Genomic DNA, 57,671 nt, shown 5'->3' on the forward strand with positions numbered 1-57,671 from the left:
GGTAAAGAGTTTATTTTCGCTGATGGTTTTTACTTGAGCGCAGAATACACCTACTAAGCTGATTAACCGTACTTGCTTTAAAGCGCCGCCTTATAAGCGGCGTTTTTTTATACCTCTTCGTTATATGTAATCGAATTTTTCTGCCTATTTTCTTCAGTTAGACCATGCTTACCTAGGAACAATGTGAAAAGTTGGAGCAGGGATAGCGATGACAATTAATGAATTAAGACATCTATTTCGTGAAAACCAGCTTGTGGAAGCCATTATTGAACCGTCGATCCAAGAGGGTGGTTGGGTCGTCGAGTTCAGGCACACACGAGGTGGATTCGTGTTTCTGACAGACAATCATGGTGAAGAATGTCTTTATGAAGATTTGGATGCTGCATCAAAATCGGCGATGGCGGTAGGCTTTCAACAAGTCCGTATTGAAGACCGCTGAGCAAAAACTAAGCCGTTCTTACTTCCAAAAAGTTATAAAACATTCACTTCTATTCTTTCTTGTTATTAAGGAGAGTGGGTACTCTATCGTCACGCAATGAATAGGGATGTCGTGATAATGTCTTTTCAAAAGAATGAGTATTCACACAATAATAATGTGTCTGATGATAATAACGGGCAAGGGGGAGTTCCTCCAATCGCTAGCCCGCTGAATGACCAACAATTTAGCTCACTCCAAAACACTGTCTCCGGGTTGTCTACACAGCAACTTGCGTGGGTCAGTGGTTACTTCTGGGGTTTGGCTCAAAATCAACCAAGTGCAGCTGCGACACCAATTACGCAAGCTGCAGCCGCGGTATCAGCAAAACCAGCAGGTAAACTGAGTATTATTTTTGCTTCTCAAACCGGTAACGCCAAAGGTGTTGCTGAAGCTTTAGAGCAAGAAGCAAAAGCAGAAGGAATTGCCGTTGAGCTATTTGATGCCAGCGATTACAAAGGCAAAAACCTCGCTAAAGAAACGCATGTCATTTTCGTTGCGTCTACTAATGGTGAAGGCGAAGCGCCAGATAATGCCATTGAGCTGCATGAGTTCTTGCAATCTAAGAAAGCGCCAAAACTGCCTAACCTTCAGTATGGTGTTATTGCACTTGGCGATTCTAGCTATGAATTCTTCTGTCAAACAGGTAAAGACTTCGATACGTACCTATCAAAATTGGGTGCCAAGCCTTTTATCGATCGTATCGACTGTGATGTTGACTACGAAGCACCTGCTGCCGAGTGGCGTAAGAATGCACTGGAGAAAGTGAAAGAAACACTTTCATCGGGTAACGAAGCTGAAGTTGTGCAACTTCCTGTTGGACAAGCAGCGGCAACGCATTCGCAATACAACAAGCAGAACCCTTACACCGCGACACTGTTGACTAGCCAAAAGATCACTGGCCGTGACTCAGGTAAAGACGTTCGCCATATCGAAATCGATCTGGAAGATTCTGGTCTTACTTACCAACCTGGTGATGCGTTAGGTGTGTGGTATGAAAACAGTTCAGAACTTGCCAATGCAGTTCTTGGCAAAGTTGGCCTGTCAGGCGTTGAAACCGTAGAAGTCGATGGCGAGAGTCTGTCGATTCATAGCGCTTTGGTGAGCAAATTCGAAATCACGACGTCTAACCCTCAACTGGTCACCAAGTTTGCTGAGCTGTCTGGTAGCAAGAAGCTACAAAAGCTGGTTGAAGATAAAGACAAGCTACGCGAGTACTCTGCAAGCACGCAAATCGTTGATGTGCTGGCAGAGAAGAAAACTAAGCTAACGGCTGATGAACTGGTTGGTTTACTACGTCGTCTGACTCCTCGTCTTTACTCGATTGCTTCAAGCCAGGCTGAAGTGGATGAAGAAGTACACTTGACGGTTGGTTTGGTCGAGTACGATCACAACGAAGAGAAACGTTATGGTGGCGCTTCTGGCTTCTTGGCACAACGCTTAGAAGAAGGTGGTGAAGTTAAAGTGTTTATCGAACACAACAACAACTTCAAACTGCCTGAAGACGACAATACACCAATCATCATGGTAGGTCCGGGCACGGGTATTGCTCCATTCCGTAGCTTTATTCAAGAGCGTGAAAACCGTGATGCAGAAGGTAAAAACTGGTTGTTCTTTGGCGACCGCACATTCACTCAAGATTTCTTGTACCAAGTTGAATGGCAAAAATACCTTAAGTCAGGTGCACTAAGCCGTCTGGATGTAGCATTTAGCCGTGACCAGGTAGAAAAGGTTTATGTACAACACCGTATTCTAGAAAACGCTGAGCAAGTTTGGCAGTGGATTCAAGAAGGCGCTTACATCTATGTCTGTGGTGACGCCACTCGCATGGCAAAAGATGTTCATGACGCACTTGTCATTGTCGCTGAGCAAGAAGGTAAACTGGCTCGCGATGAAGCAGAACAATTTATTAATGACTTACGTAAAGCGAAACGTTATCAGAGGGATGTGTACTAATGACTTTTTCGACTGAGAATAATAAGCAGGTTGTATTAGGCGAAGAGCTAGGGCCACTATCTGATAACGAGCGCCTGAAAAGAGAAAGCAACTTATTACGTGGCACCATTGAGCAAGACCTACAGGATCGTATTACTGGCGGCTTTACCGCAGACAACTTCCAGTTAATTCGTTTCCACGGCATGTATCAGCAAGATGATCGCGATATCCGTAACGAGCGTACTAAGCAAAAGCTTGAGCCTCTGCATAACGTGATGCTTCGTGCTCGTATGCCTGGTGGTATTATTAACCCAACGCAGTGGTTAGCGATTGATAAGTTTGCAACCGAGCATTCTTTATATGGAAGTATTCGTCTGACGACGCGTCAAACGTTCCAGTTCCATGGTGTACTTAAGCCAAACATCAAGTTAATGCACCAAACGTTGAACAGCATTGGTATCGATTCAATCGCAACGGCAGGTGATGTTAACCGTAACGTACTGTGTACCACGAACCCGGTAGAGTCTGAACTACACCAGGAAGCATACGAGTGGGCGAAGAAGATCAGTGAGCATCTTCTACCAAAAACGCGTGCGTATGCTGAAATTTGGTTGGATGGTGAGAAAGTCGAATCAACAGAAGAAGACGAGCCGATTCTGGGTAAAAATTACTTACCACGTAAGTTCAAAACGACCGTTGTGATCCCACCGCAAAATGATGTGGATGTACACGCAAACGACCTGAACTTCGTTGCGATTGCAGATAACGGCAAGCTGGTTGGTTTCAACGTACTTGTTGGTGGTGGTCTGGCAATGACGCATGGCGATACGTCAACTTACGCTCGCCGTGCCGACGACTTTGGTTTTGTCCCTCTAGAAAAGACACTCGATGTTGCCGCTGCAGTTGTAACGACTCAGCGTGACTGGGGTAACCGTTCAAACCGTAAGAACGCGAAAACTAAGTACACACTAGATCGTGTTGGTATTGACGTCTTTAAAGCGGAAGTAGAAAAACGTGCGGGCATTCAGTTTGAAGAAAGCCGCCCATACGAGTTTACCGAACGTGGTGACCGAATTGGTTGGGTAGAAGGCATTGATGGTAAGCACCACTTGGCGCTGTTCATCGAGAATGGCCGACTGCTTGATTACCCAGGTAAGCCACTAAAAACAGGCGTAGCTGAAATCGCGAAAATTCACAAAGGTGATTTCCGCATGACAGCGAACCAAAACCTGATTGTTGCGGGCGTACCTGCTGACCAAAAAGAGCTAATTGAGAAGATCGCTCGTGAGCATGGCCTGGTTGATGATAGCGTCAGTGAACAGCGTAAAAACTCAATGGCATGTGTGGCATTCCCGACTTGTCCGCTTGCCATGGCTGAAGCTGAACGTTTCCTACCTCAGTTTGTTACTGATGTAGAAGGTATTCTGGAAAAACACGGTTTACCTGAAGAAGACAACATCATCCTGCGTGTCACTGGTTGCCCTAACGGTTGTGGCCGTGCAATGCTGGCTGAAATTGGTTTAGTAGGTAAAGCGCCGGGTCGTTACAACCTTCACTTGGGTGGTAACCGAGCGGGTACACGTATTCCGAAGATGTATAAAGAGAACATCACTGACAAACAGATACTAGAAGAGATTGATCAGCTTGTAGGTCGTTGGGCCACAGAGCGTGAAACTGGCGAAGGATTTGGTGATTTTGCAATCCGCGCTGGCATCATTCAAGAAGTCAAAGTATCTAAGAGGGACTTGCATGCTTGATTCTGTAGCTTCCAAACCGGAGCTGGCAGAGTTGCTGACATTAACGAAGACGGAGCAAATCCTCCGTCTTGCTCAAATCAATGTCGAACTTGAACAGCTTTCGGCACAAGAGCGAGTTAAATGGGCTTTGGAAAACCTAGATGGAGAGTTTGCCGTTTCGTCTAGTTTTGGCATCCAAGCCGCAGTAATGCTTCATCTTGTGACTCAAGAAAAACCAGGCATCCCAATTATCCTGACGGATACCGGGTATTTGTTTGCTGAAACCTATCGCTTTATTGATGAGTTAACAGAGCAACTGAACCTCAATCTAAAAGTTTACCGAGCAGCAGAAAGTGCTCATTGGCAAGAAGCCCGTTACGGTAAATTATGGGAACAAGGCGTTGAGGGGATCGAGAAGTACAACAAATTAAATAAAGTTGAACCAATGCGTCGTGCATTGAAAGAGCTGAATGTTGGCACTTGGTTTTCGGGCCTGCGTAGAGAGCAAAGTAATTCTCGAGCGGGGTTACCGATACTATCAATTCAAAATGGCGTATTTAAGTTTTTGCCGGTAATCGATTGGACGAATAAAGATGTCCACTATTACTTAGAGCAACACGGACTGAAATACCATCCACTTTGGGATGAAGGATACCTTTCTGTAGGTGACACGCATACGACTCAGAAGTGGGAGCCGGGAATGTCAGAGGAAGAAACTCGATTCTTTGGTTTGAAGCGTGAATGTGGCCTTCATGAAGATGATGGTTCTGAACAAGATGGTTCAGGTATATAACAAGAGTTAGGAATTGGTTTCCTTACATTCTTATATAAAGAGAGCGAGAGCGGCCGTTTAGCCGCTCTCTTTTTATTTCTATAACTAAAAAGCTGCAGTCAAAACAGGCATTTTAGGATAACTCTGTGGATAACCTGTTCGGTTTCTAGGGGTAAAGTTGGATAAATGAAGCTTTGAATGAAAAGTCATCATTTAGCTATTGTTTTTGCATTTTTTGTAAAATAACGCTTGCCAACGTGAACGCGATCTCTATAATGCCACCTCGTCGACAGGGCAAGCGCTCATAAGGGTTCAAGCAAAGTCGGCAAGGTCAAAAAGAAAAGCGAAATAGTTAATTGCCTTTACTTTTAAAAAGTAAAATAAAAAGCAAAAAAGTGTTTGACACAGAAAATTATCTCGCTAAAATGGCCGCCTCTTCCGAAGTGATGCAAGTCGCAAAGAAGAGTTGCTCTTTAAAAATAAGAACCTATCAATCTGTGTGGGCACTCGTTGATGATAATCCAATTAGAAGCTTAGGCTTCAAATTAGGTTTCAATGAAACGAAGTGACCATTGAATCGAAAGATTCAGCACAGTCAATTCAAACATTACTTTATGTAATGTTCAGTATTCATTGAGCCAAACAAAACTTTAAATTGAAGAGTTTGATCATGGCTCAGATTGAACGCTGGCGGCAGGCCTAACACATGCAAGTCGAGCGGAAACGAGTTATCTGAACCTTCGGGGAACGATAACGGCGTCGAGCGGCGGACGGGTGAGTAATGCCTAGGAAATTGCCCTGATGTGGGGGATAACCATTGGAAACGATGGCTAATACCGCATGATGCCTACGGGCCAAAGAGGGGGACCTTCGGGCCTCTCGCGTCAGGATATGCCTAGGTGGGATTAGCTAGTTGGTGAGGTAAGGGCTCACCAAGGCGACGATCCCTAGCTGGTCTGAGAGGATGATCAGCCACACTGGAACTGAGACACGGTCCAGACTCCTACGGGAGGCAGCAGTGGGGAATATTGCACAATGGGCGCAAGCCTGATGCAGCCATGCCGCGTGTGTGAAGAAGGCCTTCGGGTTGTAAAGCACTTTCAGTCGTGAGGAAGGTAGTGTGTTTAATAGATGCATTATTTGACGTTAGCGACAGAAGAAGCACCGGCTAACTCCGTGCCAGCAGCCGCGGTAATACGGAGGGTGCGAGCGTTAATCGGAATTACTGGGCGTAAAGCGCATGCAGGTGGTTTGTTAAGTCAGATGTGAAAGCCCGGGGCTCAACCTCGGAATAGCATTTGAAACTGGCAGACTAGAGTACTGTAGAGGGGGGTAGAATTTCAGGTGTAGCGGTGAAATGCGTAGAGATCTGAAGGAATACCGGTGGCGAAGGCGGCCCCCTGGACAGATACTGACACTCAGATGCGAAAGCGTGGGGAGCAAACAGGATTAGATACCCTGGTAGTCCACGCCGTAAACGATGTCTACTTGGAGGTTGTGGCCTTGAGCCGTGGCTTTCGGAGCTAACGCGTTAAGTAGACCGCCTGGGGAGTACGGTCGCAAGATTAAAACTCAAATGAATTGACGGGGGCCCGCACAAGCGGTGGAGCATGTGGTTTAATTCGATGCAACGCGAAGAACCTTACCTACTCTTGACATCCAGAGAACTTTCCAGAGATGGATTGGTGCCTTCGGGAACTCTGAGACAGGTGCTGCATGGCTGTCGTCAGCTCGTGTTGTGAAATGTTGGGTTAAGTCCCGCAACGAGCGCAACCCTTATCCTTGTTTGCCAGCGAGTAATGTCGGGAACTCCAGGGAGACTGCCGGTGATAAACCGGAGGAAGGTGGGGACGACGTCAAGTCATCATGGCCCTTACGAGTAGGGCTACACACGTGCTACAATGGCGCATACAGAGGGCGGCCAACTTGCGAAAGTGAGCGAATCCCAAAAAGTGCGTCGTAGTCCGGATTGGAGTCTGCAACTCGACTCCATGAAGTCGGAATCGCTAGTAATCGTGGATCAGAATGCCACGGTGAATACGTTCCCGGGCCTTGTACACACCGCCCGTCACACCATGGGAGTGGGCTGCAAAAGAAGTAGGTAGTTTAACCTTCGGGGGGACGCTTACCACTTTGTGGTTCATGACTGGGGTGAAGTCGTAACAAGGTAGCGCTAGGGGAACCTGGCGCTGGATCACCTCCTTATACGATGATTATCGTGATGAGTGTCCACACAGATTGATAGTTCACAAGCGCAAGCTTGTAGCTAACATAGCTCTTTAACAATTTGGAAAGCTGACAAAGTAATCCTTGTCTTTAAATAGATAGGAGATTACTTGTAAAGTTCTCAAAGTATTCATGTATTTGAATACAACTAAAAACACATTCAAGTGTTCTTGGGTTTTGCGAAAGCAAAACATATTTGAGTCCGGCAAAATCGAAAGCTATCTCGCTCATTCAAATAATGAGATAGCAACTTTGGTTGTTTGACCGTTTGATTTCACTTTTTAAAGTGAAGACAAAATGCAATTCGAAACTCCTTCGGGTTGTATGGTTAAGTGACTAAGCGTACACGGTGGATGCCTTGGCAGTCAGAGGCGATGAAGGACGTATTAACTTGCGATAAGCCCAGATTAGGCAGTAAAAGCCACTTGAGTCTGGGATTTCCGAATGGGGAAACCCACTTACATAAGTAAGTATCGTTATGTGAATACATAGCATAACGAGGCGAACCGGGGGAACTGAAACATCTAAGTACCCCGAGGAAAAGAAATCAACCGAGATTCCGAAAGTAGCGGCGAGCGAAATTGGACTAGCCCTTAAGCTTTACACACGTTAGACGAACGGTCTGGAAAGGCCGACGATACAGGGTGATAGTCCCGTAGTTGACGATGTGTGTTCAGTGAAATCGAGTAGGGCGGGACACGTGATATCCTGTCTGAATATGGGGGGACCATCCTCCAAGGCTAAATACTACTGACTGACCGATAGTGAACCAGTACCGTGAGGGAAAGGCGAAAAGAACCCCTGTGAGGGGAGTGAAATAGAACCTGAAACCGTGTACGTACAAGCAGTAGGAGCACCTTCGTGGTGTGACTGCGTACCTTTTGTATAATGGGTCAGCGACTTATATTCAGTGGCAAGGTTAACCATCTAGGGGAGCCGTAGGGAAACCGAGTCTTAACTGGGCGTTCAGTCTCTGGATATAGACCCGAAACCAGGTGATCTAGCCATGGGCAGGTTGAAGATTGAGTAACATCAATTGGAGGACCGAACCGACTAATGTTGAAAAATTAGCGGATGACTTGTGGCTAGGGGTGAAAGGCCAATCAAACCTGGAGATAGCTGGTTCTCCCCGAAAGCTATTTAGGTAGCGCCTCGGACGAATACTACTGGGGGTAGAGCACTGTTAAGGCTAGGGGGTCATCCCGACTTACCAACCCTTTGCAAACTCCGAATACCAGTAAGTACTATCCGGGAGACACACGGCGGGTGCTAACGTCCGTCGTGGAGAGGGAAACAACCCAGACCGCCAGCTAAGGTCCCAAATTACTACTAAGTGGGAAACGATGTGGGAAGGCTCAGACAGCCAGGATGTTGGCTTAGAAGCAGCCATCATTTAAAGAAAGCGTAATAGCTCACTGGTCGAGTCGGCCTGCGCGGAAGATGTAACGGGGCTAAGTAGTAAACCGAAGCTGCGGCAATATACTTTTGTATATTGGGTAGGGGAGCGTTCTGTAAGCGGTTGAAGGTGTGTGGTAACGCATGCTGGACGTATCAGAAGTGCGAATGCTGACATGAGTAACGATAAAGGGGGTGAAAAACCTCCTCGCCGGAAGACCAAGGGTTCCTGTCCAACGTTAATCGGGGCAGGGTAAGTCGACCCCTAAGGCGAGGCCGAAAGGCGTAGTCGATGGGAAACGGGTTAATATTCCCGTACTTCTTACAATTGCGATGGGGGGACGGAGAAGGCTAGGTGGGCCTGGCGACGGTTGTCCAGGTTCAAGTGCGTAGGCTTGAGAGTTAGGTAAATCCGGCTCTCTTTAAGGCTGAGACACGACGTCGAGCATCTACGGATGTGAAGTCATTGATGCCATGCTTCCAGGAAAAGCCTCTAAGCTTCAGATTGTAAGGAATCGTACCCCAAACCGACACAGGTGGTCGGGTAGAGAATACCAAGGCGCTTGAGAGAACTCGGGTGAAGGAACTAGGCAAAATGGTACCGTAACTTCGGGAGAAGGTACGCTCTCGACGGTGAAGTCCCTTGCGGATGGAGCTATTGAGAGTCGCAGATACCAGGTGGCTGCAACTGTTTATTAAAAACACAGCACTGTGCAAAATCGTAAGATGACGTATACGGTGTGACGCCTGCCCGGTGCCGGAAGGTTAATTGATGGGGTTAGACTTCGGTCGAAGCTCTTGATCGAAGCCCCGGTAAACGGCGGCCGTAACTATAACGGTCCTAAGGTAGCGAAATTCCTTGTCGGGTAAGTTCCGACCTGCACGAATGGCGTAATGATGGCCACGCTGTCTCCACCCGAGACTCAGTGAAATTGAAATCGCTGTGAAGATGCAGTGTACCCGCGGCTAGACGGAAAGACCCCGTGAACCTTTACTACAGCTTGGCACTGAACATTGACCCTACATGTGTAGGATAGGTGGGAGGCTTTGAAACCAGCACGCCAGTGTTGGTGGAGCCGACCTTGAAATACCACCCTTGTAGTGTTGATGTTCTAACTTGGTCCCCTCATCGGGGATGAGGACAGTGCCTGGTGGGTAGTTTGACTGGGGCGGTCTCCTCCCAAAGCGTAACGGAGGAGCACGAAGGTGGGCTAATCACGGTTGGACATCGTGAGGTTAGTGCAATGGCATAAGCCCGCTTGACTGCGAGAATGACAATTCGAGCAGGTGCGAAAGCAGGTCATAGTGATCCGGTGGTTCTGAATGGAAGGGCCATCGCTCAACGGATAAAAGGTACTCCGGGGATAACAGGCTGATACCGCCCAAGAGTTCATATCGACGGCGGTGTTTGGCACCTCGATGTCGGCTCATCACATCCTGGGGCTGAAGTCGGTCCCAAGGGTATGGCTGTTCGCCATTTAAAGTGGTACGCGAGCTGGGTTTAGAACGTCGTGAGACAGTTCGGTCCCTATCTGCCGTGGGCGTTGGAGAATTGAAAGGGGCTGCTCCTAGTACGAGAGGACCGGAGTGGACGAACCTCTGGTGTTCGGGTTGTGTCGCCAGACGCATTGCCCGGTAGCTAAGTTCGGGATCGATAACCGCTGAAAGCATCTAAGCGGGAAGCGAGCCTTGAGATGAGTTCTCCCTGATACTTTAAGTATCCTAAAGGGTTGTCGTAGACTACGACGTTGATAGGCAGGGTGTGTAAGCGTTGTGAGGCGTTGAGCTAACCTGTACTAATTGCCCGTGAGGCTTAACCATACAACACCCAAGGGGTTTTGATGGACTCAATGAAAGAACATTGAATGTGTAAAAACGAGAATTAACAACAGCTTTCCAAGTTTTCTCTAGAAATAGAGAGTAAGAATTTGCTTGGCGACCATAGCGTTTTGGACCCACCTGACTTCCATTCCGAACTCAGAAGTGAAACGAAATAGCGCCGATGGTAGTGTGGGGTTTCCCCATGTGAGAGTAGGACATCGCCAGGCTCGCTTCCTTGTTTTCAGGTTTTTAAAAATCTGAAGGCAAAACTAAATAAAGCATCTAGAGATTAAGACTTTATTTAGTAAAAGATACCACTGCGGAGTGGTAGTTCAGTTGGTTAGAATACCGGCCTGTCACGCCGGGGGTCGCGGGTTCGAGTCCCGTCCACTCCGCCACTTATTGAAGCCTCAGTCGAAAGACTGGGGCTTTTTTACGTTTGGGGAAAATACTACTACGAAGCGGCAGTTCAGTTGGTTAGCTGTTTGTTTTAAAAAAGCGGCCTGTCACGCCGGGGGGCGCGGGTTCGAGTCCCGTCCACTCCGCCACTTATACCAATCCGGAAAATTAACAGGTCAGGGAACAGGGTTCGATAAACAAACTCTATTTGCCATGGATGGCAAATCGAAGCCCCATGGATGGGTTCATGCGTGTTTGTGTTCGATGCCTGTTTTCTGGTTCTCTATAATTAAGTATGACCATTTTCTTACTTAGGTTGGTATGAGATGACTCTGCTTTTATTCTCCACAAATCGATTCCAAGCAGTACAAATACTATCAACAATGTCTTCATAGCTATCAAAGCATCGGTTGGCTAGTTCATTCTGTCGCAACCAACTCCAGACTTGCTCTATTGGATTGAGCTCTGTGAATACGGTGGGATATGGAGAATGGTTACGTTTGAGTACTCTTTTCCTAGATAGCTTTGGTGCCAGCTCGCTTGATCCATGATGATGACAGAATGTTTTCCCATGGGTGTAGCATCAGAGATAATACCAATTTGGAAAATTAACTATTCAGGGAACAGGGTTCGATAAACAAACTCTATTTGTCATGGATGGCAAATAGAAGCCCCTTGGATGCGTTCTTATAAACATACGGTGCGTGTTTGCGTTTGTGTTTGATGCCTGTTTTCTGGTTCTCTATCATTAAGTATGACCACTTTCTTGCTTAGGCTGGTAAAGGTGCGCACATATTAAAAAAAGCAGCCGATGGCTAATGCCAGTCAGTTAAGCTGACTGGCATTCTTTTTATTAGGGTATTTTCTGACTTTTGCTTTGACGGCCCTCGGGTATATCCGATCTTCTCGTTTGATAGGCAATACATGGTGAGAGGTCTCTTCTATCAAGTGAGTGATCCTCTTTGGTATCGTTCCTGCTGATTCTAGCCAGAAGCCATGGATTAGATGAATAATGGCGTGAGCACAAGTCGTGAAACTCAGTTGGTTTGGATATAAACCAGGTATGCTGGAGGCCATGTTAACCATCTGATACCTCAGTATATTGTAGGCTAAAAGCAGTCCCCATAACTCTTGGCGAACCATCTCTGGCTTTTTACTTCTTAGTGTAAATTCATTTTTAAGAAGCGCTGATTTCATTTCTCTGTAACCTACCTCTATCTCCCAACGATGGCTATACAAGTCCGTTATTTCTGAACTTGGGTAACGCATTGCGTCTGTCATGGATGTGAAGATATTGACCTCTTTCCCTTTGATTGTTCGAGTTATCAGTCGTACTTGTATGGCTTCTGGTAGGTCTGGGAACTTTTTCCTGGCTTGAGGGTTAGATTTCAACTCAACAAGCTTGTCGTTTCTTCCAAGTTTACTTATTACCGTGTATTGAGTCCCTTTTCTCATGGGGATCATCCAGTGACGCTCGCGACCAGTGCAAGCCCAGCGATTCAACAGACCAAGCGAGAAAAAGCCTCTATCGAACATCGTTAAACTATTGTCTGGAGTGGTTTCGATTAGGTTTTCTGCCAGCTTCATTTCATTCGTTTTATAGCTATCGAAAGCACTAGCAATAAGCATATGACTGGTCACTTCCATCTGACATACCATGCGAACTTGAGGAAAGCTCGCGTCGCCATTCTGATTTGAAGGGGCTTTGAAGGCCTGTCGATTTTCATCACTATCCGGCGTTCTCCAAAGCACACCATCGACGGCAAGCAACTTCAACCCTGACCATGTGGGGTGTTGTGCCTCTTGATTCCAAAGCCTTTGACTCTGATGAAAAACTTGCTTTACCGCTTCATCTCCTAGTCGTTGTCTAGCTTGAACAATAGCGCTTGGGGCTACCAACGATTTCTTACCTGGTAGCATCAGTTGGGCTTTTGACACAATGCTCCATAAAGGCTCTTGTCGATACAAAGACATGGCAATCACAGACCAGACAGCCATATCAAGGGGGATTCGACGCTTACGAATAGTTGCTACACCAGTAGTTTCAAGGCATTGGTTAATAAAATCGGGGGAGAGAATATCACTTAGCTTTCCCAGCTGTTCAGTGTTTGGTGCATAGCGATTAGCAAGTGATAAGGCTGTAGTTAATTGCAAAAGAAAAAGCTCTAAGATTGAATTCTTAGAGCCTTTATAAACGAGTTGGAGGATCGTTCAACCGATCATTTATTGCTTAACTGATCGGCATTAAGCCGATGGCTGCTTTTTGAGTAATGAGTGACAGTTAAGATTCAAGCTGTTCTTTCGGCTCTTGCACTACGCTATGCTCTTTGGTTTCGGAGGCGGCTAAAGCGTTACGCTCTTCCTCCATCTTCTTTTCTTCTTCTTTGGCTTTTTCAATCATTGGTGTAATGGTTGAGCCTTGAATCAAAATAGAGAACACAACCACGGCGTAAGTCATTACCAGGATGATCTCTTTTACGTCGATCAACTTGTCTTGTACGACCCATATTCCTGACGGGATAGAAAGTGCCATTGCAAGCGCTAGACCACCACGCAGGCCACCCCAGGTCAGGATCTTGACTGACCAACGGTTATATTTTCTGTATCGCTTAAAGCCAATGTATGAGAGAAAGACACTAAGGTAACGTGATGCTAGTACTAGAGGTACGGCGATGGCCATCATGATCCAGTCTTCTTGGTGGAATTTGAACAGCAGCATCGACATACCGATTAAAAGGAACAGAACGCCATTTAGAAACTCATCGACCAATTCCCAGAAGTGGTCGAGGTGGTCTTCACTCTCTTTAGAGAAGCCAATAAAGCGTGTCCAGTTGCCAATCATAATCCCAGATACAACCATTGCTAATGGGCCTGAAACGTGAAGGTATTCTGCGAAAGCATAACCTGCAGTTGGCACACCAATAGTAAGTAGCAGCTCCATTGAGTGGTCATTGGTCGCACTAATTAAGTAGTGGAACAGCAAGCCAAGTAGGAAACCATAAAAGATCCCCCCAATCGCTTCCTGGATAAAGAGCATTGTGACGCTGCCTACGGTAGGTGCTTCAGTGCCAAATGCGATAGTAAATAAGGTGACAAAAATAACCAGACCGAAGCCGTCATTGAACAATGACTCACCTTCAATTTGTGTCGAGATACGTTTTGGAGCATCTAATTTTTTCACAATGGCGAGAACGGCTATCGGGTCAGTTGGGGAGATCAATGAACCGAATAGTAGGCAGTAAATTAAGTCAAACTTAATTCCGATCAGTAAGCAGATTCCATATAGAGCAAAACCGATGAAGAATGTTGAAAACAGAGTGGCTGCGAGTGCTAATACTGTGATTTCCCACTTCTGATCTTTCAGGTTTGGTAGTTTAATTCCTAAGCCGCCTGCAAATAGCAAAAATCCAAGGATACCTTTGAGCAAGAAGTCTTCGAAGTTGATTCTGGTTACTGTTTCTGTCGCTATCTCTGTGAGATGGAACCAGTTATTTTGACCAGCAATTAGGATGAGGAGAGAAAGTACCATTGAACCTGCGGTAATGGCGATGGTGGTTTGCATCTTTCCTATTTTGCTGTTTACAAAGGCTATTAGCATCGCAGCAGCGGAGAGAAAACATAAAGTATGATAGACCGACATTAGAACACTCTGTTTGTAACATTTTATGAATGGAATTCTCGGCTGATGCTGCTTAAATAGCAAACATTTTTTCGTGATTATTTGATAAGAGAAGAGGTCGATAAAATAATCATGAAATCTGTATTTAGACGTCTAGACTCCTGAAGTTTGTGTGATAGGATGACAGCATAACGAAAGGAATGAGGCTGTACTGTGGGAACTAATGTAAGACAACAGATTGAAGCTCAATTGAAGCAACGTATTCTTCTGATTGATGGTGGTATGGGCACTATGATTCAGGGATACAAACTTGAAGAGCACGATTATCGAGGAGAGCGCTTTACGGACTGGCACAGTGATCTAAAGGGTAACAACGACTTGTTGGTACTGAGTCAGCCTCAATTGATCAAAGAAATACACAGCGCTTACCTCGAAGCTGGTGCTGATATCTTAGAAACCAACACCTTTAATGCGACCACTATCGCGATGGCTGACTACGATATGGAAAGCCTAAGTGAGGAGATAAACTTTGCAGCTGCAAAGTTAGCTCGTGAGGTGGCGGATGAATGGACGGCTAAAACGCCGGAAAAGCCGCGCTATGTTGCAGGTGTTCTGGGCCCAACCAACCGTACGTGTTCTATCTCTCCGGATGTAAACGATCCTGGTTACCGCAATGTGAGTTTTGATGAATTGGTCGAAGCTTACTCTGAATCTACTCGAGCCTTAATCAAAGGTGGTTCAGACTTAATTCTTATCGAAACAATCTTTGATACCTTGAATGCGAAAGCGTGTGCATTCGCTGTGGATTCAGTATTTGAAGAGCTTGGTATCGAGCTTCCAGTGATGATCTCTGGCACCATTACCGATGCATCTGGCCGAACACTATCTGGTCAAACGACGGAAGCCTTTTACAATTCATTACGCCACGTGAGGCCTATCTCATTTGGCTTAAACTGTGCGCTTGGCCCTGATGAACTGCGCCCATATGTCGAAGAACTTTCACGCATATCTGAATCTTTCGTGTCTGCTCACCCTAATGCCGGGTTGCCAAATGCATTCGGTGAATATGACTTGTCTCCTGAAGATATGGCGAAGCATGTTAAAGAGTGGGCTGAAAGTGGATTCTTGAACTTAATTGGCGGCTGTTGTGGTACAACGCCTGAACATATCCGCCAAATGGCAGAAGCTGTTAATCAGGTTACTCCTCGTCAGTTACCAGAGCTTCAGGTTGCATGCCGTTTATCTGGCCTAGAGCCACTGACCATCGAGAAAGAATCCTTGTTTATTAACGTTGGTGAACGTACTAACGTAACGGGTTCAGCTCGCTTTAAGCGCTTAATCAAAGAAGAGTTATATGATGAAGCACTCGATGTTGCTCGTCAGCAAGTGGAAAACGGCGCGCAAATCATCGATATCAACATGGATGAAGGCATGCTGGATGCAGAGGCATGTATGGTTCGCTTCCTGAACCTGTGTGCTTCTGAGCCTGAAATATCCAAAGTGCCTATCATGGTTGACTCTTCTAAGTGGGAAGTCATCGAAGCCGGCCTGAAATGTATTCAGGGTAAAGGCATCGTGAACTCGATTTCTCTAAAAGAAGGTAAAGAGAAGTTTGTCGAGCAGGCCAAACTGATTCGCCGCTATGGTGCCGCTGTTATCGTGATGGCATTCGATGAAGTCGGACAAGCAGATACACGTGAACGCAAAATTGAAATTTGTACCAATGCTTACCGTATCTTGGTTGATGAAGTTGGCTTCCCACCAGAAGATATTATCTTTGACCCAAATATTTTTGCGGTTGCAACAGGTATCGATGAGCACAACAACTACGCTGTCGATTTTATCGAAGCGGTTGGCGACATCAAACGTGACCTGCCGCATGCGATGATATCTGGTGGTGTGTCTAACGTTTCGTTCTCTTTCCGTGGCAATAACTACGTTCGTGAAGCGATTCATGCCGTATTCCTTTACCACTGTTTCAAAAACGGTATGGATATGGGCATCGTTAACGCTGGTCAGCTGGAGATTTACGATAACGTACCTGAAAAGCTGCGCGAAGCGGTAGAAGATGTCGTTCTTAACCGTCGTGATGATGCTACTGAAAGGCTTTTGGATATCGCTTCAGAATACGCTGATAAAGGTGTGGGTAAAGAGGAAGATGCCTCTGCACTGGAGTGGAGAACTTGGCCAGTCGAAAAACGTTTAGAACATGCTCTAGTTAAGGGCATTACCGAGTTTATCGTTGAAGACACTGAAGAAGCTCGTGTTAATGCGTCTAAACCATTAGAGGTCATCGAAGGCCCATTGATGGATGGTATGAACGTGGTCGGCGACTTGTTTGGTGAAGGTAAGATGTTCCTTCCTCAGGTCGTGAAGTCGGCGCGTGTAATGAAACAGGCGGTTGCTCATTTAGAACCATTTATCGACGCAGAGAAGCAGGTCGGTCAGACCAACGGTAAGATCTTACTCGCGACGGTAAAAGGCGATGTACACGATATCGGTAAAAATATCGTCGGCGTTGTATTGCAATGTAACAACTACGAGATCATCGATCTTGGCGTTATGGTGCCGTGTGAAAAGATCCTTAAAGTCGCTAAAGAAGAGAACGTCGATATTATCGGTCTGTCGGGTCTGATTACTCCGTCATTAGATGAGATGGTTCATGTAGCTAAAGAGATGGAGCGTCTTGACTTTGATCTGCCATTGCTGATTGGCGGCGCGACAACGTCGAAAGCGCATACTGCGGTTAAAATTGAACAGAACTACAAACATCCGGTCGTTTACGTCAACAATGCTTCACGTGCCGTAGGTGTTTGTACGTCACTATTGTCTGATGAACGTCGACCTGATTTCGTCGAAAAATTAAATGCCGACTACGAGCGTGTGCGTGATCAACACAATCGTAAAAAGCCACGAACCAAGCCAGTCACTCTGGAAGAAGCTCGCGCAAACAAAGTGGCAATTGACTGGAAGGCGTATACACCTCCAGCACCAAAACAATCAGGGATTCATATTTTCGACGATTTTGATGTCGCAACCTTGCGTAAGTACATCGACTGGACCCCGTTCTTTATGACCTGGTCACTTGTTGGTAAATACCCATCGATTTTCGATCACGAAGAAGTGGGTGAAGAAGCAAAGCGTTTGTTCCATGATGCTAATGAACTCCTTGATCGTGTTGAAAACGAAGGTCTGATGAAAGCACGAGGCATGTGTGGTCTGTTCCCTGCGGCAAGTGTGGGAGATGACATTGAAGTGTACACGGATGAATCGCGTTCAGAAGTCGCGAAAGTCCTGTGTAACCTTCGCCAGCAAACTGAGAAACCAAAAGGCTTTAACTACTGCTTGTCTGATTATGTCGCACCAAAAGACTCGGGTAAGCACGACTGGATTGGCGCGTTTGCGGTCACTGGTGGAATTGGCGAGCGTGAACTTGCGGATGAGTATAAGGCTAAGGGTGATGATTATAATGCCATTATGATCCAAGCGGTGGCCGATCGTCTGGCAGAAGCTTTTGCTGAATATCTGCATGAGCATGTGCGTAAAGAAATCTGGGGTTATGCTGAAGATGAGAATTTATCTAACGATGAGCTAATCCGTGAAAAATACCAAGGTATTCGACCTGCGCCTGGCTACCCAGCATGCCCAGAGCATACGGAAAAAGGACCGTTATGGGATCTTCTGAACGTAGAAGAGAATATCGGTATGTCTTTGACATCCAGCTATGCCATGTACCCAGGAGCCTCGGTGTCTGGTTGGTACTTCTCTCATCCGGATTCTCGCTACTTTGCGATCGCGCAGATCCAGGAAGATCAGTTAGAAAGCTACGCTGAACGTAAAGGTTGGGACAGGCTTGAAGCAGAAAAATGGTTAGGTCCGAATATTAACGGTTAATCCAACGGAAAGAGAAAGGGCTGCCATTCGGCAGCCCTTTTTATATTGTGAGATGAACTGTGTTTATTTTTCAAAAAGCTCAGCATGCAGTTTTTGAATCGCCTGTTGCGACTCTGACTTGTGCAGTAGGAAGCACAAGTTATGCGGGCTCGCACCGTAGCAAATCATACGCAGGTTAAAGTCTTCTAATGTACCGAATACTTGTTTGGCGTATCCCTTGCTGCCGCTCATGTTGTTTCCGATAAGAGCTACCAAGCATAGGTCGTGCTCTACTTCTACTTTACACAACTCTTCTAGTTCTTCTCTTACGGCTTGAGGTAGCTGTGGTGCACCACCAGAGGTATCTGTTTGGTCTAGGGTTAACGAAACACTGATTTCTGAAGTGGTAATCAGGTCCACTGAAATTTTGTGTTTAGCCAGAATCTCGAACACTTTAGCCAGGAAGCCGTATGCATGGAACATGCTTGCACTACGTAGAGTGACCATAGTCTGGTTGCAACGCAATGCAAGAGCTCGGTATAGCGGCGAGCTTTCTACTTGGTGACGAATCCATGTGCCACCTGCCTCTGGATCTTTAGAAGAGCCAACAAACACCGGAATGTCGTGGCGTAGTGCTGGAACCAGTGTAGAAGGGTGGAGGATCTTGGCACCGAAGTTTGCCATTTCTGACGCTTCACTAAAGCTGATCTCTGGGATTGGTGACGCTTTTGGCGCAATACGTGGGTCTGTTGTGTAGATGCCCGGAACGTCGGTCCAGATTTCTAAGCCAGAAGCTTTTACGCCTTCAGCAATGAGTGCGGCACTGTAATCACTGCCACCACGACCTAATGTGGTTGTATTACCTTCTTTGTCTGAGCCGATGAAGCCCTGGGTGATGACGACTGACTCCTGACAGACTGGTACTAACTTTTCTTGTGCCAGTTGAGAAATCGCTTCGACATTTGGCTCAGCACGTCCGAAGTTCGCGTCAGTTCTCAATACATCACGAATATCGAAACGTACCGCATTGATACCACGCTCTCTCATCAGTTGAGCCAGAATGTGCGTCGACATTAGCTCACCACACGCCACTAAATGGTCCGTCAGTTTAGCGCTAGCTTGGATAGACGCCGCTTCTGCAAGGCTGGTTACCGTATCAAGGATAGCGTACACCTCTGCGCTTGCTTCTGCTGCATCTCTTAGCTGACTAAGGATGTCATCATGAATTTCTGCTAGCTTACGCAGCAACTCGGCACGCTGCTCCTGATCCTGAACACCATTGGCAAGTTCTACCAGTAGGTTGGTGACACCAGAGCAAGCGCTGCTAACGACAAGGCGAGTATTTGGATTGTTTTCAATAATGGCGGCACAACGGCTCATTGCCTCGAAATTGGCAACACTGGTTCCACCGAATTTTGCTACGTTAAATGCGCTCACTGCGTTCTCCCACGACTTCCTAAAAGTAAGATATATCCGATATATTAGTGAGGAAAGGAACAGAGCAAAAAGAGAGGTACTTAGAATGATATTTGAAATATTTTACCCTCAGAAGCTCTTCATCAGACAATGCTGATGACAGTTGATGGGATTCAACCCACGTCAACCGACAAGTCAAACCCTGCAAATTTGACTTACCTCGGCACTACTCCCCCTGAATGATTGGTATTGGAATTGAGGCTCCACAAATCATCTACCTGGGTAGTGCTCCTCTTCTACATAAAGCTCAAACATTGAACGGTTTTGGCGTCATAATGTCAATGAATATTTCAATGATCCTGCAATTTTTTATTAGCGAATTTGTGACAGTGGTGTGAACTCAATACATAAGGCTAATTGCCGAGCCCTACAAAATCCATTAGTGTGAGTTCTTTGATCCCCGAGACTTACTCAAAATACTAAAAACTATTGTCCTCACTCGGGTTAAGTAACGTCAAACAAAGGAGCTCACATGCCGATCCAAAGCTTTATCCCCCCTCATCGTATCTTAATGGGACCTGGCCCTTCGGATATTTACCCGCAAGTACTACAAGCGCTAAGTCGCCCAACGGTTGGTCACCTGGACCCTCTATTTATTGCCATGATGGATGAGTTAAAACAACTGCTTAAATATGCTTTCCAGACAGAAAACGAATTCACGATTGCCGTCTCTGCACCAGGTAGTGCAGGCATGGAAGCGTGCTTTGTTAACCTTATCGAGAAAGGTGACAAAGTTATCGTATGCCGAAATGGTGTTTTTGGTGAGCGCATGCGTGAAAACGTCGTTCGTGCTGGTGGTGAAGTTGTTTTGGTTGATGACGAGTGGGGCGCGCCAGTCTCTGTCGATAAAGTAGAACAAGCACTGCAACAGCACCCTGATACAAAAATTTTGGCGTTTGTTCATGCAGAAACCTCGACAGGTGCGGTCAGCGATGCTCAAGCTTTGGGCCAATTAGCCAAACAGCACAATGCGCTATCTATTGTTGATGCGGTTACGTCATTAGGTGGGGTACCGTTAAAAGTCGATGAATGGCAATTGGATGCGGTGTACTCAGGCAGCCAAAAATGTTTGTCATGCGTTCCTGGCTTGTCTCCGGTGACATTTTCTCAGGCGGCAATTGATAAAATTCAATCGAGAACAACACCTGTTCAGAGCTGGTTCCTTGACCAAAGCTTAGTGCTTGGTTACTGGAGCGGAGAAGGTAAACGTAGCTACCATCATACCGCACCAGTGAATAGCCTGTATGCTTTGCATGAATCGTTATTGATTCTGCAAAATGAAGGCTTGGAAAATGCCTGGGCTCGTCACCAATTGATGCATGAGAAACTGAAAGACGGCCTACAAAAACTCGGTTTTGAATTCGTTGTAGAAGAAGCATATCGCTTACCTCAATTAAATGCCGTTTACGTACCGGAAGGCATTGATGAAGCGAAGGTTCGAGCTCACTTACTAGAAACCTACAACCTGGAAATTGGCGCTGGTCTTGGTGCGTTGGCAGGTAAAGCGTGGCGTATTGGCTTGATGGGCTATGCAGCTCGTCCAGAAAACGTTGCTCTATGTTTGAAAGCGCTGGAAGAGTCGCTAACAGAGTAGCGACATCTGAAGTAAAAAAGCGAAGGTTATCCTTCGCTTTTTTCGTTTCTTTACTGCTCGTCTGACTGCTCAGGTGAAGCAGATTGAGCTTGTGATAGTGGCTGGTAATTTACTTTACTGAAATCTACCTGAGGGAATAAGAACTGCGCCTCAGCACGAATTTGTTCCGCTTTACTGCTGTCGTTTAGCCCCTGATAAGCCAAGATCAAATTGTTATAGAAAGCTGGGCGTGGCTTATCTTTAATGATGCTCAATGACCAGTCAATATATGGCTGAATCAAGCTTGGATCCTGTTTATGTAAACCGATATTGAGGAAAGTGCTGTACACATCCCAGTCGAATCTATCTTTCCAGACCACTGGATTGCTGACCTGATTCAGAATATCTGGGTTCGTCGGGCGTGTTGTTTCAAATTTCGTCAATATGTAATTGGTGTGTAAGGCACTCACCATGTAGAACGTAAACACGGCAGGCAGAGATAAGCTTACTATGCGTAGCAAACTTTTGGTGATTTTAGTGAAACCGACCTGGCGATAACGCGCAACTCGCTGATCCACCCAATAAAGCAGGATGATAAAGATCACCCAATGCACTAACGAGTGATAAAACGGGTATTCAAGCTGAGAGTGCAGCACAATTGGAATAAACAATGCCACTAACGCTAAACGTGTCCCCCGTTTGGCCTGATAGATTCTGTGCAGCACTAATGTCATAACCAAGAAGATACCTAAAACAGGCAGTAACCCACCTTCTACGGCCCAATACAATAATTCATTGTGCGGGTGATCCATTGCGGGTAACCCAGCAGGGTATTTCTCGTTTAACGCATGTTGGCGAGCGGTGTAAAGCATGTACTCTGACTCAAACTTTCCGTAGCCATATCCGGTGAACGGCTTTTCAATCACCATATCTAAGGTTTGCGGGAAAGTGTAAGTACGAGCTGACTCCATGTTAACTTTCTCTGCCGCTAAACCGTTGCCTTGAGGAAAAGCGATGTGCATGACCACAACGGATAACAGCAGACCTGTCACAAGAGAAATCACCCAATGAGTGAAGCGTCGTTTGGTATTGTAGCGGTACATGTACGGGAGAATCAGCAGGACCGCGAACAGAGAAGCCAGCCAACCAGTTCGTGAGGCAAGAGCAACGATCAAAGGGATGGTTAAAACGGGTACGGCATAGAGTAAATAGACATCACTGAGCTTGCGATCGTACTTGTATGGCTGACGTGCCAGTAAGTAACTGGCAATGACTAAACCTGTTGCGAGAAAGCTGGCCATGACATTGGGTTGCTGAAATATGCCATATGGACGGTTGGCGATGGTGTTGTAGCCGAAAGGGTTACCGGGTTGTAAGTAGAGATATTGTGTCAGACCGAAAATGGCTTCGATCACAACAGCCAACACGATAAACCACAAGATTCGTTGACGATGCTTATTGCTGAAATGGAATTGCTGCAATACAACGAAAAATAGTAAGCCACTCCACAGGCCAATAAGTTTGTTGGCGGCTAAGTGACTATTCGCATTTGGATAAAAAATCGGAACGGTCATAATGATGACGCTGATAAACAAGCCGATAGTCAGTTTTGAATATCTTAACGCTTGATTGCGGGCGAGTTGATAACAGCCAATCCCTAACACAAAGCTAAACGCTATCCAGGAAGTCACATTGAAGGATAACGCCAATCCTGAACCACCTGGATTTGGCATAAAAAAGTGCATTGCCAGTACAAACAGTACTGCCAAAGAGAGGAGAAACTTGCGATTGAGAGGAGCCTGAACTTTTTGTGGTGAAAGCCTTGTTCCACTTACATGTATAGTTGCCATAGACATTGCGTTGTTTTGAATGAAAAAAGACCAGCAATGGCTGGTCTTGGTACTTTACCTGTTTTTTCTATTTCAACATAGGACTAAGGAAGCGCGCTGTGTGTGATCCTTCGACCAAAGACACATCTTCAGGTGTGCCTTGAGCAATGATCTCTCCACCGCCTTGGCCACCTTCAGGGCCGAGATCGATAACCCAGTCGGCTGTTTTTATTACGTCCAGATTATGTTCGATGACCACGACAGTGTTGCCGTGATCACGCAGACGGTGCAGTACCGATAATAATTGCTGGATGTCATGAAAGTGCAGGCCTGTGGTTGGCTCATCCAGAATGTAGAGCGTTTTGCCAGTATCACGTTTGGATAATTCTCTGGCCAGTTTCACCCGTTGTGCTTCGCCGCCGGACAGTGTTGTTGCCGCTTGACCAAGGCGTATATAAGACAGGCCTACATCCATTAAAGTTTGCAGTTTACGTGCAATGACCGGTACGGGTTCAAAAAACTCGCGAGCGTCTTCTACCGTCATCTCCAAAACTTCATCAATCGTTTTGCCTTTGTAGCGAACTTCCAACGTTTCACGGTTGTATCGCTTGCCCTTACATACATCACAAGGAACATAGACATCCGGCAGAAAGTGCATTTCTACTTTGATTACGCCATCGCCCTGACACGCCTCACAACGACCGCCTCGAACATTAAAACTGAAGCGTCCTGGCTTGTATCCGCGTGAACGTGATTCTTGCGTCCCAGCAAACAATTCGCGAATCGGAGTAAAAATGCCAGTGTACGTAGCAGGGTTAGAACGAGGTGTGCGACCGATTGGACTTTGATCGATGTCGATGACTTTATCAAAGTGCTCCAGACCTTTTATCGATTTGAAAGGTGATGGATGTGCAGTTGTGGCACCATTTAATTGGGTATGAGCAATCTTGAAGAAAGTATCATTAATCAGCGTTGACTTGCCTGAACCTGACACGCCGGTAATACAACTAAACAGACCAACTGGCACTGACAAGTTAACATTTTTCAGGTTGTTACCCGTTGCACCAATAAGCTCGACGGTTTTCTTAGGATCGCGAGGAGTGCGCTCTTTTGGTACGGCAATCTCTTTTACACCACTAAGATACTGGCCTGTTAGTGAATTAGGATTAGCGATGATCTCCGCCATTGTGCCTTCTGCTACGACATTACCACCATGAACGCCAGCACCGGGACCAATGTCGATTACATGGTCGGCACAGCGAATCGCATCTTCATCGTGTTCCACAACTAAAACAGTATTACCCAGATCGCGCAGGTGAGTTAGTGTTTTTAGCAGACGTTCATTATCCCGCTGGTGGAGGCCAATCGATGGCTCATCAAGTACATACATTACCCCAACGAGGCCAGCACCAATTTGGCTTGCCAAGCGAATACGCTGCGCTTCACCACCTGACAAGGTTTCAGCGCTGCGGGATAAGTTGAGGTAATTTAGCCCCACATTGACTAAAAACTGCAGGCGGTCATTGATCTCTTTCATGACCTTTTCAGCTATCTGTGCACGCTGTCCTTCCAGCTTGAGTTCCTGGAAGAAGGCCAGGGCATCGGCAATGCTCAGTTCTACGATCTCTGGCAGTGTCGTGTCGGCAATAAATACATTACGCGCTTCAAGACGCAGACGTGTACCGCCACAACTTGAACAAGACTTCGTCGAGATATATTTGGCTAATTCTTCACGAACAGAGTTGGATTCCGTGTCTCGATAACGACGCTCGAGCGTGTTCAGAATGCCTTCAAATGGATGACGTTTAACTCGAATGTCACCACGATCATTAATGTACTTAAACTCAATTTCCGTACGGCCAGAACCTTTTAATATGATCTCTTGCGTCTTCTTTGGCAGAGAATTAAACGGCGCATGAAGATCAAAACCATAGTGATCCGCAATCGATGTGAGCATCTGGAAGTAGTAATAATTTTTTTGATCCCAGCCGCGGATTGCACCTTGTGCCAGACTCAATGAATCATCCTGAATGACTCTGCTTGGATCAAAATACTGCTGCACACCCAAACCATCACAAGTCCCACAAGCTCCCGCAGGGTTGTTGAATGAGAATAGTCTAGGCTCTAATTCCTGCATGCTGTAGCCACATTTCGGACAAGCAAAGTTTGCTGAGAAGATAATCTCTTCACCGTCACCATCCATTGGCGCGACGACAGCAATTCCGCCAGACAACTCCAGTGTGGTCTCGAACGATTCCGCTAAACGTTGTTGTAGATCCGCACGAACTTTAAAACGATCGACGACAACTTCAATAGTGTGCTTTTTGTGTAATTCGAGTGTCGGTGGATCGGAAAGATCGCAAGTTTCACCGTCAATTCGGGCGCGGATAAACCCCTGTGCGGCGAGGTTTTCTAACGTCTTTACGTGCTCACCCTTACGCTCTTTAACGATGGGTGCCAGTAGCATCATTTTACTGCCTTCAGGCAATTCCAATACTTTATCCACCATTTGGCTGATGGTTTGGGCAGCAAGAGGTGTGTGGTGGGTCGGACAGCGAGGTTCACCGACACGGGCATAAAGCAGACGTAAGTAGTCATAGACTTCGGTAATTGTACCTACGGTTGAGCGTGGGTTATGAGACGTCGACTTCTGTTCGATTGAAATAGCTGGTGATAAGCCCTCGATATGATCGACATCGGGCTTTTCCATAAGAGACAAAAACTGACGCGCATAAGCTGAGAGAGACTCAACATAGCGTCGTTGACCTTCCGCATATAAGGTGTCGAAAGCGAGGGAAGATTTACCGGAACCACTTAATCCAGTAATAACCGTCAGTTTATCGCGAGGAATAGTCAGGTTGATGTTTTTAAGGTTATGGGTTCGGGCACCGCGAACTTCTATTTTATCCATCGTTTTTGCTCTATGTATAACCAAGTTGGGCAAGTATTACATAGTGTGATAAATGTGCAAAGGAATACTGGACAAAAAAACAGTAAATAAAAGCCCAGCATTTGAGCTGGGCTTAATCATGTGGGAATAAGTGATAAGTTTGAAAAGCTTATGCTTCTCGTTGAGTCGCGTGTCTACCTAGCTCAGACTTTTTCTCATCTTTTAGGTATAGGTTTTCGAAACAGTAATTCGTTGCTTCGATGTAACCTTCTACGCTACCGCAGTCAAAGCGCTTACCTTTAAATTTGTACGCAAGAACGCAACCTGCTTTGGCTTGTTTTAGCAGCGCATCCGTAATCTGGATTTCACCACCTTTGCCAGGCTCGGTGTTTTCAATTAACTCGAAAATGTCAGGAGTCAGGATGTAACGGCCGATGATGGCTAGATTACTTGGTGCGGTGCCCTGTTCAGGTTTTTCTACCATGTCGTCAACACGGAAGATATCGTCTTTAATCATCTCTCCAGCGATAACGCCGTATTTATGGGTTTCTTCAACTGGGACTTCTTGTACCGCGACAATAGAGCAGCGGAACTGTTTGAACAGAGCGACCATTTGAGCCAGAACGCCTTCGTCTTCATTGACACAAAGGTCATCTGCCAAAACGACTGCAAAGGGTTCATCGCCAACCAACTCACGGCCAGTAAGGATAGCGTGCCCAAGACCTTTCATCTCTCTTTGACGAATATAGGTAAAGTTCGCTGACTCAATGATTTCGCGAATGTCTACCAACAGCTCTTCTTTGTTAGTGCCGCTGATTTGATGCTCTAGCTCGTAGTTTTTATCAAAGTGATCCATGATTGAGTGTTTACCGCGACCGGTCACAATGCACATGCCATTCATACCAGCTTGGATTGCTTCTTCGACGCCATATTCAATCAATGGCTTGTTCACTACTGGCATCATCTCTTTTGGCATTGACTTGGTCGCAGGCAGGAAGCGCGTACCGTAGCCTGCAGCAGGGAACAGACATTTTTTAATCATTGGGGGGATTTCCTTTCTCGTCATTATCTTCAAGAATTTGCGCATAACTTTAACACGAGAGTTATGTCTTAATCATGAATAAAGTAGGAAAAAATGTGAGGCAGAGACCGGAAAAAGCATGAGCGGATCGAACTAAGTGTTAGAGCCGCATTAACTTAGGTCACGGTAAGTTATGTTAATTAAGACATCAGGTTCTGATCTGCCCAAGCAATGGCTTGTACGCGGTTCTTCACAGAGAGTTTTTTGAATATTTGGTACAGGTGAGATTTAATCGTAAACTCACTCACAAATAACTCTTCTGCCATTCGGCTATTCGATGCCCCATTCTGAAGACAGCGCAACACTTGTAGTTCTCGAATGGTAAGGTCTACGGTCGCGGGTGCAGTATGAGTATTGATGACATTACGATAATAGTGAAGAAGTTGACTGGACACATTTCGTGGCAGCCAATTTTGGCCATTAATGATACCTTTTAACCCTTCACCGACTCGCTCAAGCGATTCCTCAGCATAGAATACGCCTTTTAGCTGACCGAAAGAGAGCAGTTCATCTGTCGTCAAACGCTTAGGGACATTAAAAACAACCGTTTCAAAGTTTTTCCACATCAGTGGTAAATTCTTAATCGACTGAACAAGTGACTTATGCTCACTGAAATCGATGAGCAAGATTTTATTACGATGTTTCGGTTTCGCTTCCATTAAAGCATCCGTCGAGATAACTGGGATATCTAGCTCGATGTAATTTTCCAGTGCTGATACCTTCAGGTGGGCATTCTCTTCCATACTGATCAGAAATAGCTTTCTGGCATAAGCTGACTTTTTCATAAGGTCAAATCTCCCAATATTCAGAGGAGGTAGTACGTTGGCATCAAAGAAGCATCAGAGCCATATGCTTGGTGAATAAATGCGTTCAGATTCAAAGGTTCACGTCGCGATGTCTGCAACGTAAATTAAAAATGTTACCTGTGATCATTGAATAGAGTTTTTGGTTCTAGATAAGCGCCAGATAGAACACAATAGTATTAGACTTTAACCTAGTCATTAAAGCGTGTTATTCTAATGCGCTAAAATTTTAAATATCCAGATTGAAACGGAGCACATCATGGCCAGCCGTGGAATTAACAAAGTTATTTTGGTGGGGAATCTAGGCAATGACCCTGAAATTCGCTACATGCCGAATGGTGGTGCAGTAGCAAACATTACTATTGCGACCTCTGATTCATGGCGTGATAAAGCGACTGGCGAACAGCGCGAAAAAACTGAGTGGCACCGAGTAGTGCTGTTTGGCAAACTTGCGGAAGTTGCTGGCGAATACCTACGCAAAGGTTCACAAGTTTACGTTGAAGGCCAACTTCAAACTCGTAAATGGCAAGACCAAAACGGTCAAGACCGTTACTCAACTGAAGTTGTTGTTCAGGGCTTCAATGGCGTAATGCAAATGCTTGGTGGCCGAGCTCAAGGTGGCGCACCAGCTATGGGCGGCCAGCCGTCACAGCAAGGTGGTTGGGGTCAACCTCAGCAACCAGCGCAACCGCAATACAATGCGCCTCAACAACAGGCTCCAAAGCAATCGGCTCCACAGCAGCCTCAGCAGCAGTACAATGAGCCACCAATGGATTTTGACGACGATATTCCGTTCTGATCCTTGTTGAATAGAATCTCAAAGGCCGCGAATATCGCGGCTTTTTTATTATCGGTGTCCCATACTGAACAGTATTAGCTGCTCTCAAGTGATCGAAATGTTTGCCGCTAACTAGACTGTAGTGGTAAAAACATTATGCCTCTCACAATCAAACTAATACGATTGTTTATTAAATATCAATCAAGTATAAGTATTTCAATAAGGTATATAGTGAATAGAAAAGGAATTCGGTGTTCATGAGGTATACCCCAACGCTTAAACTAAGCACGCGGCTGGTGGCTTTTGTCACCATGATCGTGATCTGCGCAATGTTTATTTTGTTTGTCGGCGGCACCCTCTCTTTTAAACGGCTTGGGCAAGAATATCTTACCCATTATTTAGAAGGGATCGTTGAGGTGGTCGATAAGGAGATGGAAGATCCGGATGCGGCATACTCCATGCAGCGCTGGATGCCCAAAATGCTGCAGGCCAGCAACATTGTAGAAATGACGCTGACGACCAATAATGCGGTTGTATATCGGTTTAAAGATACATCTCATAAGATAGAAGCGTCTGTCTTATTTGAAAAAGAGTACCCTCTGGCTCACAACCAAGATTATATGATCTATTTTAAGGCGATACCTCCTTACTTAGGTTACGGTTACTCGATGCAAGCATTATGGTCGATCACGTTGGCAGTGGTTTTGATCATTTTTTGTTTGATGCGTGGCGTTGCTTGGTTGAAAGAGCAGTTAGCAGGATCAGAAATGCTGGAAGAGCGTGGCCGAATGATTTTGGCTGGCCGTGTTGAGCAATATGCAAAAGGTGATAAATCGGAGTGGCCTTATACCGCTAGTGAAGCGCTCGATGTGTTGATTGAAGAGTTGCAAGATGCGCGTCAGGAGCGCAGCAGGTTCGATACTTTCATACGAACACAAACATTTTTAGACAAGCTAACGGGAACGGCGAACCGAGTATTGTTCGACAGTAAATTGGAATCGTCTTTACTGGAAAGCGGCGCACGTGGTGCGGTGATGCTTGTACGTCTTCATGACTGGAAGTTAGCTGAAGAGGAGCAAGATAAGCAAGTTACTGATGATTTTATTGTTGAAGTCGGCAGCCTGCTATCAAACTTGGTTCAGCGTTACCCAGACGTGGTATTTTCGCGTTACTACGACTCTGATTTTGCGTTGTTTTTGCCTCACCAAGATGCAAAAGGGGTTGCGAACCTCGCCACACAATGCATTCGTCAGCTTGAAAAATTGACGCCGCCAGAACCTTTGGAAGCAGACAATTGGTGTCATATCGGCATCACCATGTTTAAAGAAGGTGAGCGTCATAGCCAGATTATTGATGAAGCAGAAACTGCATTGCGCAGTGCTCAGCTACAAAACAACAATAACTGGAGTCGTTTTAAAAAGTGGAATCATGAAGAGGAGGTTCGGGGAAGCGTTAGATGGCGCACATTGTTTGATAAAGCGCTGACTCCCGAAAATGTGATACTGTATGCACAACCTGTTTATGTGATGAATGATGCGCCTCATAAAAAACCACTGTATGAAGCGGTGACCTGTCGGATTCAAGACCCCGAAAACGGCATTGTAAAAGCGTCCAGGTTTATTGCAGCAGTCAGACAGGTCGGTTATGAAGCACAAATGGATAAGGCGGTGGTTAATAAATTCTTAAGTAGTTTTAAGGATAACTTTAATCATCCCAATTCCTATACATTGAGTCTGACTGTTACCCCATTTGCTAGCCGAGAATATTTCAAATGGTTTCGTTATGAATTGCTACAGCTGTCACGTGAACAAAGAAAGTGTCTCAATTTTGAGTTTGTGGAAGCACAATTTGTAAGACACTTAGACTTTATGCGACCAGTGGCTAAAATGCTGGCTGGTTTAGGTTGCCAACTGATGATAGGGCAAGCAGGGCGAACGATAGTCAGTAGCCACTATTTGAAAGAGGTCGACATTCGTTACCTTAAGCTCCATCGCAGCTTAGTCACAAAGATTGATCAGCGGCATGAAAACCAGCTGTTTATTCGCAGTATGTTAGGTGCTGCCGCAAACAGTAAAACCAAAATTGTGGCAGTGGGTATTGAGAACCGGAATGAATTAAATACTTTACTTGAGTTAGGTGTATACGGTGGTCAAGGTCGCTATTTCTCTACAGAGCGACAATTTCTTCCTCGTCCGCAAAAGGTGCAGCCTACTCGGTCAGAATCCCAAGTTAAGCCAGGGAGACGAAATCGCTGGCGTAAAAAATAAAGATAATATTGATGGATCTTAAAGCAGTAATCGACAAGTTTGTGCGATCGTCAGGCAGTGGTCGCGCTTGTTTTTTAGTTATTCAGCCAGACGCAATCTATTTATCATCGTCACTGAAAAGTGCTCGACCGACCCGGTTTGAAATCTCAGAATCAAACTGGGAAAGAGCGGTGGAACAAGCACTCAGTGTTGCAGCCAGTTCTTATGACTCGTTAAAGGTTGTGCTGTCTCACAACTACTATCAGATGTACCAGATCGATAAACCAGTCATGCCTCGTCATGAGTGGTCTGCTGCATTACCGTTTTTGCTGAAAGAGCTGATCTCCGAACGCGCAATAGATATCGTTGCGGACGCGGTAGAATTGCCGAACTCGAGTAAGGTTCAGGCATATGTGTTATCAAGAAAAACACTCGATAAGATTGTACAGCTCGCGAATCACGCTCAGTTATCGCTAGAAGCTATCGTTCCTGAAGACTGTGTATGGGGGCATACCGCCGGGGAACTCGGTAATTTCATTTTGCTGCAACGCAGTGTTCGCGGCCACTTCCGCATCAGCGCATTTGTCGAACGAACAATCGCATTCCATCGTTCCATTCGCAGCGTGACGCCGCCGTTGACGGGGGTTCCGTCCACTGAGCTGCAAATGGACAGTCTGTCATTGGAGCTTCAGCGCTCGATTGACTATCTGTCTTCACAGCTTCGACATGTCCAGCTGCATCAGTTGAAAGTGTGCTGTGATGAAGAAGATGAGCACGAGCTGGTTCAGTCTCTTAATTACCGTTTAAGTACCAAAGTTTCTCCTTTATTACCAGAAGGGCATGAGTTCTCAGGACATGTGCTTGCTGACACTGCGACAGGATCTAAAGAGTTACAGATTAACTTATATCCTGATTACTTAAAGCCGAAGAAGGAGCTTCTGACCTTAAAAAATGTGGTGCTTTCTTGGGGCGTCGCAGCCGCAGCTATTCTGTTCTCTTATGGGTACGTCACCTGGCAAAGTGAAGGCTTAGAAGATGAAATTGCCATTGTGAAAAGCAAAGGCAGCATCATGAAATCTGAACTGGAGAGAGTTCAGGTTCAGTTGCGCAAACATCAGCCTGACACCAGTAAATTAGCGGCAAAAGAACGTCTTGAGCGTACCGTGAAGGCTAAACGAGACTCTCTAAAAGCGGTCGGGAAATATGACGATTCACAACTGTCAGGGTATTCCGGTGTAATGCTGTCTCTTGCTAAGTTAGGCAATAAAGAAATTTCTTTATCAGAAATTCGTATGAATAATAATACTTTAAATTTGAAAGGGTTGGCTAAGGCGCCAAGTTCCGTTCCTAACTGGGTCAACCAATTTAAAGATGAAATCAGCCTTGTTGGTCGAACTTTCGATGACGTAAGTATTGGTCGTAATGAAAAAGGTATTGTTACGTTTGAACTGAAAGCTGGGGAGGATAAAAACAAATGAATGAGTTCTGGCTTTCTTTGGAAGAACGTTTCGGTGAAATGAGTGTGCGAGAAAAAGTGCTTATCGCCTTGTGTGGTTTGGTCACCGTGGTGATGCTGCTGTTTACGCTAATACTCGAACCTAAACTCAATCAAATCAATGATAATGAAAGGCAACTGAGTAGCCTAAAGCAGACCAATCAAAAAACTGAGATTGATATTTTGCGTATACAAGCGCAACTGAAAAAAGATCCAAATGCGGAAATTGATTTGCAGGTTTCTCGTCTGCTTGCTGAAAGTCAGCGTCTTTCTCACCAGTTGTCAGAAATCATTGAACACCTTATCACTCCCTCGCAAATGGCAGGGTTACTTGAGAAAGTGTTAGAGCAGCAAACGGGCATTCACTTAGTTTCTTTGCAAACTCTGCCTTCAGAGCCGATCTCCGATGATAAAGAAGTGTCTCAATATTCAGGCTACTACGTTCATCCTGTGCGTATGGAACTGACAGGAGATTACTTTTCTATTGCTAACTACCTGAGTAAGTTAGAAAAAATTCCGGAGAGTTATTACTGGCGCAGTTTTCATTACCAAGTGGATGAATATCCCAAAGCAACATTAGTGTTGGAAGTGTACACATTAGGCTCTAGAGAGGCGTTTATCGGTGGTTAAGAACTTTATTATCTCAATAGCCTTAGCGGTAATCGCGGGAGGAGCATGGGCAAACCAAGACCCTACCGCTCCACTTGGCTGGCAAAAGCCGGTCGTCGAATCGAGCACGAAACCAACAAAAAAACGCTATAGGCTACCGTCACTGAACAGCATTGTTTGTAAAGTGGGCAGCCAATGTAGCGCCATCATGGATAACCGTATTGTCGAGCAGGGTGAACTGTTCAAAGGTTATCGCGTGGTGAGTATCACCAGTGAATTTGTAACCTTAAAGCAGGGCAGCCGTCAGTGGAAGCTGGAGCTTTTTGGATTAAACGTAAAAAAATAAAAATCAGAGCCTGATCAGATATGCGCAAATTAGTTGTAGGAATTATTACTGCTTCTTTAATGGGATGCTCAATGGGGCATCGAGATCCTGTTGAAGTGAAACAAGCTCTCAATGAGTCGATTAATCAAGCCAACAGTCGTGCTTTAGAGGAACTGCCTTCTTCGGTTGAAGCTGACTTAATGCCAAACTTAGATACCAGTTCGTCTTCGGAACAAGCGACATCCAAGCGTTTTCGTATTCAGGCGAATCAAGTGGAAGCGAGAAGCTTTTTTGCTTCACTTGTCAAAGGGACTGAATACAGTGCCGCGATTCATCCAGCCGTTGCAGGTAATATTACCGTTAACTTGTCTGATGTAACCTTAGATGAGGTACTGAATGTTGTGCAGAACATGTACGGCTATGATGTGATTAAATCAGGCAAAGTGATCCAGGTTTATCCAGCGGGCATGCGCACGGTCACGATTCCTGTCGACTATCTGCAGTTTAAACGTACTGGCCGCTCACTCACCAGTATCAGTACCGGCTCTGTTACTTCAGCGGGAACCTCTAACTCAGGGGGAAGCTCAGACAGTTCAGACTCGTCAGATTCTGAAAACAGTGAAGATAGTTCGACGTCTCCAACGGGGGGAACGCGCATTGAAACGATAACCGAAAGTGACTTTTGGCCGATGTTGCAACAAGCTGTCGCAAATCTGATTGGCTCAGGTAAAGGTCAAAGTGTTGTTGTTACGCCTCAGGCGAGCGTCATCACGGTTCGAGCGTTTCCTGATGACATTCGTCAGGTACGTGAGTTTTTAGGCGTGTCTCAGGAACGCATGCAGCGTCAGGTCATTCTTGAGGCAAAAATTCTCGAAGTGACGTTGAGTGACGGTTATCAGCAAGGCATTAACTGGTCTAACTTATCGGCATCTATCGGTAATTCAGGCAGTATTCTCGTTGACCGTGATGCAACACTACCGACACTGGATGCGATTAGCACGCTTTTAGGTGGGCAAACCAACGTCACGATTTCTGATGGTAACTTCGATGCCGTCTTGAGCTTTATGTCGACTCAGGGTGACCTCAATGTGCTATCAAGTCCGCGCATTACCGCAGCGAACAACCAAAAGTCGGTCATCAAAGTCGGCACCGACCAATACTTTGTTACCGAGCTTTCAAGTAACGTGGGTAGCGGCGATAACTCGAATGCGGTACCAGAAGTGGAGCTAACGCCATTTTTCTCTGGTATTTCACTGGATGTCACTCCACAGATCGACAACAAAGGTAATGTGTTCCTTCATGTACACCCTGCTGTGATTGAGGTAGAAGAAGAGACTAAGCTGTTGAACCTTGGCGGTGATTTCGAAGATGTGCAGTTGCCATTGGCGAAAAGTTCGATTCGCGAGTCTGACTCGGTGATTCGCGCCAAAGATGGTGACGTTGTCGTCATTGGCGGTCTGATGAAGCAGCAGAACTTAGAACAAGTTTCTAAAGTACCTTTCCTGGGCGATGTTCCTGCTCTCGGCCACTTATTCCGTAACGTAAATAACGTGACTCAAAAAACCGAGCTGGTCATTTTGCTTAAACCGACGGTGGTTGGTGTGAACTCTTGGCAAAAAGAGCTAGAACGCTCGCGAGATCTGCTACAAGAGTGGTTCCCTGATGCGGAATAAAGACAAAGAGAAGTTAAGCCGTTCAAAGCGTTTGTGATTTGATTATGTACTTGTCGCATTTTGGATTTCGAGTTCAGCCGTTTTCACTAACCCCAAATACAGAAATGTTTTTGGGGTTAGTCCCTCATTATGAGGCGATTCAGACCATTCTGGCCGCAGTTCAAATGGGGGAAGGGGTAATTAAGGTGACCGGAGAAGTCGGCACCGGAAAAACCATGGTGTGCCGTAAACTGATCGAGCAGTTGGAATCACAAGTAGAATTGGTTTATTTGCCAAACCCAGTCTTAAATGGTGAGCAGTTACAGTTCGCTGTCGCCAGAGAGTTGGGAATAGAAAACAATGATCCTTTGCTTATCGTGTCGCTCATTCAGGAGCATTTGATTCGTGTTCATTCATCGGCCAAGAAAACGGTACTGATTGTGGACGAAGCGCAGGCGCTTTCTCCTCAAGCGCTAGAAGCATTACGCTTACTCGGTAATTTAGAAACCGAGCGAGACAAGCTGATTCAGATTGTGTTGTTTGGTCAGCCAGAACTTGATCAACGCTTAGCGACTCATGAACTGAGACAGTTTCGTCAGCGTATCACGTTCAGCTGTGCGTTACGTCCACTCTCGCTCGATGAGGGAGTGGCCTACATCAATAATCGTCTGGATATTGCGGGAAATGGCGCGCACATCTTTTCGCTTGAGCAGAAAAAAGCGATTTGGCGTTCAGCAATGGGCATACCAAGGCTGATCAATCAAATTTGTCACAAAGCCTTGTTAGCGGCGTTTAACCAAGGTTGTACTTTACTGAAAAATCAGCACGTTTATGTCGCAATGCACGACACATTTGATGCCCGTAAACCCAAATTTAAAACACCCGTATTCTGGGGATGGAGTCAACATTGAGTGCCATCAATAAAGCATTATCAGAAATTACTGAAAAATCATCCTCTTCTGAATTAACCAGAGCAGAGATACCTCATGTGTCTCGTAGCAAACCCTGGCTATGGATGGTGGCGGGGTTTTCGTTGAGCCTTGCTGTGGGCGGCTGGGCCGTATCTCGAGGCCCGGAGACATCGGGTGACATCGCACAATATCGGACAGAGGCGGCTAAAGCGGTGAAAGAGGCAGTTGATGAACCTGCTTATTCACCGACCAGTAAAATGACGCCAGAGATAAGTCGTCAGGTTTACACTAAGCCAGTTCAACAGCAGCAAGTGATTGAAACGGCAGTCGCAAATGCACGAGTCACCGACACTCCTGCACCTGAAGTGGACTCGTTTATTCCAAGGCAAGAGGTGAGATCGGTCGTACAAGAACCAGTCCTACTTGCTCAAGTTGCCAGTGACCCAACTACATATGCACCAAGCGAAAAATTTACTCCTGTTGCTGAAAGTTCGATGAATATTGAACAAGTTGAGCTGACGCACCATCAGTTAGCGATCAAAGCGTTAGGTCGAGCAGAGAAAGCTTTGGATGCCAATGATATGCAGACCGCGCTTTCTGCGTACCAAGAAGCCCTGCGTTACGAACCAACCAATGTGGATACACGGCAAAAACTCGCGGCGCTTTATTTTGGCAAAGGTGATACGAGAAAAGCGTATGAAATTATCCAGGAAGGCATCAGCCTAGACATAAATAATCAAACACTGCGACTGGCGTTATCCAAGCTATTGGTAAAAGCCAAACAGCCACAAGCGGCGCTTAGCCCGTTGGTTCACATGCCGCCAATGCCAACTAAAGAGTATTTGGCAATGCGTGCCGTGTTGGCACAAAAGCAGAAGCAAGATGAAATTGCCTTGGAAAGTTATCAATTACTCACCCAGCGCGATCCAGAAAATGCTCGCTGGTGGATGGGGTTAGGTATTCAGCAGGAGCGAGCACAGCAGTTCACCTCGGCCATCAGCTCATACAATAAAGCGCTGGGGAAAGTGGGGATTTCGAACCAATCACAAGCCTTTATTCGTGATCGATTGACGGTTCTTAAGCAGTTGGAGAATGCGCAATGAAAATTCAGTTAAGAAAACGCCTGGGTGATCTTCTGGTTGATGAAGCAATTGTAACGGAAGAGCAAATTCAACAAGCGCTAACGGCACAACGCAGCACAGGTCAGAAATTAGGTGATGCCTTGATCGACCTTGGTTTTATCACCGAGAAGCAGATGCTCAATTTCCTATCGCAGCAGCTAGGCTTGCCGTTGATTGATCTTGGCCGGGCTCCGGTTGATCCTGAAGCCGTGCAAATCTTACCTGAAGTTCATGCTCGCCGACTGCGAGCAATGGTGGTGGCTCGTAATGGCCATACGTTGCGTGTTGCAATGAGTGATCCTGCCGATCTGTTCACACAAGAGTCGCTGATGAACCTGCTGGGCGAATACAGTCTGGAGTTTATCATTGCGTCGGAACGCCAACTGATCGACAGTTTCGATCGCTACTATCGTCGTACTAAAGAGATCGCGTCATTTGCCGAGCAGTTGCATGAAGAGCACAAAGACGTGCAAAGCTTTGATTATGGTATCGATGAAACTGACAGCGAAGAAGTGACGGTGGTAAAACTGGTTAACTCCATGTTTGAAGATGCGGTTCAGGTCGGCGCATCAGATATTCATATTGAACCGGATGATAAAGTACTGCGTCTTCGTCAGCGTATTGATGGTGTGTTACATGAAACATTGTTAAACGAAGTCAACATTGCTTCTGCTCTGGTTCTGCGTTTGAAGTTAATGGCTCAGCTGGATATTTCTGAAAAACGTTTGCCGCAGGATGGCCGTTTTAATATCAAAGTTCGCGGACAATCGATTGATATTCGTATGTCGACCATGCCGACTCAATATGGTGAGTCAGTGGTTATGCGTCTGCTTAACCAGTCTGTGGGGCTACGTCCGTTGGAAGAGTCGGGCTTGCCGCCAGAACTACTTGCGCGTTTGCGACGTCAATTGTCTCGTCCGCATGGGATGATTCTGGTTACCGGGCCGACGGGGTCAGGTAAAACGACCACCTTATATGGCGCTCTGAGCGAACTCAATGAGCCTGAAAAGAAAATCATCACCGCAGAAGATCCGGTTGAATATCGATTGCCACGTATAACACAGGTTCAGATCAACAACCGTATCGATCTGACTTTCTCTCGTGTGCTGCGCACGTTCCTGCGTCAGGACCCGGATATTATTTTGGTTGGTGAGATGCGTGATCAGGAAACGGTAGAGATCGGTTTACGTGCCGCCCTGACCGGTCACTTGGTACTCAGTACTCTGCACACCAACGATGCTATCGACAGCGCGCTACGAATGATTGATATGGGCGCGCCAGGTTACCTGGTGGCGAGTGCCGTGCGAGCTGTGGTCGCCCAGCGTCTTGTTCGTCGTGTCTGCCCCGACTGTAAAACAGAAGAGTGTTTGGATGAATCACACCGCCAGTGGTTAGCTGGGCGCTTTCCGAATCAAGTTGGCGTGACTTTCTACAAAGGCAGTGGTTGCCAAAACTGTAACCTGACGGGCTATCGTGGTCGAATCGGTGTGTTTGAAATGCTTGAGTTGGAAAACGAGATGATGGATAAACTGCGTGCCAACGATACGGTCGGGTTTGCTCAGGCGGCACGACGCTCCGATAAATACAAGCCATTGTTGGCATCGGCGATGGAACTCGCGCTGCAAGGCACCGTAAGTTTGGATGAAGTCATGGCCCTGGGTGAAGGGGATGCTTCTGGTAAAACTGATCCAATTTTCTTATAGGTAAGTGAATGCCAACTTTTCGTTATCAAGGTCGTACTCTAGACGGTTCGTCAACCAGTGGCAGAATCGAAGCGGTTAACTCTGAATCCGCTGCCGAAGCGTTGATGAACAAAGGGGTGATCCCTTTAAATTTACGTTTAGAGAAAGAAGGAATGAAAAACCAGTTTAGCTTGTCTCAGCTACTGGTTCCGGCTATTCCATTAGAAGTGATTATTCTATTCTCCCGTCAGCTGTTCAGTTTGATTAAAGCTGGTGTGCCGTTACTGCGTTCAATGCGGGGATTACTGCAAAACTGCGAAAACAAACAGCTTAAACAAGCGCTAGAAGAGGTGGTTTCCGAGCTGAGTAATGGCCGCAGTTTGTCCTCTGCGATGCAGCAACACCGTAAAGTGTTTAGCCCTCTGTTTGTCTCCATGATTAACGTGGGTGAGAACACGGGTCGACTGGATCAGGCGTTGTTGCAACTGGCCAATTATTATGAGCAGGAGCTGGAAACACGCAAGCGAATTAAAGCCGCGATGCGTTATCCCACGTTCGTTATCATCTTTATTACCATTGCGATGTTTGTTCTCAATATCTTAGTGATCCCGGAGTTCGCTTCAATGTTCACACGTTTTGGTGTCGATCTACCATTGCCAACTCGCATCTTGATTGGGACCTCTAACTTCTTTGTGAATTATTGGGTATTGCTTATCGCTCTGATGATCGGGGGATTTATTATCTTTAAGTCTTGGGTTGCGACGGCAGATGGTCGGGAGGCGTTTGACCGATTCCGTCTGCGATTGCCGATCGTTGGTGACATTGTCAATCGCGCTCAGTTGTCACGTTTTTCTCGCACCTTCGCTCTGATGTTGAAGTCCGGTGTGCCGCTCAACCAGTCGTTGGCACTTTCTGCTGAAGCTTTAGGTAACCGCTTCTTAGAAAACCGTATTTTAGCGATGAAGTCAGCCATTGAAGCGGGCAGTACGATTTCTGCTACGGCGATCAACAGTCAGATATTTACCCCGTTGGTTATCCAGATGATCGCCGTGGGGGAAGAAACGGGTCGTATTGATGAGCTGTTACTCGAAGTGTCTGATTACTACGACAGAGAAGTGGATTACGATCTCAAAACACTGACCGCGCGGATTGAACCGTTACTCTTGGTTATCGTGGCTGGCATGGTTATGGTGCTGGCACTCGGTATATTCCTGCCGATGTGGGGGATGCTGGACATCATCAAAGGCGGCTAATGCGTGGTTGAAAATCATAACCGAGCTACGCTGATACTCTGTGCTCTGATCGCTATTATTTTTGTTGGATTAGTGATTAAATTTCAGTCAGTGACACAAGAGGCGCGAGTGACGGGGGCCAAAATGGCTGAAGTTTGGATGCGCGATAGCGTTCAGCGCTACAGAGAATCCTGGCTACTCCAAGGCGAACCAAAACAGATGGAGGTGGACGGCTTTCAGCTAACAATGACACAATGGGGGCTGGTCTCTCCCTTTAACAAGCAGGGCGACTTAGATTGTGTTTACTGGTTAGCGGTTCATTATCCGCAGCGTAAAATCATGACCAGCGAACCGTCAGAAATAGCGGGAACGATAGAAAACAATGTTTACAGGTGCAAATACATTTATAGTGATCATTACCAGGTAATAGTGACGACTTACAGGGATCATCTAACTGTGGGTGTCGATATATTGTCGGAGTGATTTTTTTGACACTTTAGTACTATAAATAGACATTTAAAATAGATATAATACTCGGATTAAGATAGGTAATTAGTTGTAATATTGAGTAAATCAATGCATATTTAACTGGTTGCATTTTGTGACTATATATCGGTCAATTGCCACTCTTTTTTGGTAGCAATTCCGTTTCCATTTCGCTATCTAAATTAGTGAACCTTAAGCCCAACGCCATGTTGTCTCGATGACAAATGGTGTGACCAAATTTATCTGTTGCAGTCATACTGCATGCTTACATAGAGAGAGTAAACAATGAAAAGACAAGGTGGTTTCACCCTTATCGAACTAGTAGTGGTAATTGTAATCCTAGGTATTCTAGCGGTAACTGCGGCACCACGTTTCTTAAACCTACAAGATGATGCTCGTAATGCAACTTTAGAAGGACTTAAAGGTTCTCTACAAGGTGCTGCTGGTATTGTTTATGGTAAGGCGGCAATTGCTGGTGTAGAAGCATTAGACGATTCGTCTATTACCATTGGCGATGATACAGTTAACACCGTTTATGGCTACCCAAAAGCAGAATTCGCTTCACTTGAGCATATTGTTGACGGAATAGGTGCTGCGGATGCGGGCACAGATTTTGAAGTTGCAACTACTGACGCAACATCGATCACTATTGGTATTCCTGGATATACTAAACAATGTGTTAAATACACTAATTCTGCTGGCGAAGATCAGGCTCCTGCTATTGTAGTTACAGACTGTACTGCTTCAGAGTCAGGTTCAGAGTCAGGTTCAGAGACGAATACAGAGCAGACAGACTAGTCAGCTAACCTATAAACTCTTATAGTTAAATAAAGGCCAGCCAGTCTGGCCTTTATCTCTTGATTTTGATAAATCTCGGAATACCTAATATGCGTCAATCATCAGGTTTTAGTGCAATCGAATTTGTGGTTGTGTTAATTGTCTTAGGTGTAATCGGTTATGTGGTATTACCAAGATTTATCAGTTTTGAACCAGAGACATACGAAGCAAAATGGGAACAAACTAAGCAAACCGCTGAGCACGTTTCTGAGACGCTAAGCAATAAACAAACCTACGATCGAATTGAACAAGAACTAGGACGTTCAAAAGAAGATAACTAACTCGTGCTGATTATTTGTACACTTGATCGCAATTCGAATTGAAAACTGATAAACCTATCATAATACTCATAAATTCATCGTATACTTAAGTCGCTTGTCCTAAGTTTTAGCCTAAGGTCGGGTTATGAAAATTCGCAGCTCTACATTAGGGTTTACATTAACGGAATTGATCCTGGTGATCGTTCTTCTCTCCATCCTTTCTCTTTTTGCGGCTAGCCGTTTTATCGGCAAGAGCAGCTTTTCTGCATTTGCGCTTCAGGAACAAGTCATCTCAGTCATTCGTCAGGTACAAGTTAATCGAATGCAGTCGAATATTGACATACCTGATAAGCCTTACCCAGAACGATGCTTTCCAAGTAGCTATAAATCAGAAGAAGATCCAAGCTATACCAATTTTTGCTTATCAATAACTAGTTCTTGTATTGGTTCAACAGCAGCATGTTCATTGACGGGTAATGCACAAGATGCTCGCAGTGATGTGGTTATCGATAAGTCGGCTAAGTTTTCAATCATCAATGGTGCAACTAGCCCAATCGAGTTTAACCTGTTAGGTAACCCTGTAAGCGGTGCAGTAAACATCTTAATTGAAGACCAAAATGGTCAAAGCCGTTGTCGTGTTGCAATCAATATCCAAGGGTATGTATACGCGCCTGATGGAGCTTGCTTATGAAAAAAGTTCGCGGCATGACCTTAATTGAAATGATCATCGCCATCGTCTTAATGGGCATTGCGATGGTGGCATTCACCTCTTTTCTTATTCCTCAGGTTAGAGATTCTGCCAATCCCCATTATCAAACCCGCGCCTCAGCTTTAGCCCAAAGCTTTATGTCGCAAATTCTAGCGCGTGGTTTTGATGAGCATAGTGATTTTGATGGTGGCACCGTTCGGTGTAGGGAGAATGGAGTGAGCTGCACTGAGGTAAATAAATTAGGTGCTGATACAAAACGAGACGGTTCCTTAGAAACAAATCCTAGTGATTTCAATGATGTCGATGATTATATGGGCTGTTGGTATACCGATGGCACTGAGTCGCGTTGTGCCGAAAAGTATTCAGGTAAGCATTACCAGTTAAAAAATGTACTGGGTAACGCTATGCAGAGTGATTATAAAAACTTTCGGGTAGAAGTCGATGTGAACTATGTTGAGGAAAATGGCTCAGCTTCAACTGACATTTCCGATTATAAACGAGTCACTATGGTCATTTATGCGGGGCAAGCGCAATCATTTAAACTTTCTGCTATCAAAGGGAACTACTAATGAAAGTACGTGGTTTTACCTTGATAGAGATGATCGTCACCATCGTCATAGGTAGCATTATTATGCTCGGTATCGCTGCTTATTTACGCCTTGGTGCCCAAGGGTACTCAGATAGTATTGCGCGGCAAAGGCTACAAACTCAGGCGCAATTCGTTATTGAGAAAATGTCCCGAGAGATTCGTCATGCCGTGCCGAATAGTTTTTTTATCGATGAGAATGAGAAAAACTGTCTCGAGTTCATTCCTATTGCTTACTCTGGTTTTTATTCCTTTAGTGGAGATGAAATTAAGTTTGTAGTTGGCTTTTGGGATACGCCGCCAGTTATTCATAATGGGATGAAAATAGTGATCAACCCAACACGGCTTAGCGACTTAAGTTCTTCTTCGCATAGCCTTAGGCTTGACACTCTTTCTGTCGACAACAACGTTTATACGGTGAGCTCGGTCAACCCTGATGGGGTTAAGGTAGCCAGCAGTTCTGTTTCCAATCGTCATTTTATTTATGATTTATCTTCTAAAGTTAAATACTGTTTTACTGGCTCAGAAGTACAACGCAATGGCGTTCCCATCGCTGATCATGTTGTTTATTCCGATGATCAAACTCAAAGTTATTTTATATACGATGATGCATCACTGCATCGAGGTGGGCAGGTGCATCTCAGACTGGTGTTCCAACAAGACGGTGAACGTAGTGTGTATCAACAAGATGTGCAGGTGCTCAATGTTCCATAATCAGGAAAAAGGCAATGTGTTAATTGTGACGCTCTTTGTCATTATCGTAATGGGATATTTGGCAGCATCACTAATGAAAGTGACTTGGTCTAATCAAAGTGGCTTAACTCGTGAGTTTTTGGGTACAAAGGCTTGGTTTGCTGCACAGTCTAGTACCGAGTGGGTATTAACAGAGTTTTATCCAGTGGGTGGTTCAGAGGCAGTGTCGAGTGTTTGTACTGCCCTTAAAGCCGGCACCTTAACTATTGAAAGTGGCTTGGTCGATAAAGCATGCAAAATTAAAGCTATTGAATGTCAGAAGTCAGGCAAGCTACCAGGGGAGTTGCCTGGTGAAGAGGTTGAACTCTATGTGGTTAAAAGTGTTGCCATTTGTGGTTCAGGGCTGTCTCAAGTACAGCGTCAGCAAGAAGTTTGGGTGAGGGAGTAAATTACAATGAACAAAATAATAACATCGTTACTTGCGGTAGCTCTTTTCCTTTTTTCGTCAATCAGTTTTGCTGCAGTAAATAACAACCCTCAGTTTGAATTTGGCACCATCCCTGCTGAAAATTGTCAGGTATTGGATAGTGAGCGTGGTGTTACATGTGATATCGAGTTTCAGAATACCTACGATGAAGAGCCGCTTGTCTTTGTAATGTCGACGATTGATGCGTCAATGTCTAGTTTCGCGAATAAGAAGACGGAGTATCCTTCAAACTTACGAGTATGGTCAAAGTCTAAAACGAAAGCGACGATAAAGCAGCTTTTTCCACCTCATAGTGCAGCTTGTAAGCGATTGAAGCAAAATAATAACGGGAAGTGGCGATGCACGGACAACAATAATCAAGGTGAGAGGGTGACTTTCGTTGATGCTCCCATGGAAGACATAGACTACCTCGTTATCGAACCTGGTGTTATCAAGTTTGATGGGGATGCCATGATTGTTGCGGGCAAAGTGAGCTCTAAGCATACATTTTCTAATAAGTCCGGTGGAACAAATAATATCAGTAAACAAGTCAATTTTAGTAGCTTTGGTTTGAGCACTGCTTTTTCACAGCCACCTGGTGTCTTAGTTCAATTACAAACTAAGAATAACTACAGTAATGGGCAACCTTTATGGCTGAGCACGATTGCATACAGCCCAACAGAACAAGGCTTCTCTCTGATTTTAGATCGTTCAGAGGTTACGCAGAATGCTGTGCTAGATGAATCTGAAGATGTAGCTTTTGTGGCTGGTCTTGGGCAAGGTTTTGTTAATGGTCGCAAATTCTGGCTGGGAGATGGTTCTACACGAAATACGTTAGGAGCATTGGACGACAACGTCATTAAACCGATCACTGAGGGGTGTTTGCAGGTTAGTGATTTTCAAGTATCTGGTTTCAAGTCTGCACCAGTGTTACTCGCATCTAAGCGAACTCGCAATGGTAACAATGGTGGTTGGTTAAGACGTTGTTCTGTGACTAAAAACAGTGTTGCTTTGATCAATGAAGAGGACATGGATAGAGATGCAGAGCGTGGACATGTTGTTGAGCCATTTTCCTATTTCTTATTTGATAAACCTCCCGTTGATGATGTGTGTACCTTGTTTCCATCCCCAGCTCAAACGTGGGATACAAATAACAATGCTAAATTGGAGATGAGTAACAAAGCACTTATCTCAGGTGCAAAGTTAAGCAATAGCAAGCGCTACGTTGGCTTTAGACAAAGTGAGATAACCATGCACAATAAAGCAAGTTGTGATGGCCTTGCTTGCCTTGGAGATTCTGGACTCAGGGTAAAGAAACAAGAGCTAGAGAGCTTTAGGGCACCGGATCGTGATGATCTCAAAACTGTCAATTTATGGCATGAAGATCGCGAGTTTTACAACAATGAAGTTATCGGCACACTCTCTGTGGGGCATGGAACCGCAACTTTCAAATCAGGAACCTACTGGATTGGAACGATTAACGTCAACAACCAGGGCAAGATAGTTATCCCGGCTGGGGAAAAAGTAACGATTCATGCGAAAAAAGTGTACGTGAGCAATGGTGGTAGCTCTTTTGGTGAGGTCGATGATGCTGAGCTGATAGTCTTAGTGCATGACTCAGCAGATAGTATTGTGCAACTTAGTCAAAATACGGTGTTTACGGGGCTATTATATAGTGAAACCAATGTTTACCTGAGTAACTCAAGCACAGTTAATGGAGCGATCACTGCGAAACAAATTTTGATGAGCAATGGCGCTAAGATTATTGCGACTGATAACCACTGTTTTACGCCCTCAGATAACTATGAAGTAACACTCTCGCCAGCAACCCAGTACGCGTTGATGTGTGGTACTGAGCAGCCAAGCTTTGAGATACAAACAACGAATGATAGTAATGCAGAGAGCACAGGTGTAACCGTTCAGGTTTACCCTGATGCAGATAATTTTTCTATAGATGTTGTAGAAAGCACTGGTACTGGCTCTTATCCTAGCTTTACGACAAGCAATGTGTCTTCGAAACTTGGTAAGTTGAAACTGCAAGTGAGCGTTAAAGATCAAAGTAGTATCGATCTTGATGAAGAATATACGTTAAAGGTTACGGTGGACAATGACTCATCAAAAACGCAGACATCAACTTTCAAGTTTGTGCCATTTAAGTTTGATGTGGATGATCAAACCATTGTTGCTGGTAAAAAATATCAGATTGAAACGAGAGTATTAGCTTGTAGTGATGGTCAGCAAACGGTAGTCAAAAGTTACACTGGCTCACCAAGTGTTAACTTAGAAATTGAAACACCAACTGATGGACGTAGTGATAAGATACTAACGTATGAACCGAAATTTGATAGCTCAGACCAAGGTAAGTCGTCAGATACGTTTAAGCTAATGGATTCGGGTTTTTACACTATCAAACTCGAAGACGCGAATTTTACTTGTGATCCTCAGTACTCAGATGAGTGTCCAATCGCTCCGGATGAAGATAAAGATGAGCAAGAATCAGTGACTTTGAATGGTTCATTCAGCGTTAAGTCTCGCCCTTGGAAAATTGCTATTTGTGATGTTAAGTCGAAAGAAGACAATGTGAGCAATCCTAGCACTGAAGGTGAGGGTGATGGCTTTATTCCTGCCGGACAGAGCTTTAGCATAACTTATAAGCCTATTGCTTATAGAGACTCAACGGATACGGATATTTGTGATTATCCGCTGACTCAGAATTACTTCTCAAGTGACAATACCAATGCACCATTGGACATTAAGTTTGATGTTGCGTACCCAACTGGGGGGGAGCTTGCCAACTTTTCAGAAGATAATGGGTTTATTGGTTCTTCAACCTTTACTGAAGATGACGTCATATCTGGTAAGAAAGCAGAATACGTTTGGAATGAAGTTGGTTCGTTGAATTTAACGACCAATGCTTCGTACTTAGGTATGTCGCTTGATGAAGGTAGCCAGGTTATTGGGCGTTTTTATCCCAAATACTTCCAAGTCTATGACGACGAGAGTATTGATATTACCAATAGTTGGGCTTATCCAGACGGACAAAGCTTTACCTATATGGGGCAGGGGTTTGGTGTTGAAGCGTTCTATGTCGAAGCGTTGAATGCCCAAAATGACAGTGTCAGTAACTACAAATTGTTTGATGAATCACTGCAGGCTGAGTTCAATTTGATTGATACCAGCAGCTATGCGACGCGATTCTCTTCACTTAAATCTTATGGTGGTGAATGGCAAAACAACCTGCTGACAGGCGTTGATAGCCAAAGTATCGGCTTATTTGCTGACTTGGCGAGTGACGGACTCTTGATGACGAAAGCCACGGCGACCTACGCTCCAGATGGACCTTTTAATCTGAATGAAAGTGGTTCTAATACCGATATTTCTATTGATGACGTTAGCGCAAATGCTGATCCTGTTGAAATTGATGGTAATGATGGTCGACTAGCTGTCCAACCCGACATCCGTTTTGGTCGTGTTGACCTTGATGATGTAGGTGGACGTCAAGGGGACACCTTACATGTTCCACTACGTGTTGAATACTGGAATGGCAGCCGATTTGTTGTTAACTCAAATGATAGCCAAACAGACATAAACGGTATTAAGTGGGATCAGGAGCATATCTGGCCAACAGGTGAAGGTGCTGCTCCAAAAGACGTTAATTTGGCAGATGGTGGTGAAGTGTCTTCTGGTTCTTCTCGTTCTGTAACTGCAACGCAAGCAGAATCGTATCGTCAGCAAACTCGTGTTTGGTTAGATTTGGAAGCAAATGATTTACCTTGGCTCAAATACGACTGGGACAATGATGGTTCGGAAGAAAACCCATCCTCTGTCGTCACCTTCGGCATCCACCGTGGTAATGACCGCGTGATTTACCGGGGTGAGCCGGGATTAACGGCCCAGTAACAAACGACGGTTTTTGCGCTTAAGTTAGGAAACTGCAAGAAATTGGTGCTTTCCACCCATGTTTGTGTACCAATACCTTGCTGTGACAGCGAGGCATTGGTACATTTAGGACAATTTTTGTCTTTAATATTTTTGCAGGATGAACGAAGAGTATGTTTAAGAAACTTCGTGGCATGTTTTCTAACGATTTATCGATCGATTTAGGTACTGCCAACACTCTAATTTACGTAAAGGGGCAAGGTATTGTCCTTGATGAACCTTCTGTAGTTGCTATTCGTCAAGATCGTGTAGGTTCTGCAAAAAGCGTTGCTGCAGTCGGTCATGCAGCAAAGCAAATGCTTGGTCGTACGCCAGGTAACATTTCTGCTATTCGTCCGATGAAAGATGGCGTGATTGCTGATTTCTACGTGACAGAAAAAATGCTGCAACACTTCATTAAGCAGGTGCATGACAACAGCATCCTAAAACCTAGCCCACGCGTTTTGGTGTGTGTACCTTGTGGTTCTACTCAAGTTGAGCGCCGTGCGATTCGTGAGTCTGCACTCGGTGCTGGCGCGCGTGAAGTTTACCTAATCGATGAGCCAATGGCGGCAGCAATCGGTGCAGGCCTGCGTGTATCTGAGCCGACTGGTTCAATGGTGGTCGATATCGGTGGTGGTACAACTGAAGTCGCGGTTATCTCGCTTAACGGTGTGGTTTACTCGTCTTCTGTTCGTATCGGTGGTGACCGCTTTGATGAAGCCGTTATCAATTACGTTCGTCGTAACTACGGCAGCTTGATTGGTGAAGCAACAGCAGAGAAGATCAAACACGAAATCGGCTCAGCTTACCCTGGCGATGAAGTTCTAGAGATTGAAGTTCGTGGCCGTAACCTTGCAGAAGGTGTGCCTCGCAGTTTCAGCCTCAACTCAAATGAAATCCTTGAAGCGCTGCAAGAGCCGCTATCTGGTATCGTATCGGCAGTGATGGTTGCACTAGAACAGTGTCCACCAGAGCTTGCGTCAGATATCTCTGAAAACGGCATGGTTCTGACTGGTGGTGGTGCACTACTTAAAGATCTCGACCGTCTACTAATGGAAGAAACTGGGATTCCAGTGGTTATCGCTGAAGATCCACTGACTTGTGTGGCTCGTGGTGGCGGTAAAGCACTAGAAATGATCGACATGCACGGCGGCGATCTATTTTCTGAAGAATAAAAGTTTAGGTGGAGCTTAAAGCGAGCTTCACCTTCATTTCTGCTCTCTCTGTAATTCAAATATGCTCCATACCTGAATGTATTTAATGCAAGATTTCAGGTTGCCAGTTAAGGCTCAATAGCTATGGAAGCAATCAGGTTAAAAACAAGATGAATCCGATCTTTGGCAGAGGGCCATCTCTGCAATTACGTCTGTTTTTTGCTGTCATCATGTCGGCGAGCTTAATGCTGGCGGATAGTCGTCTGGATACGTTCTCTAACGTTCGATATTTACTGAACAGTGCGGTGGCACCCATTCAGTATGCCGCTAATTTACCTCGCAGTATGTTCGATGGTGTCTTTGAGCGTTTTAATACGCGTCAGACGCTCGTAGAAGGCAATCGTAATTTAAAGCGAGAAGTGCTACGTCTGAAAAGCGAGCTGATCTTGCTTGATCAATATAGAGAAGAAAACCAACGCTTACGCAAACTGTTGGGATCATCCTTTGTCCGTGATGAAAAGAAAGTCGTGACGGAAGTCATGGCAGTCGATACGTCACCTTATCGCCATCAGGTGGTGATAGATAAAGGCCAGATCGACGGTGTATACGTGGGGCAGCCGGTCATTAACGAAAAAGGCATTGTCGGTCAGGTAACCTTTGTAGCAGCGCACAACGCCCGGGTCTTACTGCTGACTGATGCCAAAAACGCGATTCCTGTTCAGGTTATCCGTAATGACATCAGAGTAATCGCGTCCGGAAATGGTGAAATGGATGAAATCCAACTCGAACATATTCCAACCAGTACCGATATTCAGGTCGGCGATTTGTTGGTGACGTCAGGGTTAGGTGGGATTTACCCAGAAGGTTATCCGGTAGCGAATGTCACCATCGTGGATCACGATACTCGTCAGGAGTTTGCATCCATTAAAGCGGAACCCGTGGTTGAGTTTGAGCGTCTGCGCTATCTGCTGCTCATTTGGCCAAATGAAGATCGTCAGCACAAAGTGTTGCAATCTAATGTCGATGAAGAGGTAGAGCAAGTGGAACTAGAGGTAACTGATGGCGAGTAATGTATTTCGCAGCCGAATGGTTATTGGCGTTAGCTTCTTTGTTGCGCTGGTTTTGCAAACCATCCCGTGGCCGGGCGATCTGGAGCTGTTCCGTCCGTCATGGCTGTTTTTAGTCACCTGTTACTGGGTGTTGGCTCTGCCTAACCGGGTTAATGTCGGTAGTGCTTTAATTCTGGGACTGATATGGGACATTTTAGTCGGTTCGACTCTGGGCATCCGGGGCATGATGATGTCGATCATCATCTATCTGGTTGCGTTGAATTTCTTATTAATCCGTAATATGGCATTGTGGCAACAATCGATTTTAATTGCCTTTTTTACTGTGTTACTGGAACTTTTGATATTCTGTGGGGAATATTTGAACCAGGACGTAGTATTTAATCCATTATCTCTGTGGACGGCGGCAATAAACTGTATACTTTGGCCATGGATGTTTTTATTAATGCGGCGAGTGCGTCGAGCATGGCACGTCAGGTAACAGTGTGAAAAAAAGCTTATCACTCGTTCTCGCTTCAGGCTCTCCGAGAAGAAAGGAGTTGCTTGCTCAACTGGGGTACGATTTTGACATCGTATTGCCAGATGTTGAGGAAGCCAAACAGGCTCATGAGCAGGCGCAAGATTATGTGTTGCGCCTTTCTCTGGAAAAAGCTCAGGCAGGCTTAGCATTGGCTAAGCCTGATTCCGTTGTATTGGGCTCTGACACTGTGGTGGTATGTGATGACCAGGTGTTGGAGAAACCCACAAATTTCGAAGATGCGAAGCGTATGCTTACTCGCTTATCTGGACGTCGTCACCAAGTGATGACCGCAGTGAGTGTCGTTTCATCGCAACAACAACATTCAGTGGTGGTTATCACTGATGTCTGGTTCAAACCCTTGACTCACGAAGAAATCGAACAATATTGGCAGTCAGGAGAACCATGCGATAAAGCTGGAAGTTATGGTATTCAGGGACTCGGAGGGCGTTTTGTCACCCGAATCGAAGGCAGTTATCACGCAGTAGTAGGCTTACCTTTGTTCGAAACCGATCAGCTAATTCAAGAATTTTTATAATTATTTTGAGGTGTGCACATGAGTGCAGAATTGCTGCTAAACGTGACCCCGAGTGAAACTCGTGTGGCCATGATTGAAGGTGGAGTGCTACAAGAAATTCATATCGAGCGCGAATCTCGTCGCGGTATCGTAGGTAACATTTACAAAGGCAAAGTCAGTCGCGTACTTCCGGGTATGCAGGCGGCTTTCGTCGATATTGGCTTGGATAAAGCGGCGTTTTTGCATGCGTCTGATATCGTACCGCATACAGAGTGTGTGGCCGAAAACGAAAAGCAACAGTTTCAGGTTCGTGATATCTCAGAGCTGGTTCGCCAGGGCCAGGATATCGTGGTGCAAGTGGTTAAAGATCCGCTGGGTACCAAAGGTGCACGTCTAACTACCGACATTACCCTTCCTTCCCGTTATCTGGTTTTCATGCCGGGTGCGAGCCACGTAGGTGTGTCACAACGTATCGAAAGTGAACGCGAACGTGAGCGTTTAAAGAAAGTCGTCAACCAATACTGTGATGAACACGGTGGATTCATTATCCGAACTGCAGCTGAAGGTGCGGATGAAAAAGAGCTTTCTCAGGACGCGGCCTTTCTAAAACGCTTATGGATTAAAGTCATGGAGCGCCGTTCTAAATATAAAACGCGCTCGACACTTTATGGTGAACTGGGGCTGGCACAGCGCATTCTGCGTGATTTTGTTGGCACCGAGCTGGACAAGATTCTGGTCGACTCACGCTTGGAGTATGACAACCTTCAAGAGTTTACTTCGGAATATGTACCTGAGCTGACCGACAAGCTTGAGCTGTATGAAGGCGATAAGCCTATCTTCGATATGTATGATACGGAGAACGAGATTCAACGCTCGTTGGAACGTAAAGTTGAGCTAAAGTCTGGTGGCTACCTGATCATTGATCAAACTGAAGCAATGACCACTATCGACATTAATACTGGCGCATTTGTTGGTCGTCGTAACTTAGAAGAAACGATCTTCAACACCAATATTGAAGCGACTCAGGCCATTGCTCGTCAGCTGCGTTTACGTAATCTTGGCGGTATCATCATTATCGACTTTATCGACATGGCTTCTGAAGTGCATCGTCAACGCGTTATTACCTCACTTGAAGCTGCGCTATCAAAAGATCGAGTAAAAACCAACATTAACGGCTTTACGCAACTGGGTCTGGTTGAGATGACCCGTAAACGCACGCGCGAAAGTATTGAACATATTCTTTGTTCTGGTTGTCCTACTTGTGAAGGTCGCGGTACCGTGAAAACGGTCGAGACGGTATGTTTCGAGATTCTGCGCGAAATCACCCGAGTGAATCGAGCGTACGATGCCGACAACTTTGTTGTGTATGCGTCCCCGTTCGTTGCAGAAGCGCTGCTCGGTGATGAATCACATGCGCTGGCAGAACTCGAAGTCTTTATTGGTAAGCAAGTTAGAATTCAGGCTGAGCCCCTGTACATTCAGGAACAGTTTGACGTTGTGATGATGTAATTGGGACATTTGTGAATTTTGGTTTTAACCGTTTGGGACGATTTTGTGCGTGGAGTTTAGCCACTGTATTGGTGTTACTCGCGATTGTCGTGACAACACTGCGTGTCACATTACCACAGCTCGACCACTTCCAAGATGAGATCAAAACCTGGGTCAGACAAGGCACAGGTTTTGATTTTTCTATTTCCAGTGTTGCTGGATCCTGGCGAAACAGCCACCCTTCAATCACGCTACTTGGTTTAGAAGCTAACTTGCCGAACAACCAGGAAGCGCGCTTTGCCGTTGACGAACTGCAAATTGAATTTGATTTGTTTCAGTCTCTTTTTCAGCTCAAACCCGTTGTTGCGGATTTAACCATCCACAACTTGGCGTTGGATATTCGTAGTGTCAGTATTCTCCCAGGCGCTGAGAGCCAAATGCCGGTTGCGACATCGGAAAAAAGTGAAGTAAAGCTAATCGACCAATTAGACTCACTTTTGCTGCGTCAGTTTGAAGACTTTACCATCACTGACTCACGAATTTGGTATAAGTCCGTTTCTGGTGAAACGCGACGGCTGGATATCGAAAGGCTCCGTTGGAGTAATCAGGGTAAGCACCATTTAGCCGAAGGGACGGTCAGCATCGCCGATGCTAAGATTAACTCCTTGTTGGTAAGTGCTAACTTTAAAGACCATGGTTCATTGCGTGATGTCTCGGGTGAGTTTTATGTCAGCGCTCAAGATGTCTCTGTAGCACCTTGGCTAACCACTTACATGCAAGCGGAATCTGGCGTAGAGTCCGGCAAAGTGAGCTTGAATACCTGGCTGACCCTGAAACACAGTCAGCCTAATTATGCTTATGTAGAACTGCAGCCATCTGAATTAGTCTGGAACGAGAATGGCAGCCATGAACTATTCATTGAATCAGGTATTTTTAAGTTATTGCCGGATAAAAATGGCTGGAAAGTAAATGGTCACTCACTTCAAATTCGCACTGATGAAAAGCAATGGTCAGAACTAGACGTTGCGTTTGACTGGCAGCCTTCCGGCTGGGCGCTTAATCTCTCTGAGATCGACATTGAATCCATCACACCATTGATAAAGCTGGCTCCTGAGTCGGAATCAACTAGCGATTTTATCGATCAGATAAAGCCCAAAGGCCGACTGGAAGATATCCGTCTATCGATGAATGGTGGATGGGAGACGTTGCGCTATTCCGCTGAGCTTGATGAGTTGGGTTTAACGCAGTGGCAGTTGTTGCCGGGTTTCCAGCATGTTCAGGGAAGCGTGTCGGGTAACGTTAATCAGGCCAAAGCCAATGTAACGGTGATTGATGATGTCTTCCCTTATGGCGACGTTTTTCAGGCACCACTGAATATTAAGCAAGGCGAAGTCGAGATTGTCTGGCAACAAGACCAACAAGGCTGGCGCTTGTGGGCAGATAAAGTCACAGCCGCGACGCCTGATTTACAGGTTTTGGGGGCTTTTCGTTTAGACTTCCCGAAAGATCAAAGTCCGTTCCTGTCATTCTACGCCGAGGCGGATCTGTACAATGCGGGTGAAACCTGGCGTTACTTACCAACTTTGGCACTGGGGCAAGATCTTACCGATTACCTCTCTACCGCAATTCAAGGCGGTAAAGTGAATACCGCCAAGTTGTTGTGGTACGGCGAACTCGGCGATTTCCCGTATAAACAACACAACGGTATGTTTCAGGCTTGGGTCGGCCTTAAAGACGCAAAATTCAGCTTTGATACTGCCTGGCCTCCTATTACCGATTTACAGTTGGATTTGTTATTTGAAAATGACGCCATGCATCTGGATTCCAATTCGGCGACACTCAATGGTGTTGCTGCTGAGCGAATTACTGGTCGTATTCCTAAACTGGCCCCGGATGGGCATATTGAAATTGAAGCCAAAGCCAGCGCGCCAGGGAACGAAGTTCGTGATTATATGATGGCGACACCCTTGGTCGACTCGGTCGGTGCGGCGTTGACGGCACTGCAAGTCAGTGGCCCGGTTTACTCGGAGTTTCAGCTCAATATTCCGTTTGATACAGAGAATGAACCGAGAGCATGGGGCTACGCGGATCTTAAAGACAATCGCGTCGATATTGATGCGCCGCCAATGACTTTGGAAAACGCGACCGGACGCATCAATTTTGATAATGATGTGGTTACGACTTCGGGCCTCGCAGCGGAGTTACTCACGCAGCCAATTTCACTCGACTTCCGCGGCGAAAGTGCTGACCAAGGCTACGATGTAACTATCAATACGCTGGGAGACTGGGACGTAGAACCTCTAAAACCTTATGTTGGGGAGCGATGGCTGAACTTGGTCTCTGGTCACGCGCCATGGCAAATGGATATCGACCTACAGCTCAATGATGTCGGCTTTACCTATCAGGTTGGCGTCTTAGCGCAACTTAATCGTGTTGTGAGTGAGTATCCTTACCCGCTGGCAAAAAGAGTGGGTGAGTCTGGTCAGGCCAAGCTGCAGGCGTCAGGAAATCAAGAAAACATTTCTGCTCGTCTGGAGGTCCCTAATGTAAAATACCAGACAGAGATAGACATTACTGGCGAGCTTCCGCTGTTAACGGCGACCAATTTAATGATTGGGCAAGGTGGTTTTAGAGCGAGCCCAATTATCGGACATGATGCTTCGATACGTCTTGATGAGCTTGACGTAGACAGCTGGTTAGAACTGCTAAATGTACCGTCTAGCAGCGCCCCGTCAGTGCTCTCCAATATGGAAACCCCGAGAATCCCGTTACCAACCCGGGTGGATATTGAGGCTCAGAGCTTAATGCTCGGAGAGCTTGAATTCCATGATGTTGACGTTAATGCCAAGAAAAAGAACTCAAACTGGCAGATGCAGGTGAGCAGCCAGGAGGTAAAAGGTAGAGCGAACTACCTGAAACCGAATGATTTGTCGGTATCGTTAGATCATCTGCATTTGTACATTCCGGGTTTCGATGAAATCGAGAAAGAGCGCAGTTCCATCTTTGCCAGTGAAGATCAAACTGCGCCGTTAATCACCAAATTTGACCGCCAATTTCATGATGAAATGCCAAACTTAAAGCTGAATATTAATGATTTTTGGTTGCAAGGGTATAAAGTGGGCAAGGTGAATGTTGAATTGCAACGCAGTGATGAGCGTCTGGAATGGAAAAAGCTTAACTTCAGTAGCGGCAAAAACAGCATTGATATGAGTGGTTGGTGGGAACTGACTAACGAGCGCAGTCATTCCAATTTGAGCTTCAAGGTCAAAGGCGATAACAATACCGATCTTATGGAGCGCTTCGGCATCACTTCAGGAATACAGCAGGCACCATTTGAACTGAATGCCAACATGGAGTGGGATGGCGCGCCTTGGTCGATGAAAACCCAGACACTCCAGGGTGATGTGTCGACGGAATTTGGCAAAGGGGTCATCAGCGAAGTAAGTGGAGCGGCTCGTCTGCTTGGTTTGTTTAGTCTTGACTCTATTATTCGTAAGATGCAGCTCGATTTTACCGACGTGTTTGATAAAGGAATGGCGTTCAATTCGATCACGGGTACGGGCAAAATTCAGGATGGTGTATTTGTCACCAATGATATCGTCATGGATGCGCTTGCCGGGGAAATGCAGATTCGTGGCATGGCTGACGTAACGAAAAGATTAGTGGATGCTGAGGTGAAGTTTACGCCTGATATCACGTCTGGCTTACCAATGTTGACAGCCTTCGCCGTCGCGCCACAAACCGCCTTATACGTGCTGGCTATCTCGACGGTGATTTCACCGGTGGTTGAGGTATTTACTCAAGTGAATTATGAAGTCAAAGGGCCGCTCGAATCACCGACGGTCAAAGAGATATCGCGTAGCCAGGGTGAATATAAGCTGCCAGAAAAGTTGCGTGAACAGGCGCAATAACCGCCTTCATTGGTAAGGAATTTAAGTAAGGAAAAACACATGGAGCGTGTTGGTATTATTCAAATGACGTCTGGTCCAGATATTGAAGCGAATCTGGCGTTTATTGAAAAGCAATGTGAAATAGCCGCGAATCAGGGAGTTAAGCTGGTCCTTACCCCCGAGAATTCAGTATTGTTTTCGAGCCGCGAAGCGTATCATCAACATGCTGAACCGCTTGGAAGTGGTGTGATACAGCAACGTTTGGCCGATATTGCTAAACACAACCAACTGACTTTGATCGTCGGCAGTATGCCTATTCAAACGGCCAGAGGTGTGACGACGACCACCATCGTCCTTCCACCGCATGGTAAGTGCATTGCCCATTATGACAAGCTGCATATGTTTGACGTTGAAGTCGCAGATGGACATGGCAGCTACCGAGAATCTGATACCTTCACTGCGGGCAATCAAATTGTTGTTGCAGAAACGGATGTTGGCAGTGTTGGTTTGAGTATTTGCTATGACGTACGTTTTGCTGAATTATACAAAGAGCTGCGTTTGGCTGGTGCGAAAATTATTGTCGTCCCTGCTGCGTTTACTGCAGTGACAGGAGAAGCGCACTGGGAGATACTTTTACGTGCCAGAGCGATAGAAACTCAGTGCTGGATTCTCGCCAGTAACCAAACCGGTACCCATCCTTGTGGCCGTAAAACGTGGGGCCACTCGATGGTCGTTGACCCTTGGGGACGAATACACAAACAACTTCAAGAGCAGGTCGGTTTGTTGGTGGCAGAGATAGATTTGTCACAAACCCAGCAAGTAAGGCAGAATATGCCGCTGACTCAACACAGTCGCTTTCAAAATGAATTGAGACGGAAATAAAAGAGCTAACTATGAGCACAAACCAAATAGAACAGGCACTCATCGCCCCAAATGGTCTGACGGAGCAAGACATTGCTGACACTTTAGCCAGCATTGCGACACGTCAGATCGATTATGCGGACATTTACTTTCAGTCCAGCTGGCATGAGTCTCTGGTTCTAGAAGACAGCATCATCAAAGATGGCTCTTTTAATATCGATTGTGGTGTTGGCGTTCGTGCTGTGACTGGCGAGAAAACCGGCTT

At 45.7% G+C, this 57,671-nt stretch carries 40 protein-coding genes, 1 tRNA gene, 3 rRNA genes, 1 pseudogene and 1 riboswitch (2 of these 46 only partly in view); of the genes and pseudogenes, 37 read left to right on the forward strand and 8 right to left on the reverse strand.

Features of this window, described 5'->3' with window-relative positions; genetic code table 11:
• The 9 genes from OO774_RS01655 to OO774_RS01695 all read left to right on the forward strand — a co-directional run.
• A protein-coding gene (locus OO774_RS01655) for a TIGR04219 family outer membrane beta-barrel protein (RefSeq protein ID WP_264906039.1) crosses the window boundary here: on the forward strand, window positions 1-57 show its 3' end. It extends 603 nt beyond the left edge of the window; the window shows 57 of its 660 coding nt (coding positions 604-660); its start codon lies beyond the left edge, outside the window; it ends in the stop codon at window positions 55-57.
• Between the two features lie 151 nt (window positions 58-208).
• On the forward strand, window positions 209-439 hold the full coding sequence (locus OO774_RS01660) for a hypothetical protein (protein ID WP_264904132.1): 231 nt from the start codon (window positions 209-211) through the stop codon (window positions 437-439).
• Between the two features lie 117 nt (window positions 440-556).
• Entirely contained in the window at window positions 557-2,431 is a 1,875-nt protein-coding gene (locus tag OO774_RS01665; protein WP_264904133.1) for an assimilatory sulfite reductase (NADPH) flavoprotein subunit, read from the forward strand.
• Window positions 2,431-4,167 carry an assimilatory sulfite reductase (NADPH) hemoprotein subunit gene (cysI, locus tag OO774_RS01670; protein WP_264904134.1) on the forward strand — a complete coding sequence of 579 codons (1,737 nt, stop codon included), beginning with the start codon at window positions 2,431-2,433 and terminating at the stop codon, window positions 4,165-4,167. Before OO774_RS01665 ends, cysI begins: the two co-directional genes overlap by 1 nt.
• The gene (locus OO774_RS01675; RefSeq protein ID WP_264904135.1) at window positions 4,160-4,939 is read left to right on the forward strand and encodes a phosphoadenylyl-sulfate reductase; all 780 of its coding nucleotides are present in this window, start codon (window positions 4,160-4,162) and stop codon (window positions 4,937-4,939) included. Before cysI ends, OO774_RS01675 begins: the two co-directional genes overlap by 8 nt.
• Before the next feature lie 631 nt (window positions 4,940-5,570).
• Window positions 5,571-7,123: ribosomal RNA gene (locus OO774_RS01680) — 16S ribosomal RNA — on the forward strand.
• 347 nt (window positions 7,124-7,470) lie between these two features.
• Window positions 7,471-10,360 (forward strand): 23S ribosomal RNA (locus OO774_RS01685).
• Window positions 10,361-10,470: 110 nt separating this feature from the next.
• A 5S ribosomal RNA gene (rrf, locus tag OO774_RS01690) occupies window positions 10,471-10,587 on the forward strand.
• Together the 16S, 23S and 5S rRNA genes with 1 tRNA gene alongside form the textbook arrangement of a ribosomal RNA operon.
• 94 nt (window positions 10,588-10,681) lie before the next feature.
• Window positions 10,682-10,758 (forward strand) — tRNA-Asp (locus OO774_RS01695).
• Window positions 10,759-11,066: 308 nt separating this feature from the next.
• Here the strand turns inward: OO774_RS01695 and OO774_RS01700 are convergent.
• The 3 genes and pseudogenes from OO774_RS01700 to OO774_RS01710 all read right to left on the reverse strand — a co-directional run.
• Window positions 11,067-11,359 (reverse strand): annotated as a pseudogene (locus OO774_RS01700) (transposase); the annotation flags it as partial.
• A gap of 225 nt (window positions 11,360-11,584) precedes the next feature.
• A complete protein-coding gene (locus tag OO774_RS01705) occupies window positions 11,585-12,913 on the reverse strand; it encodes an IS4 family transposase (protein WP_264904009.1) in 1,329 nt (442 codons plus the stop codon).
• 127 nt (window positions 12,914-13,040) lie between these two features.
• Window positions 13,041-14,399: a sodium:proton antiporter gene (locus tag OO774_RS01710; protein WP_264904136.1), complete on the reverse strand. Its 1,359-nt coding sequence runs from the start codon at window positions 14,397-14,399 to the stop codon at window positions 13,041-13,043.
• A gap of 192 nt (window positions 14,400-14,591) precedes the next feature.
• On the opposite strand from OO774_RS01710, the gene metH reads away from it, so the two are divergent.
• Window positions 14,592-18,272, forward strand: a complete 3,681-nt coding sequence (gene metH / locus OO774_RS01715; protein ID WP_264904137.1) for a methionine synthase — start codon at window positions 14,592-14,594, stop codon at window positions 18,270-18,272.
• A 63-nt stretch (window positions 18,273-18,335) separates the two neighbouring features.
• Here metH and lysC read toward each other — a convergent pair whose 3' ends face one another.
• Window positions 18,336-19,688 carry a lysine-sensitive aspartokinase 3 gene (gene lysC, locus OO774_RS01720; protein WP_264904138.1) on the reverse strand — a complete coding sequence of 451 codons (1,353 nt, stop codon included), beginning with the start codon at window positions 19,686-19,688 and terminating at the stop codon, window positions 18,336-18,338.
• Window positions 19,689-19,792: 104 nt separating this feature from the next.
• Window positions 19,793-19,971: riboswitch (Lysine riboswitch) on the reverse strand.
• Between the two features lie 228 nt (window positions 19,972-20,199).
• Between lysC and OO774_RS01725 the strand changes: the two genes are divergently transcribed.
• Window positions 20,200-21,321 carry an alanine--glyoxylate aminotransferase family protein gene (locus tag OO774_RS01725; RefSeq protein WP_264904139.1) on the forward strand — a complete coding sequence of 374 codons (1,122 nt, stop codon included), beginning with the start codon at window positions 20,200-20,202 and terminating at the stop codon, window positions 21,319-21,321.
• Between the two features lie 50 nt (window positions 21,322-21,371).
• On the opposite strand, the gene OO774_RS01730 is transcribed toward OO774_RS01725, so the two are convergent.
• The 4 genes from OO774_RS01730 to OO774_RS01745 all read right to left on the reverse strand — a co-directional run bounded on the left by OO774_RS01730 (window position 21,372) and on the right by OO774_RS01745 (window position 27,885).
• Entirely contained in the window at window positions 21,372-23,150 is a 1,779-nt protein-coding gene (locus tag OO774_RS01730; RefSeq protein WP_264904140.1) for a PglL family O-oligosaccharyltransferase, read from the reverse strand.
• 67 nt (window positions 23,151-23,217) lie between these two features.
• Window positions 23,218-26,040: an excinuclease ABC subunit UvrA gene (uvrA, locus tag OO774_RS01735; RefSeq protein WP_264904141.1), complete on the reverse strand. Its 2,823-nt coding sequence runs from the start codon at window positions 26,038-26,040 to the stop codon at window positions 23,218-23,220.
• A gap of 148 nt (window positions 26,041-26,188) precedes the next feature.
• Window positions 26,189-27,061 (reverse strand): UTP--glucose-1-phosphate uridylyltransferase GalU, encoded by an 873-nt coding sequence (gene galU / locus OO774_RS01740; protein WP_264904142.1) that lies wholly within the window; start codon window positions 27,059-27,061, stop codon window positions 26,189-26,191.
• A 179-nt stretch (window positions 27,062-27,240) separates the two neighbouring features.
• Window positions 27,241-27,885 carry a LuxR C-terminal-related transcriptional regulator gene (locus OO774_RS01745; protein ID WP_264904143.1) on the reverse strand — a complete coding sequence of 215 codons (645 nt, stop codon included), beginning with the start codon at window positions 27,883-27,885 and terminating at the stop codon, window positions 27,241-27,243.
• A 277-nt stretch (window positions 27,886-28,162) separates the two neighbouring features.
• On the opposite strand from OO774_RS01745, the gene OO774_RS01750 reads away from it, so the two are divergent.
• From OO774_RS01750 to tldD, 26 genes are all read left to right on the forward strand, one after another.
• A complete protein-coding gene (locus OO774_RS01750) occupies window positions 28,163-28,702 on the forward strand; it encodes a single-stranded DNA-binding protein (protein WP_264904144.1) in 540 nt (179 codons plus the stop codon).
• Between the two features lie 236 nt (window positions 28,703-28,938).
• The gene (gene csrD / locus OO774_RS01755; protein ID WP_264904145.1) at window positions 28,939-30,948 is read left to right on the forward strand and encodes an RNase E specificity factor CsrD; all 2,010 of its coding nucleotides are present in this window, start codon (window positions 28,939-28,941) and stop codon (window positions 30,946-30,948) included.
• An 11-nt stretch (window positions 30,949-30,959) separates the two neighbouring features.
• A complete protein-coding gene (locus OO774_RS01760; RefSeq protein WP_264904146.1) occupies window positions 30,960-32,405 on the forward strand; it encodes an MSHA biogenesis protein MshI in 1,446 nt (481 codons plus the stop codon).
• A complete protein-coding gene (locus OO774_RS01765; protein ID WP_264904147.1) occupies window positions 32,402-33,052 on the forward strand; it encodes a type II secretion system protein M in 651 nt (216 codons plus the stop codon). Before OO774_RS01760 ends, OO774_RS01765 begins: the two co-directional genes overlap by 4 nt.
• Window positions 33,045-33,377 carry an MSHA biogenesis protein MshK gene (locus tag OO774_RS01770; protein ID WP_264904148.1) on the forward strand — a complete coding sequence of 111 codons (333 nt, stop codon included), beginning with the start codon at window positions 33,045-33,047 and terminating at the stop codon, window positions 33,375-33,377. The genes OO774_RS01765 and OO774_RS01770 overlap by 8 nt, the downstream gene beginning before the upstream one ends.
• 20 nt (window positions 33,378-33,397) lie before the next feature.
• On the forward strand, window positions 33,398-35,029 hold the full coding sequence (gene mshL / locus OO774_RS01775) for a pilus (MSHA type) biogenesis protein MshL (RefSeq protein WP_264904149.1): 1,632 nt from the start codon (window positions 33,398-33,400) through the stop codon (window positions 35,027-35,029).
• Window positions 35,030-35,073: 44 nt separating this feature from the next.
• A complete protein-coding gene (locus tag OO774_RS01780; protein WP_264904150.1) occupies window positions 35,074-35,919 on the forward strand; it encodes an AAA family ATPase in 846 nt (281 codons plus the stop codon).
• Window positions 35,916-37,022: a tetratricopeptide repeat protein gene (locus OO774_RS01785; RefSeq protein ID WP_264904151.1), complete on the forward strand. Its 1,107-nt coding sequence runs from the start codon at window positions 35,916-35,918 to the stop codon at window positions 37,020-37,022. Before OO774_RS01780 ends, OO774_RS01785 begins: the two co-directional genes overlap by 4 nt.
• Window positions 37,019-38,743 carry a GspE/PulE family protein gene (locus OO774_RS01790; protein WP_264904152.1) on the forward strand — a complete coding sequence of 575 codons (1,725 nt, stop codon included), beginning with the start codon at window positions 37,019-37,021 and terminating at the stop codon, window positions 38,741-38,743. The genes OO774_RS01785 and OO774_RS01790 overlap by 4 nt, the downstream gene beginning before the upstream one ends.
• An 8-nt stretch (window positions 38,744-38,751) precedes the next feature.
• Complete coding sequence (locus OO774_RS01795; RefSeq protein ID WP_264904153.1) at window positions 38,752-39,975, forward strand: type II secretion system F family protein; 1,224 nt, start codon at window positions 38,752-38,754, stop codon at window positions 39,973-39,975.
• A gap of 3 nt (window positions 39,976-39,978) precedes the next feature.
• Window positions 39,979-40,437, forward strand: coding sequence for an MSHA biogenesis protein MshF (locus OO774_RS01800; protein ID WP_264904154.1), 459 nt, complete (start codon window positions 39,979-39,981; stop codon window positions 40,435-40,437).
• Window positions 40,438-40,725: 288 nt separating this feature from the next.
• Window positions 40,726-41,238 (forward strand): type II secretion system protein, encoded by a 513-nt coding sequence (locus OO774_RS01805; protein ID WP_264904155.1) that lies wholly within the window; start codon window positions 40,726-40,728, stop codon window positions 41,236-41,238.
• Window positions 41,239-41,327: 89 nt separating this feature from the next.
• Entirely contained in the window at window positions 41,328-41,558 is a 231-nt protein-coding gene (locus tag OO774_RS01810) for an MSHA biogenesis protein MshA (protein ID WP_264904156.1), read from the forward strand.
• Window positions 41,559-41,682: 124 nt separating this feature from the next.
• Window positions 41,683-42,228, forward strand: a complete 546-nt coding sequence (locus OO774_RS01815; protein ID WP_264904157.1) for a type II secretion system protein — start codon at window positions 41,683-41,685, stop codon at window positions 42,226-42,228.
• Window positions 42,225-42,815, forward strand: coding sequence for a prepilin-type N-terminal cleavage/methylation domain-containing protein (locus tag OO774_RS01820; protein ID WP_264904158.1), 591 nt, complete (start codon window positions 42,225-42,227; stop codon window positions 42,813-42,815). Before OO774_RS01815 ends, OO774_RS01820 begins: the two co-directional genes overlap by 4 nt.
• Entirely contained in the window at window positions 42,815-43,546 is a 732-nt protein-coding gene (locus OO774_RS01825) for a prepilin-type N-terminal cleavage/methylation domain-containing protein (protein ID WP_264904159.1), read from the forward strand. Before OO774_RS01820 ends, OO774_RS01825 begins: the two co-directional genes overlap by 1 nt.
• Complete coding sequence (locus tag OO774_RS01830; RefSeq protein ID WP_264904160.1) at window positions 43,536-43,973, forward strand: MSHA biogenesis protein MshP; 438 nt, start codon at window positions 43,536-43,538, stop codon at window positions 43,971-43,973. Before OO774_RS01825 ends, OO774_RS01830 begins: the two co-directional genes overlap by 11 nt.
• Window positions 43,974-43,979: 6 nt before the next feature.
• Window positions 43,980-47,891: a DUF6701 domain-containing protein gene (locus OO774_RS01835; protein ID WP_264904161.1), complete on the forward strand. Its 3,912-nt coding sequence runs from the start codon at window positions 43,980-43,982 to the stop codon at window positions 47,889-47,891.
• 152 nt (window positions 47,892-48,043) lie between these two features.
• Window positions 48,044-49,087 (forward strand): rod shape-determining protein, encoded by a 1,044-nt coding sequence (locus OO774_RS01840; protein ID WP_014233099.1) that lies wholly within the window; start codon window positions 48,044-48,046, stop codon window positions 49,085-49,087.
• Window positions 49,088-49,236: 149 nt separating this feature from the next.
• Entirely contained in the window at window positions 49,237-50,136 is a 900-nt protein-coding gene (gene mreC, locus OO774_RS01845) for a rod shape-determining protein MreC (RefSeq protein ID WP_264904162.1), read from the forward strand.
• Entirely contained in the window at window positions 50,126-50,614 is a 489-nt protein-coding gene (gene mreD / locus OO774_RS01850; RefSeq protein WP_014233097.1) for a rod shape-determining protein MreD, read from the forward strand. Before mreC ends, mreD begins: the two co-directional genes overlap by 11 nt.
• A 4-nt stretch (window positions 50,615-50,618) precedes the next feature.
• The gene (locus tag OO774_RS01855; RefSeq protein WP_264904163.1) at window positions 50,619-51,188 is read left to right on the forward strand and encodes a Maf family protein; all 570 of its coding nucleotides are present in this window, start codon (window positions 50,619-50,621) and stop codon (window positions 51,186-51,188) included.
• An 18-nt stretch (window positions 51,189-51,206) separates the two neighbouring features.
• Window positions 51,207-52,676, forward strand: a complete 1,470-nt coding sequence (rng, locus tag OO774_RS01860; RefSeq protein WP_264904164.1) for a ribonuclease G — start codon at window positions 51,207-51,209, stop codon at window positions 52,674-52,676.
• A gap of 11 nt (window positions 52,677-52,687) precedes the next feature.
• Complete coding sequence (locus tag OO774_RS01865) at window positions 52,688-56,566, forward strand: YhdP family protein (RefSeq protein WP_264904165.1); 3,879 nt, start codon at window positions 52,688-52,690, stop codon at window positions 56,564-56,566.
• A gap of 39 nt (window positions 56,567-56,605) precedes the next feature.
• A complete protein-coding gene (locus OO774_RS01870; RefSeq protein ID WP_264904166.1) occupies window positions 56,606-57,427 on the forward strand; it encodes a carbon-nitrogen hydrolase family protein in 822 nt (273 codons plus the stop codon).
• Window positions 57,428-57,438: 11 nt separating this feature from the next.
• Window positions 57,439-57,671: the 5' end (the start) of a metalloprotease TldD gene (gene tldD, locus OO774_RS01875; protein WP_264904167.1), read on the forward strand. Its footprint extends 1,213 nt past the window's final position; 233 of the gene's 1,446 nt are visible here — the first part of the coding sequence; it begins with the start codon at window positions 57,439-57,441; the stop codon falls past the right edge of the window.

The organism is Vibrio sp. STUT-A11, assembly GCF_026000435.1.
GTDB lineage: Bacteria > Pseudomonadota > Gammaproteobacteria > Enterobacterales > Vibrionaceae > Vibrio.

What these genes read in the sequence shown, in the direction of transcription:
- csrD (WP_264904145.1), top strand. Translation starts at nt 28,939, where the DNA reads ATGAGGTATACCCCAACGCTTAAACTAAGCACGCGGCTGGTGGCTTTT.
- OO774_RS01780 (WP_264904150.1), top strand. Translation starts at nt 35,074, where the DNA reads ATGTACTTGTCGCATTTTGGATTTCGAGTTCAGCCGTTTTCACTAACC.
- galU (WP_264904142.1), bottom strand. Translation starts at nt 27,061, where the DNA reads ATGATTAAAAAATGTCTGTTCCCTGCTGCAGGCTACGGTACGCGCTTC.
- OO774_RS01805 (WP_264904155.1), top strand. Translation starts at nt 40,726, where the DNA reads ATGAAAAGACAAGGTGGTTTCACCCTTATCGAACTAGTAGTGGTAATT.
- rng (WP_264904164.1), top strand. Translation starts at nt 51,207, where the DNA reads ATGAGTGCAGAATTGCTGCTAAACGTGACCCCGAGTGAAACTCGTGTG.
- OO774_RS01835 (WP_264904161.1), top strand. Translation starts at nt 43,980, where the DNA reads ATGAACAAAATAATAACATCGTTACTTGCGGTAGCTCTTTTCCTTTTT.
- OO774_RS01730 (WP_264904140.1), bottom strand. Translation starts at nt 23,150, where the DNA reads ATGGCAACTATACATGTAAGTGGAACAAGGCTTTCACCACAAAAAGTT.
- OO774_RS01795 (WP_264904153.1), top strand. Translation starts at nt 38,752, where the DNA reads ATGCCAACTTTTCGTTATCAAGGTCGTACTCTAGACGGTTCGTCAACC.
- OO774_RS01840 (WP_014233099.1), top strand. Translation starts at nt 48,044, where the DNA reads ATGTTTAAGAAACTTCGTGGCATGTTTTCTAACGATTTATCGATCGAT.
- OO774_RS01665 (WP_264904133.1), top strand. Translation starts at nt 557, where the DNA reads ATGTCTTTTCAAAAGAATGAGTATTCACACAATAATAATGTGTCTGAT.
- OO774_RS01830 (WP_264904160.1), top strand. Translation starts at nt 43,536, where the DNA reads ATGTTCCATAATCAGGAAAAAGGCAATGTGTTAATTGTGACGCTCTTT.
- OO774_RS01710 (WP_264904136.1), bottom strand. Translation starts at nt 14,399, where the DNA reads ATGTCGGTCTATCATACTTTATGTTTTCTCTCCGCTGCTGCGATGCTA.
- OO774_RS01760 (WP_264904146.1), top strand. Translation starts at nt 30,960, where the DNA reads ATGGATCTTAAAGCAGTAATCGACAAGTTTGTGCGATCGTCAGGCAGT.
- mreD (WP_014233097.1), top strand. Translation starts at nt 50,126, where the DNA reads ATGGCGAGTAATGTATTTCGCAGCCGAATGGTTATTGGCGTTAGCTTC.
- OO774_RS01815 (WP_264904157.1), top strand. Translation starts at nt 41,683, where the DNA reads ATGAAAATTCGCAGCTCTACATTAGGGTTTACATTAACGGAATTGATC.
- OO774_RS01660 (WP_264904132.1), top strand. Translation starts at nt 209, where the DNA reads ATGACAATTAATGAATTAAGACATCTATTTCGTGAAAACCAGCTTGTG.
- OO774_RS01725 (WP_264904139.1), top strand. Translation starts at nt 20,200, where the DNA reads ATGCCGATCCAAAGCTTTATCCCCCCTCATCGTATCTTAATGGGACCT.
- uvrA (WP_264904141.1), bottom strand. Translation starts at nt 26,040, where the DNA reads ATGGATAAAATAGAAGTTCGCGGTGCCCGAACCCATAACCTTAAAAAC.
- OO774_RS01820 (WP_264904158.1), top strand. Translation starts at nt 42,225, where the DNA reads ATGAAAAAAGTTCGCGGCATGACCTTAATTGAAATGATCATCGCCATC.
- cysI (WP_264904134.1), top strand. Translation starts at nt 2,431, where the DNA reads ATGACTTTTTCGACTGAGAATAATAAGCAGGTTGTATTAGGCGAAGAG.
- OO774_RS01790 (WP_264904152.1), top strand. Translation starts at nt 37,019, where the DNA reads ATGAAAATTCAGTTAAGAAAACGCCTGGGTGATCTTCTGGTTGATGAA.
- OO774_RS01745 (WP_264904143.1), bottom strand. Translation starts at nt 27,885, where the DNA reads ATGAAAAAGTCAGCTTATGCCAGAAAGCTATTTCTGATCAGTATGGAA.
- OO774_RS01675 (WP_264904135.1), top strand. Translation starts at nt 4,160, where the DNA reads ATGCTTGATTCTGTAGCTTCCAAACCGGAGCTGGCAGAGTTGCTGACA.
- OO774_RS01825 (WP_264904159.1), top strand. Translation starts at nt 42,815, where the DNA reads ATGAAAGTACGTGGTTTTACCTTGATAGAGATGATCGTCACCATCGTC.
- OO774_RS01810 (WP_264904156.1), top strand. Translation starts at nt 41,328, where the DNA reads ATGCGTCAATCATCAGGTTTTAGTGCAATCGAATTTGTGGTTGTGTTA.
- OO774_RS01750 (WP_264904144.1), top strand. Translation starts at nt 28,163, where the DNA reads ATGGCCAGCCGTGGAATTAACAAAGTTATTTTGGTGGGGAATCTAGGC.
- OO774_RS01870 (WP_264904166.1), top strand. Translation starts at nt 56,606, where the DNA reads ATGGAGCGTGTTGGTATTATTCAAATGACGTCTGGTCCAGATATTGAA.
- OO774_RS01765 (WP_264904147.1), top strand. Translation starts at nt 32,402, where the DNA reads ATGAATGAGTTCTGGCTTTCTTTGGAAGAACGTTTCGGTGAAATGAGT.
- mshL (WP_264904149.1), top strand. Translation starts at nt 33,398, where the DNA reads ATGCGCAAATTAGTTGTAGGAATTATTACTGCTTCTTTAATGGGATGC.
- mreC (WP_264904162.1), top strand. Translation starts at nt 49,237, where the DNA reads ATGAATCCGATCTTTGGCAGAGGGCCATCTCTGCAATTACGTCTGTTT.